This is a genomic window from Flavobacterium noncentrifugens (assembly GCF_900100375.1).
Classification (GTDB): Bacteria; Bacteroidota; Bacteroidia; order Flavobacteriales; family Flavobacteriaceae; genus Flavobacterium; species Flavobacterium noncentrifugens.
In genome coordinates this window covers 173,014-230,684 of the sequence record NZ_FNEZ01000005.1, presented here as the reverse complement: position 1 = coordinate 230,684, position 57,671 = coordinate 173,014, and the positions used below count along the sequence as shown (strand labels likewise).

Annotated in this window: 43 protein-coding genes and 2 tRNA genes (1 of these 45 running past the window's edge); 22 read left to right on the top strand and 23 right to left on the bottom strand. The window is 40.5% G+C overall.

The genetic code is table 11. The features are described from left to right. Positions 1-268: 268 nt before the first annotated feature. Entirely contained in the window at positions 269-2,191 is a 1,923-nt protein-coding gene (locus BLS32_RS14685) for a ComEC/Rec2 family competence protein (RefSeq protein ID WP_245699480.1), read from the top strand. 60 nt (positions 2,192-2,251) lie between these two features. On the opposite strand, the gene BLS32_RS14680 is transcribed toward BLS32_RS14685, so the two are convergent. The 6 genes from BLS32_RS14680 to BLS32_RS14655 form a co-directional block, all read right to left on the bottom strand. After that, a complete protein-coding gene (locus BLS32_RS14680) occupies positions 2,252-2,725 on the bottom strand; it encodes a thioredoxin family protein (RefSeq protein ID WP_091397490.1) in 474 nt (157 codons plus the stop codon). 60 nt (positions 2,726-2,785) lie between these two features. Then, the gene (locus BLS32_RS14675; protein WP_174799815.1) at positions 2,786-4,303 is read right to left on the bottom strand and encodes a peptide MFS transporter; all 1,518 of its coding nucleotides are present in this window, start codon (positions 4,301-4,303) and stop codon (positions 2,786-2,788) included. Position 4,304: 1 nt separating this feature from the next. Then, on the bottom strand, positions 4,305-5,954 hold the full coding sequence (locus tag BLS32_RS14670; RefSeq protein ID WP_091397487.1) for a peptide MFS transporter: 1,650 nt from the start codon (positions 5,952-5,954) through the stop codon (positions 4,305-4,307). A 9-nt stretch (positions 5,955-5,963) separates the two neighbouring features. Next, the gene (locus BLS32_RS14665) at positions 5,964-7,640 is read right to left on the bottom strand and encodes a peptide MFS transporter (protein ID WP_091397485.1); all 1,677 of its coding nucleotides are present in this window, start codon (positions 7,638-7,640) and stop codon (positions 5,964-5,966) included. A gap of 24 nt (positions 7,641-7,664) precedes the next feature. Continuing rightward, positions 7,665-9,839: a S9 family peptidase gene (locus tag BLS32_RS14660; protein ID WP_371860032.1), complete on the bottom strand. Its 2,175-nt coding sequence runs from the start codon at positions 9,837-9,839 to the stop codon at positions 7,665-7,667. Between the two features lie 135 nt (positions 9,840-9,974). Next, positions 9,975-11,054: a PA0069 family radical SAM protein gene (locus BLS32_RS14655; protein WP_091397482.1), complete on the bottom strand. Its 1,080-nt coding sequence runs from the start codon at positions 11,052-11,054 to the stop codon at positions 9,975-9,977. A gap of 249 nt (positions 11,055-11,303) precedes the next feature. Between BLS32_RS14655 and BLS32_RS14650 the strand changes: the two genes are divergently transcribed. Beyond that, positions 11,304-12,620, top strand: coding sequence for a hydroxymethylglutaryl-CoA reductase, degradative (locus BLS32_RS14650; RefSeq protein ID WP_091397478.1), 1,317 nt, complete (start codon positions 11,304-11,306; stop codon positions 12,618-12,620). A 15-nt stretch (positions 12,621-12,635) separates the two neighbouring features. After that, positions 12,636-13,586 (top strand): GYDIA family GHMP kinase, encoded by a 951-nt coding sequence (locus BLS32_RS14645; RefSeq protein WP_091397475.1) that lies wholly within the window; start codon positions 12,636-12,638, stop codon positions 13,584-13,586. Positions 13,587-13,632: 46 nt separating this feature from the next. Here BLS32_RS14645 and BLS32_RS14640 read toward each other — a convergent pair whose 3' ends face one another. The 6 genes from BLS32_RS14640 to BLS32_RS14615 all read right to left on the bottom strand — a co-directional run bounded on the left by BLS32_RS14640 (position 13,633) and on the right by BLS32_RS14615 (position 19,865). Continuing rightward, complete coding sequence (locus tag BLS32_RS14640; RefSeq protein ID WP_091397472.1) at positions 13,633-15,729, bottom strand: peptidylprolyl isomerase; 2,097 nt, start codon at positions 15,727-15,729, stop codon at positions 13,633-13,635. A 108-nt stretch (positions 15,730-15,837) separates the two neighbouring features. Then, complete coding sequence (locus tag BLS32_RS14635; RefSeq protein WP_091397470.1) at positions 15,838-17,097, bottom strand: hemolysin family protein; 1,260 nt, start codon at positions 17,095-17,097, stop codon at positions 15,838-15,840. Positions 17,098-17,100: 3 nt separating this feature from the next. Continuing rightward, the gene (locus BLS32_RS14630) at positions 17,101-17,295 is read right to left on the bottom strand and encodes a hypothetical protein (protein ID WP_091397467.1); all 195 of its coding nucleotides are present in this window, start codon (positions 17,293-17,295) and stop codon (positions 17,101-17,103) included. An 8-nt stretch (positions 17,296-17,303) separates the two neighbouring features. Next, positions 17,304-17,858, bottom strand: coding sequence for an LPS export ABC transporter periplasmic protein LptC (gene lptC / locus BLS32_RS14625; protein WP_091397464.1), 555 nt, complete (start codon positions 17,856-17,858; stop codon positions 17,304-17,306). A gap of 14 nt (positions 17,859-17,872) precedes the next feature. Beyond that, positions 17,873-19,138, bottom strand: a complete 1,266-nt coding sequence (locus BLS32_RS14620; protein WP_091397461.1) for a BamG family beta-barrel-assembly machinery protein — start codon at positions 19,136-19,138, stop codon at positions 17,873-17,875. Continuing rightward, a complete protein-coding gene (locus BLS32_RS14615; protein WP_091397459.1) occupies positions 19,131-19,865 on the bottom strand; it encodes a type III pantothenate kinase in 735 nt (244 codons plus the stop codon). Before BLS32_RS14615 ends, BLS32_RS14620 begins: the two co-directional genes overlap by 8 nt. 99 nt (positions 19,866-19,964) lie before the next feature. Here BLS32_RS14615 and BLS32_RS14610 point away from each other — a divergent pair. After that, positions 19,965-20,037 (top strand) — tRNA-Phe (locus BLS32_RS14610). A gap of 482 nt (positions 20,038-20,519) precedes the next feature. On the opposite strand, the gene BLS32_RS14600 is transcribed toward BLS32_RS14610, so the two are convergent. From BLS32_RS14600 to kaiC, 5 genes are read right to left on the bottom strand one after another with little or no spacing between them, the layout of a single operon-like run. After that, positions 20,520-20,927: a response regulator gene (locus BLS32_RS14600; RefSeq protein ID WP_091397453.1), complete on the bottom strand. Its 408-nt coding sequence runs from the start codon at positions 20,925-20,927 to the stop codon at positions 20,520-20,522. 8 nt (positions 20,928-20,935) lie between these two features. Next, complete coding sequence (locus BLS32_RS14595) at positions 20,936-22,198, bottom strand: PAS domain-containing sensor histidine kinase (protein WP_091397450.1); 1,263 nt, start codon at positions 22,196-22,198, stop codon at positions 20,936-20,938. After that, the gene (locus tag BLS32_RS14590) at positions 22,198-22,500 is read right to left on the bottom strand and encodes a circadian clock KaiB family protein (RefSeq protein WP_245699479.1); all 303 of its coding nucleotides are present in this window, start codon (positions 22,498-22,500) and stop codon (positions 22,198-22,200) included. Before BLS32_RS14590 ends, BLS32_RS14595 begins: the two co-directional genes overlap by 1 nt. 5 nt (positions 22,501-22,505) lie before the next feature. Beyond that, positions 22,506-22,796: a circadian clock KaiB family protein gene (locus BLS32_RS14585; protein WP_091397447.1), complete on the bottom strand. Its 291-nt coding sequence runs from the start codon at positions 22,794-22,796 to the stop codon at positions 22,506-22,508. After that, positions 22,793-24,496 carry a circadian clock protein KaiC gene (gene kaiC, locus BLS32_RS14580; RefSeq protein WP_245699478.1) on the bottom strand — a complete coding sequence of 568 codons (1,704 nt, stop codon included), beginning with the start codon at positions 24,494-24,496 and terminating at the stop codon, positions 22,793-22,795. Before kaiC ends, BLS32_RS14585 begins: the two co-directional genes overlap by 4 nt. Before the next feature lie 180 nt (positions 24,497-24,676). Here kaiC and BLS32_RS14575 point away from each other — a divergent pair, with 180 nt between their 5' ends. Then, on the top strand, positions 24,677-26,239 hold the full coding sequence (locus tag BLS32_RS14575) for a hypothetical protein (protein WP_091397444.1): 1,563 nt from the start codon (positions 24,677-24,679) through the stop codon (positions 26,237-26,239). Positions 26,240-26,308: 69 nt separating this feature from the next. Here BLS32_RS14575 and BLS32_RS14570 read toward each other — a convergent pair whose 3' ends face one another. From BLS32_RS14570 to BLS32_RS14555, 4 genes are all read right to left on the bottom strand, one after another. Continuing rightward, positions 26,309-29,185, bottom strand: a complete 2,877-nt coding sequence (locus BLS32_RS14570; protein WP_091397441.1) for an alpha-amylase family glycosyl hydrolase — start codon at positions 29,183-29,185, stop codon at positions 26,309-26,311. A 62-nt stretch (positions 29,186-29,247) separates the two neighbouring features. Next, the gene (locus BLS32_RS14565) at positions 29,248-30,399 is read right to left on the bottom strand and encodes a SusE domain-containing protein (RefSeq protein ID WP_091397438.1); all 1,152 of its coding nucleotides are present in this window, start codon (positions 30,397-30,399) and stop codon (positions 29,248-29,250) included. A 60-nt stretch (positions 30,400-30,459) separates the two neighbouring features. Beyond that, entirely contained in the window at positions 30,460-32,070 is a 1,611-nt protein-coding gene (locus tag BLS32_RS14560; protein WP_091397435.1) for a RagB/SusD family nutrient uptake outer membrane protein, read from the bottom strand. 22 nt (positions 32,071-32,092) lie between these two features. Continuing rightward, complete coding sequence (locus BLS32_RS14555; protein ID WP_091397431.1) at positions 32,093-35,077, bottom strand: SusC/RagA family TonB-linked outer membrane protein; 2,985 nt, start codon at positions 35,075-35,077, stop codon at positions 32,093-32,095. Positions 35,078-35,302: 225 nt separating this feature from the next. On the opposite strand from BLS32_RS14555, the gene BLS32_RS14550 reads away from it, so the two are divergent. The 10 genes from BLS32_RS14550 to BLS32_RS14505 all read left to right on the top strand — a co-directional run bounded on the left by BLS32_RS14550 (position 35,303) and on the right by BLS32_RS14505 (position 49,706). Then, on the top strand, positions 35,303-36,328 hold the full coding sequence (locus tag BLS32_RS14550) for a LacI family DNA-binding transcriptional regulator (protein WP_091397428.1): 1,026 nt from the start codon (positions 35,303-35,305) through the stop codon (positions 36,326-36,328). A gap of 197 nt (positions 36,329-36,525) precedes the next feature. Next, positions 36,526-38,067 (top strand): MFS transporter, encoded by a 1,542-nt coding sequence (locus BLS32_RS14545; RefSeq protein WP_091397425.1) that lies wholly within the window; start codon positions 36,526-36,528, stop codon positions 38,065-38,067. Then, the gene (gene pgmB / locus BLS32_RS14540; protein ID WP_091397421.1) at positions 38,060-38,719 is read left to right on the top strand and encodes a beta-phosphoglucomutase; all 660 of its coding nucleotides are present in this window, start codon (positions 38,060-38,062) and stop codon (positions 38,717-38,719) included. Before BLS32_RS14545 ends, pgmB begins: the two co-directional genes overlap by 8 nt. A gap of 58 nt (positions 38,720-38,777) precedes the next feature. Next, complete coding sequence (locus BLS32_RS14535) at positions 38,778-41,081, top strand: glycoside hydrolase family 65 protein (RefSeq protein WP_091397418.1); 2,304 nt, start codon at positions 38,778-38,780, stop codon at positions 41,079-41,081. Positions 41,082-41,198: 117 nt separating this feature from the next. Next, positions 41,199-41,525, top strand: coding sequence for a GxxExxY protein (locus BLS32_RS14530; protein WP_245699472.1), 327 nt, complete (start codon positions 41,199-41,201; stop codon positions 41,523-41,525). A gap of 100 nt (positions 41,526-41,625) precedes the next feature. Further along, positions 41,626-43,458: a glycoside hydrolase family 13 protein gene (locus BLS32_RS14525; RefSeq protein WP_091397415.1), complete on the top strand. Its 1,833-nt coding sequence runs from the start codon at positions 41,626-41,628 to the stop codon at positions 43,456-43,458. Positions 43,459-43,646: 188 nt separating this feature from the next. Further along, positions 43,647-46,037: a glycoside hydrolase family 31 protein gene (locus tag BLS32_RS14520; RefSeq protein ID WP_091397412.1), complete on the top strand. Its 2,391-nt coding sequence runs from the start codon at positions 43,647-43,649 to the stop codon at positions 46,035-46,037. Then, positions 46,038-47,702 (top strand): alpha-amylase family glycosyl hydrolase, encoded by a 1,665-nt coding sequence (locus BLS32_RS14515; protein WP_091397409.1) that lies wholly within the window; start codon positions 46,038-46,040, stop codon positions 47,700-47,702. Between the two features lie 82 nt (positions 47,703-47,784). Further along, entirely contained in the window at positions 47,785-48,462 is a 678-nt protein-coding gene (locus BLS32_RS14510; protein ID WP_091397407.1) for a glycerophosphodiester phosphodiesterase, read from the top strand. Beyond that, a complete protein-coding gene (locus BLS32_RS14505; RefSeq protein WP_091397404.1) occupies positions 48,459-49,706 on the top strand; it encodes a BaiN/RdsA family NAD(P)/FAD-dependent oxidoreductase in 1,248 nt (415 codons plus the stop codon). The genes BLS32_RS14510 and BLS32_RS14505 overlap by 4 nt, the downstream gene beginning before the upstream one ends. Here the strand turns inward: BLS32_RS14505 and BLS32_RS14500 are convergent. Continuing rightward, entirely contained in the window at positions 49,703-50,185 is a 483-nt protein-coding gene (locus BLS32_RS14500; protein WP_091397401.1) for a TspO/MBR family protein, read from the bottom strand. The genes BLS32_RS14505 and BLS32_RS14500 overlap by 4 nt on opposite strands. 105 nt (positions 50,186-50,290) lie before the next feature. Here BLS32_RS14500 and BLS32_RS14495 point away from each other — a divergent pair, with 105 nt between their 5' ends. The 5 genes from BLS32_RS14495 (at position 50,291) to BLS32_RS14475 (ending at position 55,480) form a co-directional block, all read left to right on the top strand. Further along, positions 50,291-51,382, top strand: a complete 1,092-nt coding sequence (locus BLS32_RS14495; protein WP_091397752.1) for a diphosphomevalonate decarboxylase — start codon at positions 50,291-50,293, stop codon at positions 51,380-51,382. A gap of 427 nt (positions 51,383-51,809) precedes the next feature. Continuing rightward, a complete protein-coding gene (locus BLS32_RS14490; RefSeq protein WP_091397398.1) occupies positions 51,810-52,748 on the top strand; it encodes a mevalonate kinase family protein in 939 nt (312 codons plus the stop codon). A gap of 75 nt (positions 52,749-52,823) precedes the next feature. Beyond that, positions 52,824-53,750 (top strand): geranylgeranylglycerol-phosphate geranylgeranyltransferase, encoded by a 927-nt coding sequence (locus BLS32_RS14485; protein ID WP_091397395.1) that lies wholly within the window; start codon positions 52,824-52,826, stop codon positions 53,748-53,750. A gap of 376 nt (positions 53,751-54,126) precedes the next feature. Then, complete coding sequence (locus tag BLS32_RS14480; protein ID WP_091397391.1) at positions 54,127-55,032, top strand: pseudouridine synthase; 906 nt, start codon at positions 54,127-54,129, stop codon at positions 55,030-55,032. Between the two features lie 85 nt (positions 55,033-55,117). Continuing rightward, positions 55,118-55,480: a nuclear transport factor 2 family protein gene (locus BLS32_RS14475; RefSeq protein WP_091397388.1), complete on the top strand. Its 363-nt coding sequence runs from the start codon at positions 55,118-55,120 to the stop codon at positions 55,478-55,480. A 52-nt stretch (positions 55,481-55,532) separates the two neighbouring features. On the opposite strand, the gene BLS32_RS14470 is transcribed toward BLS32_RS14475, so the two are convergent. After that, positions 55,533-55,614: transfer RNA gene (locus tag BLS32_RS14470), tRNA-Leu, on the bottom strand. 108 nt (positions 55,615-55,722) lie between these two features. Here BLS32_RS14470 and BLS32_RS14465 point away from each other — a divergent pair. After that, positions 55,723-57,114, top strand: coding sequence for a dipeptidase (locus BLS32_RS14465; protein ID WP_091397385.1), 1,392 nt, complete (start codon positions 55,723-55,725; stop codon positions 57,112-57,114). Positions 57,115-57,336: 222 nt separating this feature from the next. Further along, a protein-coding gene (locus tag BLS32_RS14460) for a toxin-antitoxin system YwqK family antitoxin (protein ID WP_091397382.1) crosses the window boundary here: on the top strand, positions 57,337-57,671 show its 5' portion. The gene runs 97 nt beyond the window's last position; only the first 335 of its 432 coding nucleotides appear in the window; its start codon is at positions 57,337-57,339; the stop codon falls past the right edge of the window.

Genomic DNA, 57,671 nt, shown 5'->3' with positions numbered 1-57,671 from the left:
TATTTGAAATCGATTTTGTTATTTGAATCAAAATAATTAAATTCGGTTTTGAAAGTTTGCGTCGTAGTTCACTATGACTCAAAACATATCCGCCAAATAATCTTTTATCCGCCATGAAACACTTCAAACCACTATTGGATTTGCGTGATTTTTTGGATTAATCAATACTTAGCTTATGAAAGTATTGCATTTTCCATTGTCGAAAATCACGATCTGCTTTATGGCAGGAATTTTGGCATGCTATTATTTGAAGCCTGAATTTTGGCTGATGCTAGCTATTTCCGGCACTGCATTCCTCCTTTTCGTCTTTTGTTATTTCTCTTCGGATAAAAATATTAAGCGAAACTTTTACTTTGGCCTTTCCACGTATTTGCTTTCGTTTGCGTTTGGTGCGGCGACACTTCAGGTTCATTCAGGTTACTTTCAACAAAGCAATTACATCCACCAGGTCAAAAATTCTGACAGCCATTTGCTGGAAATTGTTTTGCGGGAAAAACTCAAAAGTTCTGTTTACAAAGACCGTTACATTGCCATTGTAAAGAGAGTTGATCGTAAAAAAAGTTCAGGAAAGATTCTAATCAATTTTGACAAAGGACTTTCGAAATCATTTGTCATTGGAACAAATATTAAAATCAATGGAGAAGTCGTTCGCCACAAAACACCTTACAATCCCAACCAATTTGATTACGGGCAATACCTGACAGACAAATCGATTTTGGCGCAGATGTACGGAACTTCGCAAAATATTCTGGTTTCAAAATCCATTGACAAAGACGCCTTTTATTATTCGAATGCACTTCGGAACCGCATTTTAAAAAACCTGAAGAAAAGCATTGCCCCAAAAGAATTAAACGTTATTGCCGCTTTACTTTTGGGCCAGCAACAGGAGATTTCAAGCGATGTTTTACACGATTACCAATTTGCGGGAGCGATTCACATTTTGTCAGTTTCGGGTTTGCATGTCGGATTCATTATGATCTTCATGACGTTTTTGTTGAACTTCCTGCCGAAGAATCGTTGGACTTCCATTTTTAAATTAACGGCTGTAATCGGCTCGCTTTGGGGATTTGCTGTTTTAGCAGGATTGTCGCCGTCGGTGATTCGTTCAGTAACGATGTTTTCGTTTGTAGCGGTTGGATTGCACTTAAAGAGGAAAACGAATATTTTCCACACCTTGCTGGTTTCGCTGTTGCTGATCTTGGTTTTTGAACCTTCCTTTCTATTCGATGTTGGATTTCAGCTAAGTTATGTCGCGCTGTTTTTTATCCTTTGGCTGCAGCCGATTTTCTCAGATTTCTGGCAACCTGAGAATAAGATCATTAAATATTTCTGGGATATTTTGACGGTTTCATTCGCAGCGCAGATCGGCGCTTTTCCGTTAAGCGTTTATTATTTTCATCAGTTTCCTGGATTGTTTTTCGCGACCAATTTGATCATCATTCCGTTTTTGAGCGTGATTATGGCTGTTGGTGTTTTGGTAATGATTTTGGCTGTTTTCAATGCTGTTCCAGATTTCCTGGCGAAAACATTAGAATACACCATTGTCATTTTAAACAAAATCATCAATTGGGTTGCGTCATTCGATACTTTTGTCGTTCAGGATATCCCGTTTAATAAAGGAATGTTGGTTGCGCTATATTTTTTTTTAGTTGCTTTCTTTTTATGTTTCAGAAAACCGGATTCTAGAAAAATCACATTCGCATCTAGCGCTTTAATCTTATTCGTCGTTTCGTATTTTGCTACGATCAAAGTCAGCCAAAACCAAAAAGAATGGATCGTCTTTAATGCCAAACATTCGACTTTAATAGTTGCGCGAACAGGCAAAAATATTACGGTTTTCAGCAATGGCAAGATCCAAAACAACAACATTCTGAAATCTTATGCTGTGGCGAATTTTGCTCAGGTCACAAATCGACGACCTATCAAGAATATGGCTTATTTCAACAACCGAAAGATTTTAATCGTGGATAGCCTCGGACAATATCCTGAAAAAATTGCTCCGGATGTATTGCTTTTGCGCCAGTCTCCAAAAATAAATCTTGCCAGATTGTTACAACATTGTAAACCCAAAATGATCGTCGCCGACTGTAGCAATTACAAAAGTTACGTCGCACTTTGGAAGAAAACCTGTGCACAACAAAAAATCCCTTTCCACGCAATTGCAGAAAAGGGATTCTATAGATTGAATTAAAGTTATGATTTCAGGTGTACGATTTGCGAAATCAACGTTTCGTAAATCGTAAATCAAAAATTACTTTTTATTGGCCAGGATCTGATTCGCGCCTTCAAGCCATTTTGCTGGTCCACCAGCGACATAACCGGTACTTCCGAGTTGTGCCAGATTGGTTTTTCCATCTGTTTTTGTTGGCGTTGCAAACCAAACTGTCGGATAACCGCGCACCTGGAACATTTGCTGCAATTCGGCATTTTGCTTTTGGATTTCAGGTTGTTGTGGCGTTCTTCTTGGAAAATCGAGCTCTACCAAAACGACATTGTCTTTGGTCCATGCTGCAAATTCAGGCGTTTTTAATACTTCATTTTGCAATCTTATACACCAGCCGCACCAGTCGCTTCCGGTGAAAAACAGCAACAATGGCTTTTTTGTTTTTAATGATACTTTTGTAGCCGCTTCAAGATTGGTTTCCCAAACCAGTGGCTTTGCGGTTTGGGCCTGGGCTGTTGCCGAAGCCACTATGAGTACGAATGCGATAATAATCTTTTTCATTTTATTCAATTTTAAATTTAGAACGCGCTTTTTTCAAAAACTGTTCCTAAAATAATATTTTTATTTTACTTCCTGCATTAATTTTTTGACAAACGGCGAAATAACAATCAGAACCACTCCAGCAATCAGCGCATAAATGGCGAGTTGTTTGTATCCTTCGGCATATACGATCAATTTGTCGTAATTGGATGCATGCTTTGAAGCTCCGGCGATATTCGCACCGAGTAATCCGGCAAAGTATTGTCCGTAAGCGCTGGCAAGAAACCACATTCCCATAATGACCGCCTGAATTTTTTGCGGCGATAATTTTGTCATCGCCGACATTCCGATCGGAGATAAACACAACTCTCCAAAAGTAATTACGAACCAACCCATTGTAAAAATGCCAAGTGACGTAATGCCCTCTGCATTAGAGAAAAATTTGGTGTAATAAAAAACATAAAATCCTCCTGCCAAAAATAGAAATCCCAATCCAAATTTTACTACCGTATTTGGTTCAATTTTTCGCTTGGCCATCCATAACCAAATCAATCCAACAATAGCTGAAAAGGCAATGACAAAAAAGGAATTGGCAGAATTGTTTACGCCATTCGGACTCAACGGAACACCCAAAACTTCTTTATTGAGATTGTTTGCTGCAAACAGACTTAAAGATCCGCCACTTTGCTCGAAAAATGCCCAAAAGAAAATAGAGAAAATAATGAAAACCAATGCCGCAAGTAATTTTTTGTTTTCAACCACGGAAAAATTGCGCATTTCGAAAAACAAGTACAAGATCGAAGCCGGGCCAATTACCATCATGAAATAATCGGTATACTCTGTATTTGCAACCATGATGATAATGATTGGAACAATTAAAAGCGAACCCGCATAAGTTGCGATTTCCCATTTGTTGCGTTTTGACTTTTCAAAATGAGGCAATGGCGTGAGTCCGATTGGACCCAAACTTTTTTGTGTTTTCGTAAAGGTCAGCAGACTTACGATCATGACCACTGCAGCGAATCCGAAACCAACATTCCAGCGCAAATGTTCTGGCACCAAAGATTGCCACAACGAACCTTCTGCGACAGCGATACAGATATAACCACCAATCAAAGCACCAAGGTTCACGCCCATGTAAAAGAACGAAAATCCGGCGTCTCTGCGTGGATCATTGCCTTTGTACAACTGACCCACCATCGAGGAAATATTTGGCTTAAAAAAACCCGTTCCAACAATCGTGAAACCCAATCCAATAAAGAAAAAATTCTTTGGATCCAGCGAAAGGATGATACTGCCAACAATCATCAGCATGCCGCCCCAAAATAGCGATTTTCGAAGTCCTAAAATTTTATCAGCAAACAGTCCGCCGATAAATGTAAAAGCATAAACCCAGGCTTGGGTTGCACCATATTGCAAATTGGCCACCTCTTCATTCATTCCTAAGTGCCCAACCATAAAAACGACAAGCATGCCGCGCATTCCATAGAAACAAAAACGTTCCCACATCTCGCTAAAGAATAAATACCACAATTGTTTTGGGTATTTTCCTTTAAAATTCTGAATTTGTTCTAAATCGGTCAACGGTATTTGTTCCATATCAATTAATTCCTTTTTCGGCCATGACTTTATTGAGTTGTTTGAGCAGTGAAAACATGAGCAAAGTAGCAAACATCAACAGTCCGAAATTGACCCAGAAAAAGTTGCTTTTGTCTTCATAAGTGTCCCACATGCTGGCGAGAACGCCGCTTAATTTATTTCCGATCGACGTGGATAAAAACCATCCGCCCATCATTAAAGATGTGATATTTGCCGGGCTCAGTTTTGAAACGACCGACAATCCCATCGGACTTAAAAACAATTCCCCGATCGTGATGATTCCGTAATTTGCAACGAGCCACCAAACGCTGACTTTCTCCGTTCCATTGGCGCCAGCCTTAACAGCCGCTACCATAACCAAAACCGAAAGCGCAGAGATCAGCAACCCAAAAGCAATTTTCGTAGGCGTTGACGGTTCTTTTTTCCGACTTCTTAAAAAGGTAAAGAATGCAACGACCAAAGGTGTCAGCATAATGACCCAGCCCGGATTAATGGACTGGCTTAAATTGGTTGCCCAAAGGGTAATCGTTGCCCCTTTTTCAGGTAGTTTTTCTTTTTTGACATTCCTGAAGTACAGCGGATAATTGACTTCTTTTTTAACGATGCCATTTTCTTTTTGGAGTCGGAATTGAGCATCATAAACCGCAACGGAATCCTTTTGGTATTTGATCTGGTCGGCCAAACTCAATCCGCGGAACACATCATCGGTCGTTCCGGTAATTTGCCTGTCGGTGTAGCGATCGGCCCAGGTTGTAAGTGCCGAACCGTTCAGTTTAAAAACTGCCCAGAATAGAATCACTACGGCAAAAATAGATAACAATGCACCAATTGGTCGTTTGTTTTCGGGTTTGGCTTTAAAGTACAAGCTCGAGTAAAAGAAGATCACCGGAATACAGGCAAAAATAAATGCATCGGTGCTGTCTGATCCGAAAATATAATTCCCATCCGTGCCAACACCTTTAATAAACCAGCCGATAATCCCGAAAATCACCGATGGCACCAATATAAAAAGCACGATTTTGTAAAACGGCATGTCGCCTTCCTGCGTTCCTTTTTTCTGGTCGTAACCCACGTAATGTTTGGTTCCGATAATGAAAGTCGCTACACCGATAAACATCCCGACGCCGGCCGCCATAAATGCGTAATGCCAGCCTAAAAGAATGTAAAGCGCCGCTCCGAAGAAATTGCAGATGAAAGCACCGACGTTGATTCCCATGTAGAAAATATTGTAGCCTTCGTCCTTTTTATCTTTATATTCTGGTATGGAATAAAAATTTCCGAGCAAAGTGGAAATATTCGGTTTGAAGAAACCATTTCCGAGGATGACCAGTGTCATTGCTACATACAAAACCGTCAATGAATGCACGCCCATCAGAAAATACCCAATTCCCATTAAGATCCCGCCAATGATGATTGATTTTCGATAACCCCAATAACGGTCGGCAATCAATCCGCCGAGGAAAGGCGTTAAGAAAACCAGGGCGATAAAAGTCCCGTATAAATCGGCTGCTTCTTTTTCGGTCATCGCAAAGCCACTTTCCACATCTTTGAGATAAAGCGTGAAAATCCCGATCATTAAATAATATCCGAAACGTTCCCACATTTCGGATAAAAATAAATAAGGTAAGGCTTTCGGGTGTTTATTCCACATGACTTTTTGTTATCTGATTCCGTGCATCATTTTTTTCAACACCGGAGTCAGTAAGAATAAAATAATCGCTGCAAGTCCCGTCAATACTACAAACACCATGAAAAATTCAAATAAATTGTGGACTTCAAAACCTGCAAACATCGGATTGTGATCGCTAATCTGGGCTTTAGAAAGCAAGGCAGCCTGTTCTGCTGTCAATGTGATTTTTTTATCAAGAACCGCCTGTAAATCAATTCCCATTTCTTTTGCTTTTAAGAATTTATCTCCTGTTGCCGGCATAATCGAACCCAAAGTTCCTGCTAATGCATAACCTGAAGCATTCGATAAAAAGAAAACGCCGTATAATAAAGAAGAGAAACGTTTTGGGGATAATTTTCCTACCAATGACAATCCGATTGGTGACAAACAAAGCTCGGCACAAGTCTGGATCAAATACAAAAGGATCAGCCATTTGATCGCCAAAAGCCCACTGTTTCCTAAATCTTTTACATTGTGCGCGATGATGAAATAACTCAATGCGATCAACGCCAATCCGAATGCCTGTTTCATTGGGGAAATCGGCTCGCTGTTTTTGCTTCTCAAATAATCCCAAAGCATACTGAACGGTACGGCGAAAGCGACAACGAACAATCCGTTGAAGATTTGAACCATAGACGGCGGCATGTTCCATCCGAAGAAATTCCTGTCGGTTTGGTTGTCAGCGATAAATGTTAGCGAAGAACCGGCTTGTTCGAAAGCAGCCCAGAAGAAAATGATAAAGAACGCCACGATGTAAATGACGAAAATACGGTCTCTTTCGATTTTTGTCAACGAGGTATCAGATACAATCAATCCGGCCAATGTCAAACCGCTTGAATAAATCAAAGTGTAAATTAAATTCTGGTCGAAAACAAAATGGATAAGCGCGCCTAAAGCCAAAAACGCAACTCCCGCAAGCGTTAATGCTGTTGAAGAAAACACTGCTTTTTGAGATTCGCCTTCTTCAAAATCAGAAGCTTCGTTTTTTGATGGCAATCCGCCCAATGGACGTCCTTCCGGAGTGACTACATATTTATTTTTAAGGAAGTAAAACAAAATTGTTCCGAGCAACATTGCGATCGAAGCCGCTAAAAATCCCCATTTGAATGCATGGATATCGCGAACGCCACCGGCATCCTTTACGTCACCAATAATTGGACAGATCAATTGCCCTAAGAATGCGCCAAGGTTGATTCCCATATAAAAAATCGTAAATGCCGTATCAAGTTTGCTTTTTTCCTGTTTTGGATACAAACTTCCCACCATCGAAGAAATATTCGGTTTGAAAAATCCATTACCGAAAATGATAATTCCAAGTGCCGACCACATTAATGTTGTTGCAAAAGAAATATCCGTCCCGAAAACGCTGGCACTTGCAAACAAAAGCATCTGCCCAATCGCCATCATCAATCCGCCGAGTAAAATACAGTTCCTGTTTCCAAAAAAACGGTCAGCTACAAAGCCTCCGAGCATTGGCGTCAGGTAACAAAGACCGAGGAATCCGCCATAGATTAGCGACGCATCTTCTTCTTTCATTAGCAATGAATTTACAAGGAACAAGGTTAAGATGGCGCGCATTCCGTAGAAATTGAACCTTTCCCACATTTCTGTTCCAAATAATACCCAAAGTCCTTTTGGATGTCCTGTTTTTACTTCTACTTCTGTCATTTTAAAGGGTTTTAGTTTAGTTTTTTATAGGTTGTCTTTAATGAAATTTGTCATTTTGTTGTACAATTGAATGCGCGTTTTTCCGCCGTAAATGCCGTGGTTATTATCGGGATAGATTTGCGAATCGAACTGCTTGTTGGCCTGGATCAACGCTTCCATCATTTGCATCGAATTCTGAACGTGCACATTGTCATCTCCTGAACCGTGGATCAAAAGGAATTTCCCTTTGAGTTTATCGACGTGGTTGATTGGTGAATTTTCATCATAGCCGGTCGGGTTTTCCTCCGGTGTCTGCATGTATCTTTCGGTATAAACCGAGTCGTAGAAACGCCAGTTTGTTACCGGAGCCACGGCAATCGCCATTTTAAATACGCCGTTTCCTTTTAAAATACAATTGGATGACATGAATCCGCCGTAACTCCAACCGAAAATCCCGATTCTGCTTTTGTCCACATACGGATAATTCCCGATGACTTTTGCCGCATCGATCTGGTCTTCGACTTCATATTTTCCAAGCTCTTTTTGCGTCACTCTTTTGAAATCGGCACCTTTGAAACCTGTTCCGCGTCCGTCAACACAAGCTACAATATACCCTTGCTGCGTGAGCATCGAAAACCAGTAATCGTCGGTTGAATTCCAGTCGTTGTTGACCTGTTGCGATCCCGGACCGGAATATTGGTACATAAAAACCGGATATTTTTTATTTGGGTCGAAATTTTTAGGTTTTAAAATCCAGGCATTGAGTTCGTTGCCTTTGTCTGTTTTAAGAACGAAAAATTCTTTTGAAGGCAAATCGTATGCTTTTAATTTCGCTGCCAAAGCGTCGTTGTTCACGACCGATTGGATTTCCTTTCCGTCTTTTGCATTGTTCAAAGTGTACAATGTTGGCTGTGTCGCGCTTGAGAAACTGTTGATGTAAAAATCAAAGTTCGGGCTGAAAGTAGCTGCGCTCGTTCCTGTTTTTGTCGTTAATCGTTTTTTGTTTTTTCCGCTGAGGCTGATGCTGAAAATGTCGCGGTTGATTGATCCGTTTTCTGTAGATTGGTAAAAAACGGTGTTGGTTTTCTCGTCGAAACCGTAATAATTGGTCACTTCCCAATTTCCCTTTGTAACTTGGTTTTTAAGCTTTCCGGATTTATCGAAAACATAAATGTGGTTGAATCCGTCTTTTTCGCTGGTCCAGATAAAACTGTTGTCTTTCAGGAATGTCAGATTGTCTGTAATATCAACGTAGGCTTTGTCTTTTTCGTTCATCACGACTTTGGCTGAAGCCGAATTTCCATCGACAAAAATCAAATCGAGATTGTCCTGATGGCGGTTTAAAACCTGAACGCTGAGTACATTTGCATCATTCGTCCATTTGATTCTCGGAATGTAAAAATCGGTGTAATTGCCCAATTTTACTTCCTTGTTTGACTTCGAAACGACATCGTACAATCTTAACGAAACCACCGAATTCTTTTCGCCTGCTTTCGGATATTTGAACGTTTCAATTTTAGGATACAGGTCTTTATGGAAAATGCTCATCGAAAATTCTGGAACTTCGCTTTCATCAAAACGGATGTACCCGATTTTCTTGCTGTCGGCGCTCCAGTCGAATGCCCTTACGAAAGCAAATTCTTCTTCGTAAACCCAGTCCGTGATTCCGTTGATGACGGCGTTTTTCTTCCCATCGGTTGTGATTTGAGTTGTATTTTTTGAAGCTAAGTCGCAGATATAAAGATTGTTTTCCTTTGCAAAAGCGATTTTCTTTCCGTCAGGCGAAAACGTTGGTTCCTGAATCTGGTAATCAAAAAGCTTTGTCAGTTGTTTGCTGGCCAAATCGTATAAAAAATAATCTGCCGTAAAAGAATGGCGGAAAATTTGGTTGGAATTGTTCGCGATCAACAGCATTTTTTCATCTGAACTAAACGCATAACTGTCGATGCCGTCTCCAAGTGCCGGAAAGTTTTTCGTATCAATCAAAGTCGATACTTTCTTCAATGTCGCAAAATCATACAAATCGATCTGCATGCTTCGTGAAGCCCTATCGGTATTTAAAACCGTGTATTGGTTGGTGTTTTTCATGGACTGCAATTCGTCCATTCCTTTGGCACGAAATGCGCCTGCGTAAATCTCTTCAACGGTTATTTTTTGTTGTGCAGCAACCGATAAACACACGAATAAGAACAGCGTGGTGAGCCTTAATGATTTTATCATTTTTTGTAAGAATATAAAAACTGTCAATTTTAGTGAAAAAATTACACATATCGGCAATTTTCACTGTTAAATACGGTTTTTAGTGAATAACCGAATCAGACGCCATATTTTGATTTTGTTACTAAATGTAAAAATTTAGGTAAACAACTGCAGTTGACCGCCTTTGTATTGTTCGTAAAGCGACAAATTCATTTCCGGGAATACTTTATTGGCGAAGAATTTTTTCCTGGCCAGATGCACCTGCGATCGGATCATCTGTGCAAACTCGCCTTCACCACGCATTCTGTCGCCCCAGCGGCTGTCATTTAGCGTTCCGCCGTGGCATTCTTTGATTTGATTCAGGACTTTATCGGCCCGGTCCGGCATCGCTTTATGGATCCAGTCGGTGAAAATTTCGCCAATCGCGCCGTTCAGTCTTACAACCGTATAACCTATCGACAAGGCACCTGCATCGGATGCGGCTTTCGCCAATGGCAGGATTTCGTGGCTGTTGATTCCGGGAATGATCGGCGCCAGCATGACATTTACGGGAATGCCGTTATCGGATAATAATTTTACAGTATCCAATCGTTTTTTTATCGTTGCCGTCCTGGGTTCGAGCAATTGCCGCGTTTCTTCAGATAAAGAAGTAATAGAGAAATTTACGGATGTTAGGTTGTCTTTCGCCAATTCCTTAAACAAATCGAGATCACGCGCAATCAACGCATTTTTAGTAATGATCGAAACCGGATGCCGGTATTTTAAAAAAATCTCTAAACATTGGCGCGTAATGCCAAATTTACGTTCCGCAGGCTGGTAACAATCGGTATTTCCCGACATGACAATCGTATGCGCCTTCCAGTTTTTGCTTTTGAGTTTTTCCTCGAGCAATTGCGGGGCATTTTTCTTAATGAGAATTTTGCGTTCAAAATCCAATCCAGCACTGTAACCCCAATATTCATGTGAATTTCGGGCAAAACAATAAATGCATCCGTGTTCGCAGCCCTGGTAGGAATTCATTGAAAAACCCATACCTACATCTGGGCTTTCGACTTTATTGACTATGGTTTTGGGAAACACTTCGAGGTAATGCGTGCGGTTGCTTTCGGGCGCGTCGCCTTCGGCTTGACAATAATTCAGGAAATCGTCCTGCATTTCGTAAGCTTCCTTGAAAAAGCGGTTCTGCACATTAATTTGCGCGCCTCTTCCCTTGATATACTGGCTTTCTTCGCTCATGGCTTTATTTTGAAAGTTACATGCGGATATTCCAAAAAGAAAATATTTAAAGTTAAAAATCGGGCGGTGTTAATAAGATATTAATGTGTAAAAATTTACTTACGATTAAGAAAATTGCCTTTTTATTTTTTCACCATTAAGGGATTAAGGTTCATTAAGCTTCATGCATCTTAATCCCTTAATGGTGAAAATTCTAACCGTAATCTGCTTGTAAAAGCTATCTTTGCACAAACTTTTACGCTTACAAAAATGAACAACGCCGTTGCAGGATTTTCCAAATGGTCCAAAGAAGAAAAAATCGACTGGATCGCAAAATCATATTTTTCAAATCCCGAAGAAGCCGTTTCGCTGCTTAAAAATTATTGGAATTCTGATGCAAATGTCCAGAAACTGCACGACGAATTCATCGAAAATACGATCACAAATTTTTACCTGCCACTTGGCATTGCGCCGAATTTCCTGATTAACGGAAAATATTATACGGTTCCGATGGCAATCGAGGAAAGCTCAGTTGTTGCGGCTGCGGCCAAATCAGCGAAGTTCTGGTCGACGCGCGGCGGATTTAAGGCAACGGTTTTGAACACCGAAAAAATCGGGCAGGTTCATTTTATTTTTAAGGGAAATTCTGAAAAACTGACTGCTTTTTTCAATCAGATTAAACCAAAATTTTATTCCGATACCGAATCGCTGACCAAAAATATGCAGCAACGCGGCGGCGGAATCCTCAATATTGAATTGCGTGACAAAACCACTGCACTTCCGGATTATTTTCAGCTGCATGCGACTTTTGAAACGAAGGATTCAATGGGCGCCAATTTTATCAATTCATGCCTCGAGCAATTTTCAAAAACGCTGAAAGAAGAAGCGCTTTCGTTTGACCATTTTTCGGAAGAAGAAAAAAATATCCAGGTTGTGATGTCGATTTTGTCGAATTATGTTCCGAATTGCATTGTCCGCGCCGAAGTTTCCTGCCCAATCGAAGCATTGGCGGAAAAGCATATTGAAAACCCACATGAATTTGCTGAAAAGTTCGTTCGCGCTGTTCAGATCGCTGAAGTCGAACCATTTCGCGCGGTGACACACAACAAAGGCATCATGAACGGAATCGATGCGGTTGTGCTTGCCACCGGCAATGATTTTCGTGCGATTGAAGCCGCAATACATGCGTATGCTTCACGAAACGGACAATATTCAAGTTTATCACATGCGAAAATCGAAGATGGCATTTTTTCTTTTTGGATGGAAATCCCATTGGCTTTGGGAACTGTAGGCGGATTGACGTCATTGCATCCTTTGGTGAAATTTGCTTTGCAGATGCTCGAAAAACCGTCTGCACAACAATTGATGCAGATCGTAGCCGTTGCAGGATTGGCACAGAATTTTGCCGCTTTGCGCTCACTGACAACAACAGGAATACAGGAAGGCCACATGAAAATGCACCTGAACAACATCCTGAACCAATTCGAAGCTACGGATGAAGAACGCGCTTTGGTGAAAAAGCATTTTAAAATACATGCGGTTTCCCATTCGGCTGCAGTGAATTTGATCGCTGAATTGCGAAAGTAATTTTTAACTGGGCCAATGGCTGAACTGAGCGAAGCTAATATTTTAATCCTTAACTCTTTCAATTTGAAAACCTTTTACAGCAACGGAAAGCTTTTAATTACCGGCGAATATGTCGTTTTGGATGGTGCGAAAGCTTTGGCTTTGCCTACGAAATTCGGACAGGATCTGGTTGTGGAAAATGGTTTCGGGAAAGAAATCCGATGGAAAAGCTTTGATTCGGATGGAAGTATTTGGTTTGAAGAAGTGATTTCATTTGAGGCGATCGCAAATAAATCCGAAGATAAAAATCCGATAAAAAATACTATAATTGAGATTTTGCACGAAGCTTATCTTCTGAATCCAAAATTTTTAAAATCCGAAGGTTATTCGGTTACTACAAACCTTACGTTTCCGAGGTCTTGGGGATTGGGCACTTCATCTACTTTAATTAACAACATCGCGCAATGGCTCAAAATCGATGCATTTGCATTGCTGAAAAATAGTTTTGGGGGCAGCGGTTATGACATTGCGTGCGCTCAAAACGACACGCCAATCTTATACCATTTGGAAAACGAAAACCCGATTGTTGAAAGTGTTCGTTTTGCTCCTGAATTTGCTTCGAATCTTTATTTTATTTACCTGAATAAAAAGCAAAGCAGCAAATCGGCCATTCAATCGTATCGCGAAAAGACAAACAACATTAGTCAAACCATTATTGCAATTGACGAAATGACATCTGGTATTTTAAAGGCCGAAACACTTTCAGAATTTAAAAAACTGATCCAAAGACACGAAGCCATTTTAAGTGCAATTCTGGAATTACCAACAGCTCAATCGTCTTTATTTCTAGATTTTAACGGAACTATAAAAAGCCTCGGTGGCTGGGGCGGCGATTTTATCTTAGCGGCTTCAGAAATCGATCCTACCATTTACTTTAAACAAAAGGGCTACGAAACTGTGATTCCATATTCAAAAATGATCTTATAAAAAAATCCCGGACAAGCCGGGATTTTATATTTAGAAGCAATTTCAATTAGTAATTGAAATCTGCCCTGTTGTCTTTGATATCCGCATCTGATTTTAAGGCCGGGATCACACGTCCAGAATACCCTGCAACCTGTGCTTTTACTTTTGCGCTGTAATCTTTGTAATCTTTCAAAACCGGCGCTTTTGTGATTGCCGTTGGTTTCACAACATACACTCCAGAATTCCCTTCGATTGGGGCAGATACTTTATTTACACCAATGGCAAAAGCTGTTCCTACTACTTTTTTCTCTGGTCCAGCACCTGGGAGGTTTCCATTGTCGATTGTTAAATCAACTGCTTGCTGCACTGTAGAACCGGTTGCTTTTGCAACGGCATCCAAAGTGCTTCCAGCCATTTTAGCTTTAATTTTCTCTGCTTTTTTCTTGTTCTTCAAAACCGGTTCCACTGATGGTCTTGCATCTTCAACAGACATCAAACCTTCTTTGTTTACTTTTTTCAGTTTAGCGATCACGTTTCCAAGGTTTGCCACTTCAAATCTTTTTACATCTCCGGCGTTTGTTCCTTTTTCATAAGCCCATCTTACGATTTGTCTTTGAGCACCAAGCGCACCAACCATTTCGTCCATTGCTTTTACTTTTACAGATGGGTTAACAGTCAAACCTTCTGCTTTGGCTGTTTTTTCGAAATCTTTGTCGTTGGCGTCCATTTCGAATTTTACCGCTTTGGTATACAATCTATCTGTAGTTCCTTCAGACGGTTCGATTTTTCTTGCGATGGTCGCCAAACGGATGGCATCCTGCTTGTCTGTAATGTTGATGATATGAAAACCAAAATCAGTTTCCACCAAGCCAATTTTTCCGATTGGGTTGTTGAACACGAAGTCATTGAAAGGCTTCACCATTTGTCCCTGGCTAAAATATCCCAAATCGCCACCTTGCTGTGCAGACGAATCATCAGAATTGGTAAGAGCCAACATTAAGAAGCTTGACGGGTTAGCCTGAACTTGTGCCAATAAAGCTTCTGCTTTCGCTTTCGCTTCTTCTTTGGTTCTTTTTTCTTTCTTGTTCGGAACCTGAGTTCCTTCATAGCTGATCAAAATGTGGCTTGCTTTTGCATTGGCTCCGGCTTTTCTACCCATAGATTTTGAGATCGCATAATATTGTCCGCGCATGTATGGCCCGTAAAGTTCGCCTGTTGGCAAATTGAACAACGCCTCTGCTACATCAGCAGGAAGGTCTTTTTTCGCTACATAAGTCGAATCGTAAGGCACATCAGAATTGGCATTGACAAATTCAGCTACGTTTGCAGCCCCTTTGAAACCTGGCAAAGTATCGTTTTTACCTGTTGTTTTGTTGTATTCTACTCTTGAACCCAACAACGCATTGACGCTTGATTTCACTTCCGTTTCATCTTCAACCGATGGTTTGTCTTCCACCAAAACGTATTCGATCTCACGATTTTCATCCGCTTTGTATCTCTTTTCGTTTTTCTTCATGTAATCTACGATGTCCTGATCGGCAATTTTTACATCGCTGTCTTTGATCGTAGAATATAAAACGGCTACGTAATCGAAGCTTACTTTATTTGCTTCCATTTCGTATTTTAGTTTCCCTTCAGCAGTTGTTGTGTACATTCCTGCTTTTACCAACGTATTGTAGATTTGGTATTTTGCATTCAGCTCTGCATCTTTTTCACGGTCTTTAATGAATTGTGCCTGCTCCGGGTTTGATTTGAAATATTCCTTGAATTTATTCAGATCAAAAACACCTGCATCATTCAGGAACATTGGGTTTTTACCGATATTCTGGTCTGATTTGAATGCTTCAACGATGTGTTTTTCACCTGTACGGATTCCGAGTTTATCAAACTGCGCTGTTAACAAGGCAATCGAAACTTCCTGGTCCCAAACACGGTTTACCGCCTGGGCTGCAGTCATTTGCTGTCCGCTTTTTTCAAGATTGCTGACTTTTACCCTGAAATCCTCGAAAGATATATCAGTTCCATTCACACTTCCTACATATTTGGAAGACTGGTTAAAATTGCCTTTGTTGAATAAATCTCCGATTATAAAAGCGAATAAACAAAAACCAATAACGAGTATCAGAAGAAGTGAACGTTGCCTAATTTTAGATAAAACTGCCATTTTTATTGTTGTTAATTTTTTAATTCAGTTTGCGAAAATACAATTATCTATTTAATAATTACAGTTGTAAACTTATATTTTGCGAAAAAATCGATTTTTTTAAAAATTTTATTCGCCGATCCTCATTTTTACAAGCTCGATCTTTTTATTGGTCGCCTGATCTATCGTAAAATGGAAGTTGCCAATGGCGATTTCCTCGCCGGTTTGCGGAATGTCTTTAGTTGCATTGACGATGAATCCGCCAAGGGTTCCGTAAGAGTCACTTTCGGGAATGTTGAGTTTGTAGGTCTCATTAAGGTATTCGACATCGAGGCGCGTCGAGAACAAATACGTGTTTTCATCAAGTTCTTTTTCGATGAGTTCTTCTTCCGAATCGTGTTCGTCTTCAATTTCGCCAAACAATTCTTCAACTATATCTTCAATCGTGATCATTCCCGAAGTTCCGCCGTATTCATCAAGCACGATCGCCACGCTTTTTCTCTTTTTGGTCAAAAGGTTCATTGCATCTTTGATGAAAATGGTTTGAGGCACAAATTCGACCGGAATTAAAATCGATTTGATCGTGCGCGGTTTTTTGAACAGATCAAACGAATGTACGTAACCTATAATATCATCGAGTGAATTTTGATAAACGAGAATTTTGGAATAACCGGTTTCGATGAATTTTTCCTTAAGTTCGTTAACCGAATCATAAATATCAACAGCCGACATCTCTGTGCGCGGCGTCATGATGTCACGTGCTTTTACACCTGAAAATTCGAGCGCATTCTGGAAAATCTGGATTTCTGAATCGACGTTTTCGTGGTCGTCGACGGTGCTCATTTGCTCCGAGATGTAATTCCCGAGTTCGGCTTTGCTAAAAAATGATGGTATAATATCGCCTTCGGTCTTGAAGAATTTACGCAGTATGAAATCGGAAATCCATAAAATAAAAATCGAAACGTAATAAAACAGCAGGTAAAAGAGATAAGCCGGAACCGCAAAAAACTTGATCAGGCTATTGGCATAGATCTGAAAAAAAACTTTCGGCAGGAATTCTGATGTAATTAAAACGATGAATGTTGATATCGCCGTCTGGATCAAAACATCAGCCAATGGCGAGAAATGATAGCCCAAACCCGTGATCCACGCCAGCAGGAATTGCCCGGCGTAAAATCCGTAAACAACCAAAGCGATTGTATTTCCGATCAGCATTGAAACAATGAACTGTGACGGCTTTGAAGTAAGTTTGGTAAGGATTTGCGAAATGAAGTTATCCTGTTTTTTTTCGATTTCAAGATAAATTTTGTTGGATGAAATGAAGGCGATTTCCATCCCGGAGAAAAATGCGGCCAGTATTAAACAAAGAAATATAATACCTGTTTCCATGAATTACGGTTTGTTGTTGCCGTGGTTTTCAAACTTTTTGGCAAATTTCCTTCTGAAGAAAAACATAAAAATGGCCAATGCTGCGATGAAAAAGCTCAGCCACGGCCCGCCTTCAGAATGGAATTTCGTTACGCCATCATAAACAAAAAAACCTGCAAAAATCAGGTAAACGTATTGGGTATATTTAAGGTAATTCATGTTTGTTGTTATTCCGCTTCGTCGATAATGCCGTTGATGCGTTGTGAGTTAACTATTTTAAAATCTTTGCTGAAATCGATGCCTTCTCCGTTTGAAATCCCTTTCGGATCTGTAAATTTAAACTTTTTCTCGGTATAAAACCATTCATTTTTCTGGTCAAAATACAATTGGTCGGTTTCGAGCAACTGCCCTTGTTCGGTGCGGATTTTTACATTTTTCTGCAGATCGATCAGATCGGTACCTTTAAAAGAAACGGCATAATCGGCAGTGATGAAAGTGCGCTTGCCTTTGTTGTCATACATGGTGACATCGATGCCATTTGGGAATTCGGTAAACGGAAACTCGACATTTGAATAATCGAGCATTTTCGGGCTGATAAGCACCGATTTGATTTTCCCTGAATCGGTATATTTCAGATTAAAATCGATGGCTTCACCGCTTGGGACAAATTCAGAATAATTGATTTTCTGGACATCCTTGAAATTGCCTTCGCAGGCCGAGAGCAGCACCACAGCGAGTACAGCTAAAAAGGCAAACTGCGGTTTGTAATTTCTGAAAGCCATGAATCAATTGTGTTTTAGTCGTATCTTCTTTTGATAAACCACCTGTCATTCAGGCTAAGGCTGATAATGACATTCGCATAATTCTCTTCAACAAGAAGTGCTTTTGCTGTACCGCGCCTTCCAAATTCGGCGCCAAGGTTCAGGCTCGAAAAAGCGCCGCCCAATGGAAATCCTAAACCTCCCGTGAAAGCATAGTCCTTAATTGATTCGTTGTTCACGATCAATCCCGTATTTTCATATCTGAAACCTGCGCGGTAAACGATTTTACTGAAATAATTCGAAAAGGAGTTGTAGTTTGGAATATAATACCCTCCAACACTGTACTTAACGGCATTTTCAAAAGTCGCGTTTGTGATGTCATCAAAGCGGTTGCCCATTTTATTGCTTTGCTGCAGGGTTACTTCAGCTCCTACAAGCCATTTGCGTTTTTGCCCGATCCCGGCCCCGAGAGAAAATTTACTCGGCATTTTCAATGACCTTTTACTTTCCTCGGCATCCAGGGCGTCGATTGTAGTTGACGTTAAATCCTCAGAATACAATACTGAAGTCAGCAACCTCGTATTATCTGTCTTCAATACGCTTTCCGGCGTATAAGTTAGTCCGCCATACAAATCAAGTTTATTATTAAGTTTTCGCTGGTACATCACGCCAAGATTGACATTAAATCCTGACATTTGAGACCTGTTGGATTCCAGTGTACCATATTGAAAATCTGTATATTTCCTGAAACTGGCCGTTTGAATTTCCCCAAAATTGTAATTAAAATCGGCACCAACGCTTAAATTAGGCATGATCTGGTAAGCCAGTCCTAAGAAAGCCTTGTTGATGTTACCGGTCCCGTTATACCGGTGTATGGCATTGCGGCTTTCATCTCCAATAGGCTCGACACCTTCTGTCCTGATCCTGTATCCAACAGACGAATATGGCATAAGCCCTAAAACTGCACCAAATTTACCCATCGGAATACCAATGGCCAAATAGTCAAAAGTACTGCGTTGTGCTTTTTCGTTAGAATTTAAGGCAGTGTATTTAGAATAATTGGCACTTCCGCCAATGGTAAACGAAGTAAGTTTCAGGCTGGAATAAGAAGCCGGGTTTTGCAAATTGATGTGGATGCTGTCTGAAAACACAGATACGCCGCCCATTGATCTGTTTTCTACAGTTCCTTTAAACCTGATATCGCCAATCCCATAAATGGAATACGGAGATGATGTTCCCTGTTGTGCGAGTGTAATTATTGAAAAAAGCAGAAAAACAGGAACTAAAAATTTTCTAATCATTTTTGATTTTATATTGAAAAGTTTGGCTCAAACTTTCCAGCAGAAAATTTGAATGGGCAAATATGGTATTTTTTAATCGTTTAGCCAAAAATTCTGCATCTCCACCAGTTAAAATTATTATAAAGTTTGAATAGCGTTCTTTATAACTGTCGATAAATCCATCCATTTCGAAAGCAATTCCGTTTACGACTCCAGAATGGATCGATTCGTTTGTAGAATTGCCCGTTACCGCTAAAGGTTCTGATTTTGATAACAATGGCAACCGCGCCGTATATTGATGCAACGCTTCGTACCGCAAACGAATTCCCGGCGATATGGCACCGCCCAGGTAGTGATCGGTTTGATCAACAAAATCATAGGTAATGCATGTTCCGGAATCAATGATGAGTCGGTTTTTCATTGGGAATTTAAGTACGGCTCCTGCCGATAAAACCATGCGGTCGATTCCTAAAGTATGCGGTGTCGCATATTGATTTTTGAAAGGAAAGGAATCATCATGAGTAATAAAATGTAATTTGAGGCTGTCGTTAACCGATAAAAAGGCTTCTTTTGAAACATTTCCTACCGATGCAACGATCAAATCGGTAATTTCTGGAAATTCTTTTAAAATTTTTTTGAGCGAATCTTCAAGTGCTTCTTTTCCGAAAAAACCCTGCGCAACGATGATATCGTGTTCAAAGACAGCATATTTAATTCTGGTATTCCCGATGTCGATCGCTAAAAGCATAGGTGCAGTTTTGTTGCCGCGAAGTTACGAATTGATTTTTTTTAATATTTGTTTTGGATAAATTAAAAATCGTTCTATATTTGCACCCGCATCAGCAACGGTACCTTAGCTCAGATGGTAGAGCAATGGACTGAAAATCCATGTGTCCCTGGTTCGATCCCTGGAGGTACCACTCAAACCCGAAACAATTGTTTCGGGTTTTTTGTTTTAATGAACACATCGAATCCGTTAGGGCATATATAACCTGGAACTTTCGATAAATTCATAGAAATGGTGTTCAAAATTCAAGCAAAAACTTATTAAGGATGAAATCAAACCAATTCCACAAATACAATCGAATATTCTGGCCTTGGATTGTAGTGTATTGCATCATTATTTCATCGGAGATATTTTTATTAAACACCAAAAGTTTTGAAGAAGGTAAATTTAATGCTTTTGGCAAATTTGCCTCTTTTACTGGTTGGAAGTATTTTATGTTTTATCATTTTCAGCGAAGATATTCGATCAAAAGTTGTTGATAAACTTAAATTGGCTTTATGCATGATTTCTATCTTGCTGTTTATACTTTTCTTTATAAGTATTAAAAACAACATTAACATCTCTTACCGTTACTAATTGCTTAGACACCTAAAATACAGCCACAAAAAAACCTGTTTAAATTTCACTCAAAATCTCTAATATTTTACCGGGAATCTCATCATATTCTGCCAAACTATAAGGCTTGATTAAAAAACCTTTGGTTCCCATTTCCATGCATTTTGCCTCATAAATCGGATTTATTGCTGTGGAATACACAAATGCCGGAATGCTTTTTAAGTCCTTGTCGTCGACGATTTGCTTCAATGCATCGATCCCACTTAGAATGGGCATATTGATGTCGGTTAAAATCACATCCGGGGTTTCGGCAGCATTATTTTTCAGGAATTCTAGCAGTTCCTGGCCGTTTTTCACCAGGCTCACTTTCGCGAAAGCGTTGTGTTTGCCAAACGAAGCTTCGATAATTTCGCCGTCGTCAAAGTCGTCTTCGGCAATGAGAATGTGTAAATTCCTGAGTTGGATCATCTAAATTTTTACGCGTTAATCGGGAAATAAAGGTTGAAAACGCTGCCTTCTCCAGGCGTACTTTCGACATTTATCTTTCCCAAATGGTTTTCCATGATTTTTTTGCAGATGGCCAAACCAATACCGTTTCCGGAATATTCGTTGCGCATGTGCAAGCGTTGAAAGATAGTAAAAATTTTCGTTAAATACATTTTGTCCATTCCGATGCCATTGTCCTGCAAACGAATGTGGTGGAATTTTTTCTGCGGATTATTCGCATCCACAAACTCAGAAACCGATGCTGTAATACTGATTTCAGGCGGAATTCCGCGCTTACTGTATTTGATCGCATTCGAAATCAAATTTGAAAACAATTGGCGCATCTGCACTTTTGAAGCTGCAATGACCGGCAATTCTGAAAACTTAATTGTAGCCGAATAATCGTTGATATTGAGTTCGAGATCATCTAAAACTTCTTTGAGGATTTTGTTCAGATCGACCTCCATTTCTTCCGTTTTTACTGCGCTGAAAGCGTATTTTACCAAATCATCGACTAAAGAATTCAGCCTTAGAGCCGATGAGTTGACGATCTTGAGGTTGTGAAGTTCGCCTTTTTCAAACAACTCCGATTTGGTTTCATTTAGATGTGAAGTATAAGTCACGATTTTCCGTATCGGCTCTTTTAAATCATGCGAAATCACATGGATGAACTGCTCAAGGTTCGTATTGGTCTGATGTAATTCCGTCACTTTTGTTTCAAGCTGCCGTTGATAAGCGACCAGTGCTTCTTCGTGTTTGCGCTTTTCACTTAAATCGGTGACCACCACGCCAATTGCATTTACATTCGGATGCAAGTCGGTCAGCGATACATAAACCGGAACTTTTTTATCACCTGCATTCAATGTAATTTCCCCTTTGCTCGGGCCGTAAGCCAATGCCGATTTGAGCATTTGGAACTCACGTTCTGAATCCATGTAATCCTGAAAAAAACTTCCGGTAATTTTATTTGCGGGGATTTTCAGCAGCTTAGAAAAATAATCATTGCAGTATAAAACCAAGCCATCGTCTGAAATGCTCAACGCACCTTCTCCAAATTTCTCAATTAAAATCCGATAGGTATAATCGGCGCTTTCAAGCGAATACACATGCGGCTGTCCGTTTTTATTAAGGACAAGTGCATCAACGGCACCTTCGCGTATGGCTTCAATAATGCTGTTCGATTCAAAAAGCTGGTTTTTGAGCTCGTCAATTTCTGCCTGAAGCGCTTTAATATGTGGGTTGTTGTTTTCCATCAGCTTTTAATATCGAGTATTCTGAGGACTTTTTCGGTATCGGATAAATCGCCGAGCAGCGTTCTGGGCTGGCCGGGGCCTGTTTTTATGAGTGTTGGTATTGCAATGATCTGATAATCTACGGCCGATTGTCTGTCTGTCGTAATGTCGATGATTTGCAGGTTGAAGTTTCCTTTAAGGTATGTATCGCAAATACTCCGGAGGTTTTCAATGGCATGGCCTGATTTCACAGACATGCCTGAAACAAACAGAATAAATGTGTATTTTTCAGGATTCGCGGCAATTTTAGGGCTATTTTCCAATGGGTCTATTTTATGGGTTTGATGTTGAGCCCAACAAGCACCCGTTCTTCATTAGACAAATCCCCGATGATCTTACGGATCGGTTCCGGAAATCTTCTCACAAGTGTGGGAACAGCAAGAATCTGGTCGCCTTCCGCGAGTTGCGGACTTTCGAGCAGATCAATAATTTCTATCGAATATTTGCCTTCCAGGTGAATCTCTGCGTATTTTTTAATGTTGCTTAAAGCCTTAATCGATTTGGGTGTTTGCCCAGCGATGTAAAGCAACAATTGCCATTCTGCCGGTTGCTTTATCATTTCTTTTTGGTTTTAGGCGTGTTTTCGATCATGATTTTCGAATGCAAATCTTCAGTTGCTTTTAAAATCCCCAATTCTTCTACCACCGATTCAAATTCATTTTTAAGCGCTGCAATATTTGCTTCGAGCACTTTTCGTTTGCGGTCGATTTCGCGATCCTTGCGATCAAGATCACTTTGCAGTTTCATTGCTTTGACGGTACGCTGCAATTGATTTGATTTTCTTGCCGCTCCGGTTAAAATGCCTTCCGGGCCAAATTCAACATCGAGCAACTCGATACCTTTTGAACCGATCACAAATTCCCTGACTTGGTTTGAATGACCCATTCCGCGCGATTTTACAATAAAGATTCCGCGGTTTCGCTCCCCGATTCCTTCCATATCGCGAACTGTAATCCAGGTATCCACCAAAGACGAAACCGATTCTTCGGCAAGATCGGGCCTTAAATTATCGTTTTGTTTATTTAACGATGTGAAAAGCGCTGTGATGTTATTCGCCTTGAGCATGTCGATCAACCTGACGAGCATCGAGCGGACTTCATTCTCATTTCCAACGGTAATTAAATTGCTGATCGGATCCAGGATAACGGTTGTTGGCTTAAAATCTTTAATTAATTTTCTGAGTGTCAACAGGTGTAATTCCAACCCATTTAATGACGGGCGTGAAGCATGAATCTGTAGCAATCCTTTATCGATATGTTTTTCGAGATCGATCCCAATCGATTTCATGTTGCGAATGAGTTGCTGAGGCGATTCTTCAAATGCAAAAAAGACCGTTTTTTCATGTTTTTTGCATTGTTCATTTGCAAAATAGCAAGCAATCGTGGTTTTTGCAGTTCCGGCAGTTCCTGAGATCAGGATGTTGCTTCCGCGGTAAAATCCGCCACCTACAAACATGGTGTCAAGTCCGGGAACACCTGTAGAAACAAGCTCAGACGAGACTTCATTGTTGAGTTTTAATGACGTGATCGGAAGCACAGAAATACCATCTTCATCGATTAGGAACGGATATTCATTGGTTCCATGCGTAGAACCTCTATATTTAATGATGCGCAAACGGCGTGTGGAAACCTGTTCGATGACACGATGATCCAGTATAATGACACAATCGGAAACATATTCCTCAAGTCCCTGTCGCGTTAAAGTAGCTTCTCCGCGTTCACCTGTAATAATTGCCGTTACGCCTTTTTCTTTGAGCCAATGGAACAATCTTCTAAGTTCGGCGCGCAAAATTGCCTGATTGTCCAAGCCTGCAAACAGCGATTCGATGGTATCAAGCACAACCCTTTTCGCATTGACGGAATCGATCGCATGGTTCAGCCTGATAAACAAGCCTTCAAGATCGTATTCTCCTGTTTCTTCAATTTCTGAACGTTCGACACGCACATAATCTACAACCAGTTTTTTTTCTGCTTTGAGTTTATCAAGGTCGAAGCCCAATGATTTTACATTAAGTGACAAATCTTTTGAAGGTTCTTCGAATGACATAAATACGCCGTGCTCACTGAAATCTGTAATTCCTTTAATTAGAAACTGCATAGACAACAGCGTTTTCCCGCAGCCTGCACCGCCACATATCAGTGTTGGCCTACCTTTCGGGAAGCCGCCATCGGTAATTTCGTCGAGGCCTTCTACTCCGGTTGGAGTTTTAGGAAATGAGAATTTTTCATCTTGGGGTTTGGAGGGTTTTATTTTTCGCACGCCTGTTTGGTTTTTTTTATGGAAGTAATTAAACAAATTTAAAGCTTCTAAACAATCCGGTCTAATACAATTTTAATTAATTATTACATTTTAACCATCGGTAATAAAAAAATCACAATTTCAGTTTGCAGGGTTTTATTTATTGCTACATTTAATCAAATAACACTCAAAAAAGCTTAAATGAGCGGATTAAAAAAAATACTGATTATTTTGGGAAGCCTGATTTTACTGGCGATTTTATTAAATTTCGGCCTTAATTTCTGGATCAGATACCAGTTGCCGAAAGTCATCAACCAGAAAAACAATTCTGCTTACGACATCAGTTATAAAACGGTTGATGTATCGTTATGGAACAGCAGCATTCATGCTGACGAAGTCGTTTTGGTTCCGAAGAAAGCTTTGAAAGACGATAAGGTCAAAGCCGGAATTTATGCAAAGGTTAAAGCCATTGATGTTGCCCATTTTAGCATTTGGAGCGTGTTGTTCAGCGATCGGATCAAGGCCAAAAGCATCACGATTACACAACCCGAAGTGGCTTTATACAAAAAGAGTGAAAAAGCAATCGACCATTCTAAAAGTATTGGTTCAGAAGTTGTAAAACCTTTTGAAAAAATCATTATCGTTTCAGATATTATCCTGAAGGATGGCGATGTGAAGATCATCAATGTCGCGAATGACAAAGCCATTCTGAGCATTTCACATGTGAATGTACAACTCGATGGCATTGTGATTACCGATGATATCCTTGCGGAGAAAATTCCGTTCCAATATAAAAATTATACTTTAAGTTGTGACAGTATTTATTACCGAGCGAATCCTTTTTATCACATCATGACGCGAAAAGTAGCAACGACGAACCACGGCCTGAGCATCAAAGATTTCCATCTGATCCCCGAATATTCGCGCCGGGAATTTGTCCGAAAAATCGAAAAGGAAAAAGACATTTATACGATAAACGCCAATGAGATTGACATCAAAAATATGGATTGGGGATTTAAGGATACCATTTTTTACTTCAATGCCGATAAGATTCTTTTGAATCAGCTTGGCGCCAATATCTATCGAAACAAAATTCCCGCCGATGATCTAAGCAAGAAAAAATTATACAACAACCTGTTGCGGAATTTAAAATTCAACCTCAAAATAGATACGCTTGCCGTGCGGAATTCGATCGTGGAATATGAAGAGGAAAAAACATTTGATAAAGGCGCCGGAAAACTCACGTTTACCAAATTCAATCTGACGGCACGAAATGTCTGCAGTGGATTTCAGCAGAAAAAACTCGCCGACATGAAGATCAAAATCGATTGTATTTTTATGAAAGAATCGCCGCTAAATGTCGATTGGAGCCTGAACGTGCTCGATAAAACCGACGGATTCAACATCAAAGGCCGCATCCTGAATTTTGACGCACAGAAAATCGTTCCTTTTACAAAACCTTATATGAATGCAACGACAAAAGGCATCCTGAATGAAGTCTATTTTAATTTTACCGGAAACGACGTCAATGCAAAAGGTGATTTTGCAATCAAATATGACGATTTGAAAGTACAGATTTACCGCAAAAACGACCGCGAAAAAGTCAACAAATTTCTGACAGCACTTGGTAATTTGTTTGTGAAGAATGACACGAAGGGCGAACTCAAATCAGCTGAAGTCGAACTTGACCGAATTCCCGAAAAATCATTTTACAATTTCCTTTGGCGCAGCATTGCTGAAGGGCTCAAAAAAATCCTGCTGTAATTAAAAAGAAAAAGCCTTTCGTTTGACGGAAAGGCCCTTTCGGAATAAAATTCAACTAACTCAAAAATTTTATTGTTTAATCAGCTTCATGGTTTGCTCGCGGTTGTTGCTATCGGTAGCTTTTACCAGATAGATCCCGTTTGACAAATCGCTGATGTTGTAATTTGTTTCCTGTGATTTTCCGGCGAAAGTTTTTACCAATTGCCCGGTCAGGGTATACACGTCTACTTTGCTCATATTGGCATTGATCGTGAATTGGCCTGAAGAAGGATTTGGCGCAAGGCTTACTGCTTTATTCAATTCAAAACGATTGGTCGCAAGCGTTGAATTCGGCCTGTTCCCATACACTTTGAACTGTCCTGCAGGAAGCGTGATCAGATCGGTCGTGCTGGTGATGTTTACCGGAGTGTTTGTCATCAGATCATACCAGGTTCCAGTGTAAGGAAAATCTGGCGTGATCGTTTGTTCCAATACTGCGAAATTCGCCAAAACCACCACATTTTTCAGTTGTGAAGCATTCAGGGTATCATCATAAATATAAATCCTTTGTTTTAAAAGATTCACATTCGGGCTGATCGCATAATTTCCTTCAAACACCGGCTCGCCTGTTTTTAAAGCAATCAATTTTGAATAATTGCTGAAAACTGCAGCCCTTGCAGGATCTGAAGTCCAGTTTTCTACCCATTGCGGCTGTGGTTTGGTTGCCAGTTTACAGTCGCCTGATGTGGCATCAGTTTCCGTATTCACTGATCCGTCTGAACAGGTGTAAATAGAATCATCCATACCCAATTCGGCAAAATGCCAGATCATTTTAGGGCCGGGAACCAATATAGAAGTGGCTGCAATCGCAGGCATTCGTCCCAAAGCATTCGGAAGGTTGTTCAAAGGCGTCGTTCCTGAAGGATTTCCGTATTTCAATGCTTCATACATCACGCGGTCTTTGTCGTGGCTCTCGGGATAACCGATAACCCTTTTCGCTGTAAAACCGTGGGCAGTGTTGCCCATTCTGCTGATATCTGCAGCATAACCCAAAGCCAGTTGTTTGTATTGTGTGAACATTTCGCCCCACATCATTACCCCTTTGCTTGGCGTTTCATTAATCCTGTAATTGGCCCATTGCTGTTCCTCATTATCAGCGCCAAGGTGCTCGAAAATCGCGTAATGCGTTGGATCAAGACTCCATGAATAATCGACATATTCTTTTAAAACGTCAACACGGTCTTGCTGGTAGCTATTTGTACAAGACTCGCTTCCGGTGCAATTCTGGGTGAACCCTTTAGTTAAATCCCAACGGAAACCATCAATATGAAATTCATTGATCCAGTGTTCGATCACTCTTTTTACATACGTTTTTGTTCTTGGCTGTTGGTGGTTAAAATCGTTTCCAACACTATAACTGTGCGTAGCGGTTACATTAAAATATGGATTTTCAGATGTTGGCCCGCCAAATCCGTCACCATCAGGATCGCTCATCCACATGCGGTCCATCGGATTTCTTCCGAAAGCGTGGTTTAAAGCCACGTCAAGAATCACGGCAATTCCGTTTTGGTGGAAAAGATCGATCAATTCTTTCAGTTTGCTTTCAGGCCCGTAAAACTTGTCAAGTGCCATGTGAAACGCCGTGTTGTAACCCCAGCTTTCATTTCCTTCGAATTCCATCACTGGCATCAGTTCGATGGCGTTGATGTGAAGGCTTTTGAAATATTCGATTTTATCGATTACGTCCTGGTAATTCCTGTGTGAATCAAAATCCCTTACAAGCAATTCGTAAACCACTAAATCCTCTTTTTTAGGTTTTGTGAAATTCGTAACCTGCCAATTGTAGACTGGTTTTGCCGTTTGTAACACCGTAACTTCTGTGGTTGGCCCAACAGGAAATGGCGGTAAATCCGGGTAGCTTGCAGCCGGGATGTACTGATCGTCAAATGGTGACAGCACCAATGTTGAAAATGGATCGGCTGTTTTAACAAGCATTGGAGAACCTGAAACCGGTGTCGTATCTACAACCCAATATTGGTAACTGTTGATCGCTCCGGGTGTCAATCCTGAAATTTCTACCCAGAATTTTGTTGAAGACGGATCTTTTTTCATTGCATAAGCGGCGGTTGGCTGCCAGTTGTTAAAACTTCCCGCCACGTAAACAAAATCCTTGAAAGGCGCATCCAAAACCAAAGTCGCTTTTGTCGCATCGGTTGGGTTGTAATTGATTCCTTCGATTAAACCTGACGGCAAAGCTTCTGAAATCAACCCAGGATTCACGATTACCGAGAATTTTTTAGTCTGAACCGAAGTTCCCTGTGTAATGACAAGTTCGTAGTTTTGGTTCGAAGTGATGTTCGTGTGCGTATAAGAATAACTTGGTGTCCCAAAAGTCATATTGATACTTGCACCGTTTGCTTTAAGATTGTAATTGGCGTTTCCGTTTGTGTTTGACGCCTGGATATTCAAGCTTGCGCCTGATGCTATGATCGTCGAACTGTTTTCGGCAGGCGTAATCAATGCCGACTGGAAATAACCGACATTATAAATGAAATCGCCGCAGCTTGGCGCTTTTTTAAGCGTTTTGGTTCCATCTGCACTTCTGAATACCATTCCCAATTTTGTGGCGCTTGATATTTGCGCTGGGGTAAGTCCGAAATACGTGCTTGGCGTAAGTGTTTTACTAAAAGTACCATCACCATTGTTTACCATTGCCCCGACCCCATCATCCTGGGCCCAGTTTCCTACAACGGCAAAACCAAATGCATTGGTATCGTTTCCGATTCCTGCATGCATATAAACTGCCGTTGGCGCCGTTCCCATCGTATTGCAGGTTGCGCTTGCAAAAGACACTTTGATGGTAATCTCGTCTGTTGCATTAAAAGTAGCCGGAGTAATGGTAACCTGGCTAAATCCTGCTAATGCGGTAAGCGTGAGCAGTAAGCTTAATAATATATTTTTTCTCATAAGTGGTATTTAAGATAAAAAAGGGCTGTAAAACACAGCCCTTTAATAAGATTGTAACGCAATTAAGGCGCTGGTGTAATTGAGTATTTGTAATTTCTAGGGCTTCTTAAATCCAATGTAACTATGAAACCGCTGTTTACCCTTGGGGTTCTGGTTCCAGGTACAAACAAGTAAGCTTCGTCAAGACTATTTCCATAACTCATTGTAGGACCTGCATATTGGTCACCGGTTTTAGCAGGATCATATGCTCCAAGAACAATACCTGATGCTGCTGGTGTCGCAGTGGCCCTGAATTGAATTCCAAAGCCGCCTCCTAGTGTTACTACCGACGTTGATGCGGCTGAATTATACGATTTCCATAATCCTGAAGCAGGATCATAAACCAATGCCGTATTTGCACCAGTAAATGAAGTTTTAGCAGGTCCAAAGAAATTCCATGAAACCGCTTTAACTGAGTATGTAGCGGCTGTTAAATCTGCTTTGACTAAATAAAACCCTGCAGTGACAACTTGATAAGCTGCGCCATTTTCAGCAATCGTACCAGTACCATTACCTCCGTATACTACAGGAGTTTCAAAAGTTCCGCAAGAATTTGATTTATAGAATTTGTAAGCGCCCGGCTCAAGCCACATATACCCTTCATAGTCTGAAGTAAGTATAGATGAGGATGCCAAATTAGCAGTCGCGGTAGCTGACGGTGCAACAGTTGCAAAATGCATTGTAGGCAATAGCGTTGAATATGGTGTAAACTTTAGTGTGATAAAATTTGAAGAATACTGTGCAAATGCATTGGCAAATCCACTTCCTAAAACCGATTTCACACGAATGTCTACCGTCATTTCTTGACCGCAGACATAAGTTGGAAGCTGGTTTGCAAGTTTGTTTAACTCCGAAACATATAAATCATATGAAAAAGCAGGAACGACATTAGCCCCATTATTCATTGTTAAAGGAGCTGCAAAATTTGTTCCTGAAGCAGCGATCTCAATGGTATAAGTGGCATTCGGGTTTGCAACACCATTATCACTTTTATCCCATGTTATTGAAATCACTTTATTGGCATCATTGATTGGCAATAATGCGAACGGTGCCGGAATAGCTGAACTGCGCATTTCAAAACCGTTTGCTACAGTTACAGGATCTTTATCATCTTCACATGAACTTAATGTAGCGATGCAAGATGCTAAAATTATTAAATTTAAAATTTTTCTCATTGTATGTTATGTTTTTTAAAAAACGGCGTTTGACTTGTCCAATCGCCGTTTATCTTAAGATTAATATCCTGTATTCTGACGTAAAGTAGGGTTGGCCTGAATCGCTTTTGATGGGATTGGCATTAGATCCCTGTATGCTTCTGTTGCAGCACCTTCTTTTACGCCACCTTTCCATTGCCAGATCTTAGAACCGCCCGAGAATTTTCCAAAACGGATCAAATCGGTTCTTCTGTGGCATTCCCAGAATAACTCGCGGCCTCTTTCAGCAAGGATGAAATCCAGGTTGAAATTGGCATCGTTTGCAACCGAAGTAGCATGAGCTCTTGTTCTGATTGCATTTACATAATTAACTGCAGTAGCTAAATTTCCTCCTGCAGCACCTCTTAAAGTTGCTTCAGCATACATTAGATAAACATCTGCCATTCTAAACATTGGGAAATCTGTGTCAGGAATATCGTTGCGCTGTGCAGCAGTTCCATCAGAATTTACATTGATGAATTTATTCACACCATATCCATCTGTAAATGTTGAAATATTTGTAATGTCGAGTGCTTGTCCGGACTTGTAAAAAGTTGCTCTTACATCGTCATTAAAATTCGACGGAAATGACTGAACAAATTCTTTTCTAGTTCTGGTTCCTGCCCAACCACCATCCATACCCAGTGATGATGCAACCATAGACCCTCCGATTGACGCATGGATGATAAAGCTCATTCCGCCTCCGGTAGCCCTGATCACATTTCCGTCACTTACGACAGGAAAAATAATTTCCTCCTGAGCACCATTTCTATCGTTGTCTGCAGAAAACAGATATGCGTATGGGATTGTTGATTTAAATATATATCCTGAGTTGGCGATAATGTCGTTACACAATGACAGAGCTTCTGTATTCTTGTCTGCATTGACATACACTTTTGCATTCAGATATACTTGTGCCAAAAGAAATTTAGCTGCCGTTTTATCGACCCTGCCATATTCATTCTGTTTAGAATCGACAAGTTTTGTTGTAAGATCCTGCAATTCGCTTTCGACAAAAGCAAACACTTCAGCTCTGGATTTCTGAACCGGATAATAAAATCCAACCGGGTCAGCCTCTGTGGTAATTGGCACATTTCCAAACAAATCCATCAACTGAACGTAATCAAAAACTCTTAAGAAACGGGCTTCTGCACGGAAATACTGGATGTCTGCTCTCAATGCATCTGGAACGCCTCTTGAAGTTAATTTTTCATCAGTAGTTTGTCTCAAAAATTCGTTTGCCAAACTGATCTCATAAAATGATCTTGAGAAAGTACCATATAAGAATTCGTTTCCAGGAGTCCAGGTTTGGGTATTCATAGAAGGCAAATTACCATCTGCCCAAGCAATGATCGACTCGTCTGTAGGAAGTTCCTGAGTAACAAACAACAGCCTCAAGTAGCTACTAAAATCACCTCCGATTCCACCAATATCTGCAGTCCCATCACCATCATTTCCTCCTACATAAAGTCCGGAATATAATTTTGCAAGTACTTGTTTATATGAATCCGGGTTTTGAAAAAAGTCGTCCGACAAAAATTCATCGTCATCTTTTGGCGTTACATTTAAATCATCGGTACACGAAGTAAATGTCATATTTACCCCTAAAACGAATAGGAGCAAATAGCAAGTCTTTTTTAATGAAATTTTCATTTTTTTATTTTTTTATAATTTATTAAAAGTTAGCATTTACCCCAAAAATGTATGTTCTTGCTCTTGGGTAAATGGATCCATCAACACCTGAAAACCTCTCAGGATCAATCCCGTCATATTTTGTGATCGTGAGTACATTTTGAACACCTGCAGAAAATCGCAATGAAACACTTTTTAACAGTGATTTGTTTAGGGTATAACCCAACGTCACGTTGTCCAATTTGATAAAAGATGCATTTTTAACGTAATAATCTGAAAGATAACTTGATGTTCCGTTATCTTGAAATGTAAATCCTGTATTAAAATAATCTGTTGTGATATTAGCCAAATCATTCTGTCTTGTAAGTGCTGCATTCGCATAGCCATGATCTGAACTTACATTGTCATAAACATAATTTCCTAAACTTGCTCTCCAGCTCATTGTGAAATCCAATTGTTTGTAATTTAAAGTACTAAACAATCCAAAAGTATAATCTGCTGCAGGTTTTTTGTATCTGTATTTATCATCTACATTGATTACGCCGTCGCCGTTTCTGTCTACATATACGCCTTGTATTGGTCTGTGGTTTTGATCATAAACCTGTTCGTAAACATAAAATGCACTTGGTGCATAATCAACTGTGTTGATCTTGATTTTGTTGCCGCTACCTCCGGAAATATTATCGCCGGTTTCATAGCCCGTGAATCCAGGAACAGTAATTCCGAGATCTGTAATTTTTTGATCAATGTATGTTGTATTGAATGCTACATTCCAGTTTAAGTTTTCGGTTTTAATAACATCCGAGTTGATAGAGAACTCTACACCTTTTGTTTCCAAACTTCCGATGTTTGCAAAACCGCTATTTCTTAGGTTGGCTCCGTCGGGATAAGCAATGTCTGCTAAAAGGTCACTTGATTTTTTATCGAAATAGTTTATCGAACCGGTAATCCTGTTATTCAGAAATCCATAATCGACACCAACATTCGTTTCTTTCAATTCCTCCCACTTAATGTTCTGGTTGTATCCTTCAGTTCTGGCTACGCGGTAAGAGTATGGTCCAAAAATGTAATTAGAACTTGGCCCTCCTAATGTTACCCTTCTTAGATAATCATATTGCGCAGAAATGTCCTGCTGTCCTGTTTCTCCATAACCAACCCTTAATTTAAGAGCAGAAATGGTTTTATTTCCTTTAAGAAATGATTCTTCAGAAATATTCCATGCTAAAGCACCTCCAGCAAAATTACCCCATCTGTTTTCTTCAGAAAAACGGGAAGTTCCATCTCTCCTATAGTTTACAGTAAGCAAATATTTGCTATTGTATCCTAAATTCACACGTCCAAAATAAGATTGTAAATTAATATCCGGATCGGTAGTTACATCTGATTGTGGATTTGGTCTTATTGTAGCTCCGCTAGAAAAACCTTCTCTTTGAAACAACTGATAGTTGTAACCACCAGTTACATCAACCCTAAATTTGCCAAAATCCTTAACATAATTTAAATAAGCATTTAAGTTTTTATTCTGGCGGTCATCAGTATAGCTGCTGTAATCTCCCAAATCTTCCCATGGTTTTGATGCACTGGCCGCAGAGAATGCAATTGGCTGATATCCATTGATGCTGGTCGTGCTATTGGTTTCAAAACCACTTGAGTTGATTTTATCGATACCTCCTTCAACAACTGCTCTCAAGGCTTCAAAAAACGGAAGTTGGTAATCCAATCGGATATTTCCCCATTTCCTTGTAGAAGTTGCACGTCTGTCATTTTGGTTCAGTCTTGCAACTGGATTTTTTGCCGGCAAAAGTGCCACATCACCATTCGCCTCAAGCCATTCAAAATAACCACCGTAACGTGAAGAAGAATCATAAACAGATTGTGTTGGATCAAATGCAATTGCAGATCCAATTACAGCTCCTTCATCCTGGAATTGGTTTTTCCCAAAGGCGATATTACCGCTAATATCAATTTTTAAATGGTTATCAAAGAATGTTGGGTTTAAAGCCAATGAAGTCGTTGTACGTTCAAAGTTTGTGTTTCTCAAAACTCCAGGAGTAGCTGTGTTTCCAACAGAAAGTCTTACAGGCACTCGGTCAAACAAAGATCCACTGGCAGAAATATTGTTGTTTGTTGCGATAGCATCTCTAAAAATTTCCTTTTGCCAATCCGTGCTGGCTGTTCCCATGGCAGCAATCTGGGCTGTCGTACCTCTCTCGGTGACAAATTTTCTGAATTCATCAGCACTAAGCACATCAACCATTTTATTGACGACACTAATACTGGTCTGTGAGTTAAAAGAAACTTTTAATCCTTTTGATCCTTTTTTCGTAGTGATTACAATTACCCCATTTGCTGCACGCGAACCATAAATCGCAGAAGCAGAAGCATCTTTAAGCACTGTAAAACTCTCGATATCATCTGGATTTAAAGTTGATAAAATTCCGGTCATTCCGCTTGGAGTGGCATTGCTCATCGGCAAACCATCTATAACGATAAGCGGATCATTCGAAGCATTTAGTGAAGAACCTCCTCTGATCCTGATGTCTGCTTTTGCTCCAGGAGCACCTCCCGTAGTAACATTAACACCAGAAATACGGCCGCTGATTAAGCTTTCTGAAGTTACATTCAGTCCTTTATTGAAGTCTTTGGAAGAAATGGCTGTGACCGCTCCCGTGGCATCTTTTTTCTTAACGGTACCATAACCTACCTGAACCACAACTTCCTGAAGTTGGTTTGATTCTTCTGCAAGGTTAATCGATAAATTGGTTTGCCCTGAATAAGTAATTGTTGAGTTGGTGTAACCCAAATAAGAAAAAACGACCACATCGCCTTTTTTCACATTTGCCAACTGGAATTTACCGTCAAAATCGGTTTGGGTTCCTGTTGCAGACCCCTGAACTACTACGTTTACGCCAGGAAGCGGCTGCTTTGACGTTCCGTCAAGAACCGTTCCGGTTAATGTGCTCTGTGCCAACACACTAAATGGAAGCAGTAGGAATAAAAATAACAACTTGTTATAAATTGTTTTCATACATTTTGTTTAAGTTAGAATTAGTTTTTTGAGCTTAATACTTATACTTCGAATGTTAAAATTAACCAAAATTTAATATGCTGCAATTTACACCTTGTTAATTGTGTTGCGAAAACGTTTTCGTGTTGACAACTTTCCTGAATTAGCACATTTTCAGGCGTAAAATTTCGATTTATCAAAATTAAATTTATCTTTATTCGCAAATCAATATACTACAGAAAACCCATGAAAAGGAAAGTCACTCTGAAACAAATTGCAAAAGAATTGGATGTCTCTATTTCAACTGTTTCCAAATCACTTCGCGACAGCTCGGAAATCAGTGAAGATACTCGCCAAAAAGTGCAGGCTTTCGCCAAATTATACAACTACAAACCCAACCTGATCGCGCTGAGCCTCAAGAATAAAAAAACCAAGACCATCGGCATCATTATTCCTGAAATCGTACACCATTTTTTTGCCACCGTCATCAGCGGAATTGAGCATGTTGCGAACGAAAACGGATACAATGTAATTGTTTGTCTTTCGGACGAATCTTTTGACAAAGAAGTCATCAATATGGAAATGCTTGCCAACGGAAGCATTGACGGTTTCATCATGTCTTTATCCAAAGAAACCCAGCATAAAAAGGACTTTCACCACATTACAGAAGTTATCAACCAAGGCATGCCTGTCGTAATGTTTGACCGGGTAACGAACGATATTTTATGTGATAAAGTGATTATCGACGACAACCTCGCCGCATTTGAAGCAGTTCAGAGTTTGATCGACAACGGATTTAAAAAAATTGCACTGATCACCACCGTAGATTACGTCAGCGTTGGTAAATTGAGAACTGAAGGCTACACGAAAGCGCTTCATAACAACGAAATCAAATTAGATGAAAACTTAATTTTGCGTATTGAAGACATCGATAATTGTGCCGATCAGATCGAAAATTTAATCGCAAACAACAAAGTCGACGCGATTTTTGCAGTCAATGAATTGTTTGCCGTTACCGCCATTAAAGCCGCAGGAAAACTCGGATTGAAAGTGCCTGAAGACATTGCCGTCATCGGTTTTACTGACGGAATCATCTCCAAATATTCATCTCCAAGCATCACGACGGTAAGCCAAAACGGAATCAAAATGGGCGCAAAAGCAGCCAAGATGCTTATCGAAAGGCTCGAATCCGAAGATGAAGAAGAGGAACATTACAAAACCGAAGTCATCGAAACCCATTTGGTGGTCAGAGAATCTACGCCAACGTTGTAGTTTACATAAACGTTTAATTTACAAATACTTAATCTGATATTTTTCGATTTTTAAAAGTGTTAAAATCCAAAAAACAATTTTTAAAACAAAAATTATCCTATATTTACGGCCAATATCAAAGCTTATACTTTACTTCGAAAATCAAGTAAGTTTTGATAAGCATCGCGCTTATCGTACCATAATTCTAAATTACGATAATGGAAAAGCGTAAATTAAGTTTCTGGCAAATCTGGAACATGAGCTTCGGATTTCTGGGAATACAAATGGGTTTTGCTCTGCAGAATTCTAATGTCAGCCGTATATTTCAAACTTTAGGAGCCAACATTGATGACATCCCGATTCTTTGGGTTGCTGCTCCACTTACCGGATTAATCATCCAACCTATTATTGGCTATTTTTCAGACCGGACATGGACCAGATTGGGCCGTAGAAAACCGTATTTTTTAGCAGGTGCCATCCTGGCTTCTGCCGCTTTATTCATCATGCCCAACTCTCCTGTATTGTGGTTTGCCGCCGGAATGCTCTGGATCATGGATGCTTCGATCAACGTTTCCATGGAACCTTTCCGTGCGTTTGTTGGCGATAATTTACCAGAAAAACAACGAACAATGGGCTTTGCCACCCAGAGTTTCTTTATCGGAATTGGCGCTTACGTAGCTTCCAAACTGCCTTTGATATTAACACATTTCGATGTAAAGAATACCGCACCGTTGGGAATAATCCCTGATTCGGTGAAATATTCCTTTTACATCGGCGGCGTCGCTTTTATCATCACCGTACTTTGGACCGTTTTAACCTCAAAAGAATATTCTCCTGAAGAACTCGCAGCTTTTGAAGCGCATAAAGCCGATGAATTTAAAAAAGAAAGCCATTCTCCGGATTGGTTTGCTAAAAATGGGGCTTCGCACTTGACTAAAGGGCTATTATTCCTAGCCGTCAGTTTCATTTTCTCTTTTGCCATTTATTATTATGACCTTAAAAAAGACCTCTATGTGCTGTCATTGGGAATGATCGGGCTTGGCGGATTTGCAATGGTTTTCTCGGGGCTCATGCAAAAATCAAACAAGACCAACAACGGTTTTGTAACAATTATGAATGATTTCCAGTTCATGCCGAAAATCATGAAGCAACTGGCATGGGTGCAGTTTTTCTCCTGGTTCGCCTTATTTTCCATGTGGATTTACACCACTTTGGCCGTAACCCAGCACATTTATGGAACAACAGATACCACTTCTGAAGCTTATAACACCGGAGCCAATCAGGTTGGGGAAATGTTTGCCAACTACAATTTAATTGCTGCCTTAGCCGCATTTTTATTGCCGCTACTTGCAAAAGTCACCAGCAGGAAATTTACACATTTTTTCGCTTTGACCGTTGGTGGTTTCGGACTGATCTCGTTGTATTTCATCAAAGAACCCACAACATTCAATATCGAATGGCTGCCAATGATCGGTGTCGGAATTGCCTGGGCAAGTATTTTGTCTATTCCGTACGCGATGCTTTCGGGCGCATTGCCATCAAGCAAAATGGGTTATTACATGGGGGTTTTCAACTTCTTTATCGTAATTCCGCAATTGGTCGCAGCCTCTATTTTAGGGTTTTTAGTATCTAAATTTTTCAACAGTGAACCCATCTATGCCTTGTTGATTGGCGGTGTATCCATGATTATTGCAGGAATCATCGCACTCACGATCAACGACAAATCAAAAATAAACATTAAGCAAATCATTAATGACTAATAAGAAAGCATTCATATTCGACCTTGACGGCGTAATCGTTGACACCGCAAAATACCATTATTTAGCGTGGCAGAAGATTGCCAATGAACTCGGGATCGAATTTACCCCGGAACGCAATGAAGAATTAAAAGGCGTAAGCCGCGTGCGTTCCCTCGACATTATTTTGGAACTCGGAAAGATCACCGCCTCACAAAGCGACAAAGACAAATGGCTCGCACAAAAAAACGAAGATTATTTATCCTATCTCGTTGATATGGACGAAAGCGAAATTTTGCCTGGCGTAATGCACATCCTGAAATTCCTCAAAGAACAAAACCAGCCGATTGCATTGGGATCTGCCAGTAAAAATGCAAGGCCAATTTTAGAAAAGACCAAAACAATCAGCTACTTCGATGCCATTATAGACGGAAATGACGTGACACATGCCAAACCGGATCCTGAAGTTTTTGTACAAGCTGCAAAAGCACTCGGGATTTCAAACGAAGATTCGATTGTTTTTGAAGATTCCGTTGCGGGAGTCCAGGCGGCAAATATTGCAAAAATGACGAGCGTCGGAATTGGACAGGCTTCGGTTTTACACGAAGCACAGTTCATTTTCCCTGATTTCACCCATATCGACACCAGTTTCATCGAATCATTAATCAAAAAATAAATCACGAATTGATAAAATTAGTTTTTACTGATTTTTAAATGAATAATACACAAACACAATGAATCAGGATTATATCAAACCAGACAATTGGTCCATCATAGAAGAAGGATTTGATGCAGAAAGAGTAAAATCGTCCGAAAGTTTGTTCAGCATCGGAAACGGTGCCATGGGACAACGGGCAAATTTTGAAGAAACATACACTGGCGAAACGTTTCAGGGAAGTTACATCGCCGGAATTTATTATCCGGACAAAACCAAAGTAGGCTGGTGGAAAAACGGCTACCCGGAATATTTTGCCAAAGTATTGAATGCACCAAACTGGATCGGGATTGACATCGAAATCAACGGTGAGACTTTCGATTTGGACAAATGTACGTCTGTGAAGAATTTTCGCCGCGAACTCAATATGAAAGAAGGCTGGTACAACCGTTCGTTTGAAGCGACTTTACAAAATGGAACTGACGTTTCAATAAATGTGCGCCGTTTTCTATCGTTGAATTTAGACGAAGCCGGCTTTATCGATTACAAAATTACCCCTTTAAATAAAGACGCAAAAATCGTCTATAAACCATATATCGATGCCGGCGTTTCCAATCTTGATGCGAACTGGGAAGAAAAATTCTGGGAACCGCTCGAGATCAAACACAACGAAAACGAAGCTTTTGTAACGGCCAGAACGTTCAAAACGCATTTCAATGTGACGACTTTCATGCAGAACAGCATTTTCTCAAACGGGAAAAATCTAAATCTGACAACAGAAAAAGTGGAGAAATCCAACGATAAAATCCAATTTGAATATGCCATTAATGTCGCACAGAACGAATTATCATCGATCCAGAAAATCGGAGGCTACACCGTTTCGTTAAACCACGACAACACTTTGGCTGCCGCCGAAAACGTGATCAAAGAAGCACTTTCAAGAGGGTATGATGCTTTGTTAAATGAGCAAATCGAAGCCTGGGCAAAAATCTGGGAAATGTCAGACATTACAATTGATGGCGATGTCGAAGCCCAACAGGGAATCCGTTTCAATATTTTCCAGTTGAACCAGACTTATTTAGGAAAGGATTCAAGGCTCAACATCGGGCCAAAAGGTTTCACCGGTGAAAAATACGGCGGTTCTACTTATTGGGATACCGAAGCATACTGCATTCCGTTTTATATGGCGACGAAAGACCAGCAGGTTGCGAGAAACTTGCTAACCTACCGTTACAACCAACTCGACAAAGCCATCGAAAATGCAGGAAAATTAGGATTTACCAACGGGGCCGCTTTGTATCCGATGGTCACGATGAACGGTGAAGAATGCCATAATGAATGGGAAATTACCTTTGAGGAAATCCACAGAAATGGTGCGATTGCCTTTGCAATTTTCAACTATTTCAGATTCACCGGCGATTACAGCTATATTCCGGAAAAAGGTTTGGAAGTGTTGATCGCAATTGCAAGATTCTGGCACCAGAGAGCGACATATTCGACGCATAAGAACCAATTCATGATCCTCGGCGTTACGGGTCCGAACGAATATGAAAACAACGTCAACAACAATTTCTACACGAATTATCTGGCAAAATGGTGTATCGATTATGCTGTTGAACAAATTGAAAAAGTAAAATCAGAATACGCTTCAGATTACGATCGGATCATGTCGAAAGTAAATCTGGACGACAACGAAATTTCCAAATGGAAAAAAGTGTCCGATTCGATGTATTTGCCATTTTCTGAAGAGCATGACGTGTATTTGCAGCAAGATGGGTTCTTAGACAAAGATCTTATTAAAGTTTCCGATTTGGATAAATCACAACGTCCGATCAACCAGAAATGGTCGTGGGACCGAATCCTGCGTTCGCCTTACATCAAACAGGCTGACGTTTTGCAGGGATTTTATTTCTTCGAAGACCATTTTTCTACTGAACAATTGGAGAAACATTTCGATTTTTACGAACCTTTTACTGTTCATGAATCGTCACTTTCACCTTGCGTGCATTCAATTCAGGCTGCTGTATTAGGAAAAATGGACATGGCTTACACATTTTATTTGCGCACTTCCCGACTCGACCTTGACGATTACAACAAAGAAGTCGAAGAAGGTTGTCACATCACTTCAATGGCCGGAACCTGGATGAGCATTGTGGAAGGTTTTGGCGGCATGCGCGTCAAAGATGATGCATTGCATTTTACGCCGAGAATCCCGGAACAGTGGGAAGCTTATTCGTTCAAGATCAACTTCAGGAACCAGATTTTAAAAGTTTGCGTGGAAGCGAATGAAACCAAATTCTCTCTTGAAGGCGGAAACGAACTTCAGGTTTTTGTGAATGGCGTTGCCATTACTGTGGAACCGAATAGTTTGGTTACTGTTTAAAATAAAATAATAAAACCATTAAGGGATTAAGATAAATTAAGGAAAACTTGATGAAACTTAATCCCTTTATAGTAAAAAATATACGCCAATATAATATGTTTAGAAAATATACGCCAAATGACAAAAAAAGAAATTACACAGCTGTCTTACGACATTACAGGTTTTGCGATTAAAGTTCACAAAGAATTAGGACCTGATTTATTAGAAAGCATTTATGAACAATGCCTGAAATATGAATTGGAATCAAATGGTTATAATGTAAAGCAACAGCTCCTTGTCAACATTCTCTATGATGAATTGGAATTCGAAAGCAATTTAAGAGTTGATTTACTCGTAGAAGATTCCATTGTTGTTGAATTAAAAGCAGTTGAAAATATTTTACCCATTCACGAAGCCCAATTATTGACGTACATGAAATTACCTCATAACCGCAAGGCTTGTTGATTAATTTCAACTCGATAAACCTCGTCAAATCAATGAAGCCATTTGTAAACAATTATTTTTCAAGATTAGAATGATATCTTAATTCCTTAATGGTTCAAAAATGAAAAAACTTCTTCTTTTCCTTATCATTACAAGCTTCACCGTTTCTGCCCAGATCAAAAGAACCGAACCGCCTTTCTGGTACGCCGGAATGAAAAACCCGGAACTCCAGATATTATTCTACGGAAAGAACATCGCGCAATTCCAGCCGACAGTTTCGAATAATGTCGTGATCACAAACATCGCAAAAACCGAAAATCCAAACTACATTTTCGTCACGATCGACACCAAAAATATTCCCGCTTCTGATCTCGTATTTTCATTCAAAGACAAAAGCAAAGTCGCTTTCACTCAGAAATATTCACTCAAAGAACGCCGCAACAATTCTGCTTCACGCAAAAGTTACGATGCATCGGATATGTTGTATTTGCTGATGCCCGACCGTTTCGCGAATGGAAATCCGGCGAATGACAACAGCAAAGAAACCACAGAACAAGCCGATCGTTCCAAACCAAACGGACGCCACGGCGGCGACATCGAAGGCATCATCAAAAACATCGATTACATCAAAGAACTCGGCGCAACAACAGTCTGGAGCACGCCGCTTTGCGAAGACAACGATCCGCGCGGTTCTTACCACGGTTACGGCCAATCCGATGTTTATAAAATCGATCCGCGCTACGGAACCAATGAAGATTACCTGAAATTGTCTTCCGAACTTCATAAAAAAGATATGAAACTCGTTCTCGATTACGTCACGAACCATTGGGGCGCGCAACATTGGATGTACAAAGATTTGCCTGCTTATGATTTCATCCACCAATTTCCGGGTTTCGCACAGTCGAATTACCGCATGAGTACGCAATTCGACCAAAATGCTTCCGACATCGACCAGAAATATTGCGTCGACGGCTGGTTTGTCAAATCGATGCCCGATTTAAACCAGGCAAATCCGTTGATGCTGACTTATCTCACACAAAATGCGATCTGGTGGATCGAATATGCCGATCTCGACGGTTTCCGTGTCGATACGTATTCGTACAACGACAAAGCCGCAATTTCAAAATGGACCAAAGCGATCGCGGATGAATATCCAAATTTTAACATCGCCGGCGAAGTCTGGATGCAGGACCAGGCGCAAATGGCTTATTGGCAAAAGGACAGCAAAATCGGTGCTATCCAGAATTACAATTCGCATTTGCCAACGGTTATGGATTTCACCCTATTCAACGCAATCGAAAAAGTATTCGACGAAGACAAAGGCGAATGGGACAAAGGCATGGTCAAAGTTTACGACAATTTCACAAACGATTTCCTGTATCCAAACATCGACAACATCCTTGTTTTTGCCGAAAACCACGACACCCAACGCATCAACCAGCATTATCCGGATTTTAAAAAATACGCCCTGGCGATGACTTTGGTCGCGACCGTTCGCGGGATTCCACAATTGTATTACGGTTCCGAAATCGGCATGACCGGCAACAAAGACAAAGGCGATGGCGACATCCGACACGATTTTCCCGGCGGCTGGAACGGCGATGCAAACAATGCATTTAACAAAGCCGGAAGAACGCCCGAGCAACAGCAATATTTCGATTTCACATCCAAATTATTCAACTGGAGAAAATCCAACAACGCCGTGCATTTCGGCAAAATGACGCATTATCTTCCCGAAAATAATGTGTACGTGTATTTCCGCTACGACGATCAGAAAACTGTAATGATTTTAATCAACAACAATCCTGAAAAACAAGTGGTCAAAACAGCGCGTTTTTCACAAAACATCAAAAATTTCAAAACCGGAAAAGAAGTGATTTCAAACCAAAATATAGATATTTCCAATGAAATTTCAATCGAACCCAAATCGGCTTTGATTTTAGAATTAAATTAAACCATTAAGGAATTAAGAAAAGTTAAGGCATTGCGCTTAATGAACCTGAATCCCTTAATGGTTAAAAATAAGCTTCCTTTTTAGAAGCTATTCCCGCTATCCGTTGCAATCTTTTTAAAAAATTTCCGCTGCGCTCCAAGTTTTTAAAAAGGATTTTCACTACTATCGGGGCTAAAACACACCAATCTATGAAACAACATTTTATCATAACAGCATTTCTGGTCGCTGCAATTTCCGCAACCGCGCAAAACGCCAGCCGGAAATTCCTCAATACCAAACAAAACGGCAACCAGCTCGAAATTGCTACTTCCGACGGAAATTACCAGATTCAGTTCTACAATTCCGATATCGTAGAAACATCTTTCATTCCAAAAGGAGAAACTTTTAATCCGGAATCGCACGCGGTAATCTTAAAACCCGAAAACGCAATCACCGAAATTGTTGAAACCACAAAATCAATTGATTTCGGCTCGCAGGGCATTTTAGTCCACATCGAAAAATCGCCTTTCAAAATCAGCTATTTATATAAAGGAAAAGAATTGCTTTCTGAAAAAAACGGCTATTCTAAAACCGACAAAGCCGAAATCCTCGATTTTAACCTTGACAATTCCGAAGCTTTATACGGCGGTGGCGCGCGCGCTGTTAGCATGAACCGCCGCGGCAACCGACTCGAATTGTACAACAAAGCGCACTACGGTTACGGCGACAAAGCTGAATTGCTGAACTTCACAATTCCGATGGTATTGTCTTCAAAAATTTACGCGATCCATTTTGACAATGCGCCGATCGGTTGGCTCGATCTCGACAGTAAAAAGGACAACACCTTAACTTACGAAACGATTTCAGGCAGAAAAACCTACCAGATCATTGCCGCCGACAACTGGACAAAACTCACCGAAGATTATACCGATTTAACCGGAAAGCAACCGCTTCCGCCACGTTGGGCATTCGGGAATTTTGCAAGCCGTTTTGGGTACCATTCTGAAAAGGAAACGCGCGATGTCGTTGCGAAATTCCGTGCAGAAAAAATTCCGCTCGACGCTGTGATTTTAGATCTATACTGGTTCGGAAAAACGATCCAGGGCACTTTGGGCAATTTCGAATTCGATGCCGACAACTTCCCGACACCGGAAAAAATGATCGCCGACTTCAACAAGCAAAACGTCAAAACGGTTTTAATCACCGAACCATTTGTCTTGACGACTTCCAAAAAATGGCAGGAAGCCGTCGATAAAAAAATTCTTGCAACTGATAAAACCGGAAAACCATTTGTATACGATTTCTATTTCGGAAATACCGGATTGATCGACATTTTCAAACCCGAAGCCAAAGACTGGTTTTGGGACATTTATAAAAATTTTACCAAAAAAGGCGTGGCCGGCTGGTGGGGCGATTTGGGCGAACCCGAAGTGCATCCAACCGATTTGCAACATGCAAACGGTTCAGCAGACCAAGTGCACAATATTTACGGGCACAATTGGGCGAAACTTGTTTCCGATGGTTATCAAAAAGATTTTCCAGACGTTCGGCCATTTATTTTAATGCGTTCCGGATCTTCAGGATCGCAGCGTTTTGGAATGATCCCGTGGTCTGGCGACGTAGGAAGAAGTTGGGGCGGATTGAAATCACAAACAGAAATTTCGCTTCAAATGGGCATGCAAGGCCTTGGTTACATGCATTCGGACCTTGGCGGATTTGCCGGCGACAATGTAGACAATGAATTGTATGTGCGTTGGCTGCAATATGGCGTTTTCCAACCGGTTTTTCGTCCGCATGCGGCAGAATCGGTGCCGCCGGAAATCGTTTTTCGCGAGCCAAAAACGAAAGCTTTAGCGATCGAAGCGGTAAAATTGCGCTACAAAATGCTTCCGTACAATTACACTTTGGCGTTTGACAACAGCCAATTGGGAACGCCGTTGATGCGTCCGTTGTTTTTTGATGAAGCTGAGAATCGTTCGCTTGACGGAAATTCAGATGAATATTTTTGGGGAAATGACTTCCTTGTTTCGCCGGTTACAACCGCTGCCCAAACTGAAAAAGATATCTATTTTCCGAAAAGCAACAATTGGTTCGACTTTTATTCGGATAAAAAATATGCTGCGGGTAGTTCGCAGAAAATTGCTTTGGCAGAAAATCACATTCCGGTTTTCGTTCGCGGTGGCGCTTTTATTCCAATGATTGATGTTATTCAGTCAACAGAAAGTTATTCGACCAAAAACCTGAAACTGCACTTTTATTATGATGGTTCAGTTTCTGCAAGCACCGGAAAATTATACGACGACAATGGCAAAACGCCCGATGCTTTTGGCAAAGGGAAATATGAATTGCTTACTTTTAAAAACGAATCGAAATCTAAACAAATTGTTATTTCTTTCGCTTCTGAAAAAGGGAATGCGTACATTTCAGAAACCAGAAACGTTTCGCTGCTCGTGCACAACATTCCAGCCAAGCCAAAGAAAATCACGATCAATGGAAAAGCGGCAAAATTCATCTGGAACAAAAATTCAAATGTGCTTGAAATTTCCGTTATTTGGGAAAAACAAGCTTCAAAAAACATCAATATCCAACTTGGCAATTAAATGAAAAAAAATCTCTCTTACGCACTGCTTTCTTTGGCGCTAACCGTATCCGGAAGTTTATCAGCCCAAAAACAACAAAACATGACCAGACCAAAAACACCTTTCGTATGGGAAGGCGCCAGCGTATATTTCCTGTTGACCGACCGGTTTAACAATGGCGACAAAAGCAACGATGTGAACTTCGGGCGCAACAAAAAAACCGGGAAACTGCGCGGTTTTGAAGGCGGCGACATCATCGGAATTTCAAAAAAAATAGATGAAGGGTATTTCGATAAACTCGGTATCAACGCGATTTGGTTTACACCGATTGTCGAACAAATCCATGGTGGCGTTGATGAAGGAACCGGATTATCATACGGATTTCACGGCTATTGGGCGCGCGACTGGTCAAAACTCGATCCGAATTTCGGAACCGAAAAAGACCTTGCCGAACTCGTTGAAAAAGCACATGCACATGGCATCAGGATCATTCTTGATGGTGTCATAAACCACACCGGTCCGGTTACAGATGTTGACACGGTTTGGCCAGATGAATGGGTGCGCACCGGGCCGCAATGCGATTACAAAACTTTTGACGGAACTACCGCATGTACGTTAGTGGCTAATCTTCCGGATGTAAAAACCGAAAGCACTGAAAACGTCCAGATTCCGCTATTCTTAGCAGAAAAATGGAAAGCCGAAGGCCGTTACGACCAGGAAATGAAAGAGCTTGATGACTTTTTTGCGCGAACTGGTTATCCTAGAGCGCCCAGATATTACATCATCAAATGGCTGACGGATTACATTACGCAATTCGGGATTGACGGTTACCGCGCCGATACGGTAAAACATACAGACGTAAGCGTTTGGGCCGATTTTAAAACGCAATGCGAATATGCTTTTGAAAACTGGAAGAAAAACAATCCTTCGAAAGTGCTCGACGATAATAAGTTTTATACAATTGCAGAAGTGTACAATTACGGCATCAGCAGCGGCCAGGATTTTGATTTTGGCGACAAAAAAGTCAATTACTATCAAAACGGATTCAACAACATGATCAATTTTGAGTTCAAATGGGATGCACAAAAAGAATACGAATATATTTTTTCAAAGTACTCGCAAAAACTCAACAGCGTACTCGAAGGGTACAGCGTTTTAAACTACTTGTCTTCTCACGACGACGGAACGCCATTTGATGCCAAACGTGAAAAAAGCATAGAAAGCGGCACCAAACTATTGCTTTCTCCAGGCGTTGCACAGGTTTATTATGGAGATGAAACGGCAAGATCATTGGTTGTTGAAGGTACGCAGGGCGATGCGACTTTGCGTTCTTTCATGAATTGGGACCAACTTGAAAAAGATAAAAAAACACAGGATATATTATTGCACTGGCAAAAACTGGGACAGTTCAGGAGAAACCATCCGGCTGTAGGCGCGGGAATCCATAAAGAAATATCGGCGAAACCTTATACCTTTAGCAGGGGTTATACTGTTGGGAATTACCTCGACAAAGTAATCGTTGGGCTTGACCTGCCGCAAGGCAAAAAAGCGCTTACGGTTTCTTCAGTATTTCAGGACGGAACGAAATTGCGTGATGCCTACAGCGGCCAGGAAGCAGTTGTAATCAAAGGAATTGCAGCAATCGACACGCCATTTGACATTGTATTGTTCGAATTGAAACAATAAGCCATTCATTCTAATACCAAAAAGCACAAATTCCGGTTTGTGCTTTTTTATTTTAGCTATTTTTGCAGACAATTGAAGATTCATGATCAAAATTGCACACCGCGGCGCGAAAGCTTACGAACCTGAAAATACTTTGGCTGCTTTTACAAAAGCAATCGAACTGCAATCAGACGCAATCGAATTTGATGTGCATTTGAGTGCTGATGGTGAAGTGATCGTTATTCATGATGAAACGGTTGATCGCGTCGCAGATGGAAGCGGTTTTGTGAAAAATTTGTCATTATCCGAATTGAAAAAAATGCGGATTGACGGCATACATGAAATCCCGACTTTGTCAGAAACTTTCGATTTTGTGAACCAAAGATGTTTGGTCAATGTTGAATTAAAAGCATTCGAAACAGCGGAACCAGTTGTCAAATTGATCGAATATTATGTCATGCAGAAAAATTGGCAATACAGTCAGTTTTTGATTTCATCTTTTGATTGGACGGCTTTGCAGAAAGTGCGCGATCTGCATGCCGAAATTCCGCTTGGCGTTTTAACCGAAACCAATCTCGAGCTTGCTATTGGCTTTGCCGAATTTGTAAAAGCAGAAACAATCCATCCGTATTTTCATTTATTGACCGAAGAAAATACGCGAAATATGCAGCAGAGAGGCTTCAAGGTTTTTGCATGGACGGTAAATGAATTGGAAGACATCCAAAAAATAAAATCCTTTAAAGCAAACGGAATCATCAGCGATTTTCCCGATAGATTATGACACAGCATTTCGACATCATTATTGTAGGCGGCGGAGCGGCCGGATTTTTTACGGCGATTAATATTGCTGAGAAAAATCCGAAATTTAAAATCGCAATCCTGGAACGCGGAAAAGACGTGCTTGAAAAAGTGCGTATTTCCGGCGGCGGACGCTGCAATGTGACCCATGCCTGTTTTGAACCAAATGAACTTGTGAAGTTTTATCCGCGTGGCGAAAAAGAACTGCGTGGGCCGTTTCACCAGTTTGCTTCGGGCGATACAATCGAGTGGTTTGAAAAACACGGCGTCGAATTGAAGATTGAAGCCGATGGAAGGATGTTTCCGGTTTCGAATTCATCTCAAACGATCATTGATTGTTTTATGGATGCGACTAAAAAACTCGGGATTTCAGTGCTGACCGGGCAAAGCGTACAATCCATATTCAAATCGGAAGAAAATTACTGGAAAATCGACACGCAAAACCAAAATTACCGTTGCGACAAATTGGTTCTGGCGACCGGAAGCAATCCGAAAATGTGGGACATGCTGCAAAATTTCGGGCATTCGGTTGTTAATCCGGTTCCATCATTGTTTACTTTCAATATTAAAGATGCGAGAATTAAAGAATTGCCTGGTGTTTCTGCCCAGGTTTCTGTCAAAGTCAAAGATTCAAAATTGGCTTCAACCGGACCGTTATTGATTACACATTGGGGCATGAGCGGACCGGCGATCTTAAAATTATCGGCCTGGGGCGCGCGCATTTTGAATGAAAAAAATTATCAGTTTACGCTTTTTGTGAATTGGCTGAACGATATTGACGCGGAAGATTGCGAAAAAATCCTCAAAAATTTAAAACAGGAACATTCGAAAAAAGCCGTTTCTAAAAAATCACCGTTTGAATTGCCTAATGGTTCGTTCGCTGGCGCTCGGGTTCCAAACCGTTTGTGGGAAAGCCTTGTTTTGGCCTCCGGAATTGAAAGCGAAACCAAGTGGGCTGATCTGACAAAAATCCAATTGCAAAATCTGGTCGCACAATTAACGAATGGCACTTTTCAGGTCAATGGAAAAAGCACTTTTAAAGAAGAATTTGTAACTGCCGGCGGTATCGATCTAAAAGAAATCAATTTTAAAACCATGCAAAGCAAACAACATGAAACCCTTTATTTTGCTGGGGAAATCGTAAACATTGACGCCATTACCGGCGGATTTAATTTCCAGAATGCCTGGACAAGCGGGTTTATATTGGCGAATGCCATCACTTCTTAAATTTCCCTGTTCAGATACCAGATCGAAATATTTAAAATCGTCGCAAACCCAACCCAAGCCATATATGGGATCAGCAAATTCGCGGCAGTTTTACTGATGTGCTTGAATTTGTAATGGGTTTCATAAATCATCAAAAACAAAACGATAATCTCAAGCATCGCAAGCATCGGGTTTTGCAATGCGAAAAATAAAATCGACCACAGCATATTCAATAAAAGCTGTACTGTAAACATCACCAGGGCATTCCTGACTTCATATTTATCTGATTCGTATTTGTCCCAGACCAATCCGGCTGCCACGCCCATGATGATATAAAGCATGGTCCAAACCGGCATGAACAGCCAGTTAGGCGGATTGAAAAAAGGTTTTTTTAATGTTGGAAACCAAGTATGCACGCTTTCTTGTGTGACCTGCCCAGAATAATAGCCAACGGCCAAGCAAGTTGCCACACAGACGAGGATTTTCATGTATTTATTCACTTTGTAGTATTTTTTATAAAATTAATCAAATAATTGGTTTGCCAAATAACCAAAGCCACAAAAGTGGAATCACTCAAAAAAAGTATCTTTGCTAAAATTTTTGATATGGCCACACCAGCAGATTTTATTCCCGGGAAATATTCCCAAACCATCAAAAACGGCAGTTTTACCTGGAGCGCGCCAAGCAACATCGCGCTGGTAAAATATTGGGGAAAAAAGGAAAACCAGATTCCGGCAAATCCGTCGGTGAGTTTTACATTGAACCATTGCAAAACCATTACGACCATTTCATTTTTGAAAAAAGAAAATGAAGGGAATTTTTCATTTGATTTGCTTTTTGAAGGAAAGCAGAAAGAAGATTTCAAGCCAAAAATTTTAAAATTCTTTGAACGTACAGTTGAATATCTGCCTTTTTTAAAGGATTTTCATTTTACGATTGATACAAAAAACACCTTTCCGCACAGTTCCGGAATTGCCTCTTCCGCTTCGGGAATGGCGGCTTTGGCAGTTAATTTTATGAGTATTGAAAGGCTGTTAAACCCGGAAATGACTGAAGAATATTTCAACCGGAAAGCCTCCTTTCTAGCGCGATTGGGTTCCGGAAGTGCCTGTAGAAGCATCAACGGAAAAGTTGTCGTTTGGGGAAAACATACTGAAATTCCAGGCGGTTCTGATCTATTCGGAGTAGAATTTCCGGAAACAATCCATCAAAATTTCAACAATTATCAGGATACGATTTTGCTTGTCGACAAAGGTGAAAAGCAGGTTTCAAGCACTGTAGGACATGATTTAATGAACGGCCATCCATTCGCAGAAAGGCGTTTTGAACAGGCACATAAAAATCTGTCAAAACTAAAAACCATCCTGCAAAACGGCAATCTCGACGAATTCATCACAATCGTCGAAAGCGAAGCCCTAACGTTACACGCAATGATGATGGCTTCCTTGCCCTATTTTATCCTGATGAAACCCAATACGCTTGAGATCATCAACAAGATTTGGAAATTCAGGAATGACACCAAAATCGCAGTCTGTTTTACGCTCGACGCCGGCGCAAACGTACACATTTTGTATCCCGAAAACGTTAGCGTTGAAGTTTTACAATTTATTCAGAATGAATTGGTTGGGTATTGTGAAAATGGTCAGTACATTTGTGATTCGATTGGAGATGGAAGTCAATTAATAATGGACAATTAATAATTGAGCTGCTTTTCGCAATTTTAGGCATTATCCGCCAAATAGAAATAAATTATGAAAAGAAACGTTTTGAAAGAGAAATCTTTTGAGTTTGTTTTGCAAATTATATAAAACATTGGTTTTGGAGATAAAGGAATTCGTCTTATCAAAACAAACATTGCGCTCTGGAACATCAATAGGAGCAACATCCAGGAAGCTGAATATGCTCAAAGCAAACTAATTTTATTCATAAATTGTCAATCGCTTTAAAAGGAGTAAATGAGGCAGATTACTGAATAGAATTGCTACATTTGTCAGGTTATCTAAATGACGACGATTTCCAAAAAAGCAAATCCGGAATAGCCGAACAATTAAGATTCTTAACCAGCATCCTTAATACGGCAAAACAAAAATAATTATCAATTGTTGATTGTCAATTATCCATTAAATGAAAGGACCTCTATTTTACTCAAAAATACTACTCTTCGGGGAATACGGAATTATTAAAGATTCCAAAGGCCTGTCGATTCCTTATAATTTTTACAATGGTGCTTTAAAGGTTTCCGAAAATCCTTCCGAAGAAGCTGTGAAATCAAATGCCAGCCTGAGCCGTTTTGTATTTTATCTTGAAAACCTGCAAAACGAACATGCTGAACTGGTGACTTTTGATTTGGAAAGCCTGCATAAAGACATTGCGAGCGGCATGTATTTCGATTCAAGTATTCCGCAAGGTTATGGCGTGGGAAGCAGTGGCGCGCTTGTTGCGGCGATTTACGACAAATATGCCAAAAACAAAATTACCGTTCTTGAAAATTTGACGCGTGAGAAATTGCTTCAGCTTAAAAATATTTTCGCCCAAATGGAATCGTTTTTTCACGGAAAAAGCTCTGGTCTCGATCCATTGAACAGTTATTTGAGCATTCCAATTCTGATTAATTCGAAAGACAATATTGAAGCAACGGGAATCCCAACGCAAAGTTTTGACGGAAAAGGCGCCGTCTTTTTATTAGATTCTGGAATCGTAGGCGAAACTGCTCCGATGGTTAACATCTTCATGGAAAATTTAAAAGACAGCGGATTCCGCACCATGCTCAAAAACCAGTTCGTCAAATACACCGATGCGTGTGTGGAGAATTTCCTTGGCGGCGACATGAAATCACTGTTTTCAAATACGAAAAAACTCTCTAAAGTCGTTTTAAACAACTTTAAACCCATGATCCCGGAACAATTTCACGGCATCTGGCAACACGGAATTGACAGCAACGATTACTATCTAAAACTTTGCGGATCCGGCGGCGGCGGTTATATTTTAGGATTTACACAAGACCTTCAAAAAGCAAAAGCAGCGCTAAAAGATTACAAATTGGAAGTCGTTTATCAATTTTAGGCAGAAGTAAAAAGGCAGAAATGATGCAGTTTGCGGAAAAAACTTGCCCAAATCTTCAAAATATCAAACCTTAACATGTTAAGCAGGAAAAACAAACTCTTATTGCTCAAAATTGCGAGTTTGTTCTCTGTCGTTCGCGGCTATAATATTCCGATTATTATTTTAGCGCAATACCTTTCGGCGATTTTCATTCTTGCTCCTGAAAAGGCGGCGCTGAACGTGATTCTCGACCTAAATTTATTCCTTATCGTAATCGCTTCTTCTTTAACGATTGCTTCGGGTTACATCATAAACAGCTTTTACGACAGCAAAAAAGACCTCATTAACCGACCTAATAAATCAATGCTCGACCGTTTGGTGAGCCAGAAAACCAAGCTTTATGTTTATTTCTCCTTAAACTTTTTGGTCGTTTTCATTGCATTTTTCGTGTCATGGCGCGCGGTGATTTTCTTTTCGGCTTATATTTTCCTGATCTGGTTTTATTCGCACAAAGTCAAAAAGTACCCGATCATTGGAAATTTAATGTCGGCTTTCATGGCAGTTTTACCATTTTTCGCCATTTTGATGTATTTCAAAAACTTCTATTCGGTGATTTTTGCACATGCGACTTTTTTGTATTTGCTGCTTTTGGTACGCGAAATGGTCAAGGATCTTGAAAACCTGACCGGTGATTTAGTTAATGATTACAGAACCATTCCGGTGATCTTGGGCGAAAAAGTTTCAAAGCAATTCATCACTTTGATCTGCATTGCGACGGTTTTCCCAATGTATGCGCTGATTGACATTTTTGAAGTGGGTTATATGGACATTTACTTTTATTTCTGCATGATCTCGCTCATTTTTTTCTTGTTGTATTTGTGGAAAGCCGATACCAAACCGCAGTTTACAAAATTGCACAACATCCTGAAATTCCTGATCGTTTCTGGCGTTTTCTGCATCGTATTGATCAATCCTTCGGTGCTGGTTCATGGCCGGAATTATCTGATGATGGTTCATTTTTAGGAGCTATTCCTGCTGTCCGCTCTATCTTTTCCGGCTCCGCTGTGCTCCGCCGCAAAAGGATGCCGCTGCCATCAGGGCTAGGGCTTTTTATTTCGCCTGAAGTTTTTTAACAGTTTCATGTTTGGTTTTTTTGAATCATTAAGAGCATTAAGTTCATTAACCCTTAACGTTCTTAATGGTTTTTTTTTATATGCCATGTTTCACCTTTTGATCCCCAACTGCCCTAGCCCGGATAGAAGCGTAAATCCTTTTTTGCCATAGAAAATTTTCTCTTTTTGTATGATTTCACCTGGCAAAAAAGATTGCAGCGCATAGCCGGAATAGCTCCTAAAAAATCCGATCCAAATGACTATCTTTGCCCAAATTATTGAAGATCATGAACAACAAGGAAGGCAACAACAAACGTGGCGGCGCACCAGGAAACCGCACGAGGCCAAATTCCAACAAGCCGAAACCGGCAATGGCGAAACGCGCCCAAGGCCCGAAAAAAGCCAAACCAGCGCCAAAAGCAGCTGAACCCGTAAGCGACAAACCGGCGAAACAGCCAAACCAGGCTCCGAAAAGGGCGAAAGCAAAAGACGAAATCCGTTTGAACAAATACATTGCAAACTCGGGTGCCTGTTCGCGTCGAGATGCTGATATTTACATCCAATCCGGGAATGTGAAAGTCAACGGGATTCCGGTAACCGAAATGGGTTACCTCGTAAAACCGGGCGATGTCGTGAATTTTGACGGCGCGGTTTTGACTCCCGAAAAGAAAGAATACATCCTTTTGAACAAGCCTAAAAACTTTACAACGGCTGAAGACGAACTCAATGAGCGCAACGTTTTTGAATTGGTAAAAGGTTCGACAAATTCGAAAATCGCGCCTGTAGGCCGCATGGATAAAAATACAACCGGATTGCTTTTGTTTACAAATGACACCGATATGATCCGGAAATTTAGTTTGCCAAGCCAGAAATCTTCTAAAATTTACCAGGTCACTTTGGATAAAAATTTAAAGTTTGAAGATCTTGAAAGAATCAGCAAAGGCATGACTTTGGACGGACACCGCGTTTTTGTGGAAGAGATCAGTTACATTGAAAATGAGCCAAAAAGTGAAATCGGACTCAAATTAAGATCAGCAAACATTAAAGTCGTAAGAAATATTTTCGAGCACTTTCAATATGATGTTTTGCGAATCGACCGTGTGTCGTTTGCCGGACTAACGAAGAAAAACCTGCCGCGCGGCAACTGGCGATTCTTGACCGAACAGGAAATCATCAACCTGAAAAACGTTTAATTTCAACTGAAATATAAAATCCCGAAAATTGCTTTTCGGGATTTTTTTTGATTGCGATTGCTTACATTTATCCAAACTCAAATTCATGACTCCAGAAAAATTACAATCCATTGCCTTTAAATGGTTTGATGCTTTTAATTCGCACAATCTCGAACAACTTTTGTCTTTGTATGACGACGACGCGGAACATTTTAGCCCAAAATTAAAAATCAGACATCCCGAAACAAAAGGTTTGGTTACCGGAAAAGCAGCCTTTCGCGACTGGTGGAAAGACGCATTTGAGCGCTTGCCGTCTTTAAATTATAAAGTAAAATCGCTTACAGCAAATGGCGACCGAGTGTTTATGGAGTATGTTCGGACGGTTGAAGGTGAAGAAAATATGCTGGTTGCAGAAGTTTTAGAAGTGAAAGATGGAAAGATTATTGGGTCGCGGGTGTATCATGGGTAAAGCTAAAATAAATCATAAATAAAAAAGCCTTTCTTTCAGAAAGGCTTTTTTGTGCGGATAATAGGACTCGAACCTACACGCCTTGCGGCACCAGATCCTAAGTCTGGCATGTCTACCAATTTCACCATATCCGCGTGAATTGGGTGCAAATATAAACATAACTTCTAATATTCAAAGGAAAATATTCAAAAAAATATTTATTCTCTTTTTTGTACTTTTGGGTATCTAAACCAATTTTTATAATGGACAACATCAAATCATACGTTCAGCACCACAAAGACAGATTTATAAACGAATTGATCGAATTGCTCAAAATACCTTCGGTAAGCGCCGATCCTGCTTACTCTCAGGACGTTATCGATACAGCAACCGCTGTAAAACAAAGCCTCGAAAAAGCCGGTTGCGATTTTGTAGAGATTTGCGATACGCCAGGTTACCCGATTGTTTACGGCGAGAAAACCATAGATCCGAATTTACCAACAGTTTTGGTTTACGGACATTACGACGTGCAGCCTCCGGATCCCATGGATTTGTGGACTTCACCGCCATTCGAACCCGTAATCAAAAAAACAGAAATCCATCCCGAAGGTGCCATTTTCGCCCGCGGTTCCTGCGATGACAAAGGGCAAATGTACATGCACGTCAAAGCGCTGGAATATATGGTGCAATCGAATACTTTGCCCTGCAACGTGAAATTCATGATCGAAGGTGAAGAAGAAGTGGGTTCTAAAAGCCTAAGTTGGTTTGTAGAACGCAACCAGGAAAAACTCAAAAATGACGTGATTTTAATTTCCGATACCGGAATGATCTCAAACCAGCAACCTTCAATTACCACAGGCTTGCGCGGATTAAGCTATGTAGAAGTTGAAGTTACCGGCCCAAACCGCGACCTGCATTCGGGATTGTATGGCGGCGCTGTTGCAAACCCGATCAACGTTTTGGCAAAAATGATTGCATCGCTCCACGACGAAAACAACCACATTACCATTCCCGGATTTTACGACAACGTACAAGAATTGTCTACTGAAGAAAGGGCCGAAATGGCCAAAGCGCCATTCAACCTTGAAAATTATAAAAAAGCGCTCGACCTGAATGACGTTTACGGCGAAAAAGGCTATGTAACCAACGAAAGAAACTCAATCAGGCCAACCTTAGACGTCAACGGCATCTGGGGCGGCTACACCGGCGAAGGCGCAAAAACGGTCATTGCAAGCAAAGCCTACGCGAAAATTTCGATGCGCCTGGTTCCAAACCAGGACTGGCAGGAAATCACCGAATTGTTTACCAAACATTTCGAAAGCATCGCGCCTGCTGGCGTAACGGTAAAAGTGAAGCCCCATCACGGCGGGCAAGGTTATGTCACGCCAATTGACAGCATTGGTTACCAGGCTGCGAACAAAGCCTACACGGAAACTTTCGGCGTTCCGGCGATTCCGGTGCGTTCCGGCGGAAGCATTCCAATTGTGGCGTTGTTTGAAAAAGAACTCAAAAGCAAAACCATCTTAATGGGATTCGGACTCGACAGCGATGCGATCCATTCGCCAAACGAGCATTTTGGGATTTTCAATTATTTAAAAGGCATTGAAACGATTCCGTTATTTTACAAATATTTTGTGGAATTGTTCAAAAAATAATTTCCCGAAATAATTCTAAAACCATTAAGGAATTAAGAAAATTAAGTGCGCTTAATGAAACTTAATGCCTTAATGGTTTTTATTTTGGCGTTGCCCTGCGGGCCGCGCTGTCCGCTGCAATCTTTTTCCGCTGCGCTTCAAAAGGATTTTCGCTTCCATCACTAACGCGGGCCAACTTCAAAACAACCAGTATTTTCATTACATTTATGTAAATTCCCGCAAATGAAAATCCTTAACAAAATCGCTCCATATTTGATTTTACTGCTGATTCTATCTTCAGGCTGCAAGATCAACCAAACAAAGAACAAGGAAAAACAAGGCCGTTGGGTTTATGCCGACACCGTAAATAATATTCCATACAAATCAACTGGAAAGTACAAAAAAGGAATCGAGAAAGGCACTTGGAAAAGTTTTGCCAACAACAAACTCGAGAAAAAAGAGCACTATAAAAATAGCATTTGCGAAGTCACGAATTATTACGAAAACGGAATGGTCAAATCTCAAGGAAAAACAAAAATGGCTATCACAGATTCGGTTACGCATTGGCATTACACAGG

Coding starts and splice junctions, on each gene's coding strand:
- BLS32_RS14685 (WP_245699480.1), top strand. CDS start 269: ATGCTAGCTATTTCCGGCACTGCATTCCTCCTTTTCGTCTTTTGTTAT.
- BLS32_RS14680 (WP_091397490.1), bottom strand. CDS start 2,725: ATGAAAAAGATTATTATCGCATTCGTACTCATAGTGGCTTCGGCAACA.
- BLS32_RS14675 (WP_174799815.1), bottom strand. CDS start 4,303: ATGGAACAAATACCGTTGACCGATTTAGAACAAATTCAGAATTTTAAA.
- BLS32_RS14670 (WP_091397487.1), bottom strand. CDS start 5,954: ATGTGGAATAAACACCCGAAAGCCTTACCTTATTTATTTTTATCCGAA.
- BLS32_RS14665 (WP_091397485.1), bottom strand. CDS start 7,640: ATGACAGAAGTAGAAGTAAAAACAGGACATCCAAAAGGACTTTGGGTA.
- BLS32_RS14660 (WP_371860032.1), bottom strand. CDS start 9,839: ATGATAAAATCATTAAGGCTCACCACGCTGTTCTTATTCGTGTGTTTA.
- BLS32_RS14655 (WP_091397482.1), bottom strand. CDS start 11,054: ATGAGCGAAGAAAGCCAGTATATCAAGGGAAGAGGCGCGCAAATTAAT.
- BLS32_RS14650 (WP_091397478.1), top strand. CDS start 11,304: ATGAACAACGCCGTTGCAGGATTTTCCAAATGGTCCAAAGAAGAAAAA.
- BLS32_RS14645 (WP_091397475.1), top strand. CDS start 12,636: ATGGCTGAACTGAGCGAAGCTAATATTTTAATCCTTAACTCTTTCAAT.
- BLS32_RS14640 (WP_091397472.1), bottom strand. CDS start 15,729: ATGGCAGTTTTATCTAAAATTAGGCAACGTTCACTTCTTCTGATACTC.
- BLS32_RS14635 (WP_091397470.1), bottom strand. CDS start 17,097: ATGGAAACAGGTATTATATTTCTTTGTTTAATACTGGCCGCATTTTTC.
- BLS32_RS14630 (WP_091397467.1), bottom strand. CDS start 17,295: ATGAATTACCTTAAATATACCCAATACGTTTACCTGATTTTTGCAGGT.
- lptC (WP_091397464.1), bottom strand. CDS start 17,858: ATGGCTTTCAGAAATTACAAACCGCAGTTTGCCTTTTTAGCTGTACTC.
- BLS32_RS14620 (WP_091397461.1), bottom strand. CDS start 19,138: ATGATTAGAAAATTTTTAGTTCCTGTTTTTCTGCTTTTTTCAATAATT.
- BLS32_RS14615 (WP_091397459.1), bottom strand. CDS start 19,865: ATGCTTTTAGCGATCGACATCGGGAATACCAGAATTAAATATGCTGTC.
- BLS32_RS14600 (WP_091397453.1), bottom strand. CDS start 20,927: ATGATCCAACTCAGGAATTTACACATTCTCATTGCCGAAGACGACTTT.
- BLS32_RS14595 (WP_091397450.1), bottom strand. CDS start 22,198: ATGGAAAACAACAACCCACATATTAAAGCGCTTCAGGCAGAAATTGAC.
- BLS32_RS14585 (WP_091397447.1), bottom strand. CDS start 22,796: ATGATAAAGCAACCGGCAGAATGGCAATTGTTGCTTTACATCGCTGGG.
- BLS32_RS14575 (WP_091397444.1), top strand. CDS start 24,677: ATGAGCGGATTAAAAAAAATACTGATTATTTTGGGAAGCCTGATTTTA.
- BLS32_RS14570 (WP_091397441.1), bottom strand. CDS start 29,185: ATGAGAAAAAATATATTATTAAGCTTACTGCTCACGCTTACCGCATTA.
- BLS32_RS14565 (WP_091397438.1), bottom strand. CDS start 30,399: ATGAGAAAAATTTTAAATTTAATAATTTTAGCATCTTGCATCGCTACA.
- BLS32_RS14560 (WP_091397435.1), bottom strand. CDS start 32,070: ATGAAAATTTCATTAAAAAAGACTTGCTATTTGCTCCTATTCGTTTTA.
- BLS32_RS14555 (WP_091397431.1), bottom strand. CDS start 35,077: ATGAAAACAATTTATAACAAGTTGTTATTTTTATTCCTACTGCTTCCA.
- BLS32_RS14550 (WP_091397428.1), top strand. CDS start 35,303: ATGAAAAGGAAAGTCACTCTGAAACAAATTGCAAAAGAATTGGATGTC.
- BLS32_RS14545 (WP_091397425.1), top strand. CDS start 36,526: ATGGAAAAGCGTAAATTAAGTTTCTGGCAAATCTGGAACATGAGCTTC.
- pgmB (WP_091397421.1), top strand. CDS start 38,060: ATGACTAATAAGAAAGCATTCATATTCGACCTTGACGGCGTAATCGTT.
- BLS32_RS14535 (WP_091397418.1), top strand. CDS start 38,778: ATGAATCAGGATTATATCAAACCAGACAATTGGTCCATCATAGAAGAA.
- BLS32_RS14530 (WP_245699472.1), top strand. CDS start 41,199: ATGACAAAAAAAGAAATTACACAGCTGTCTTACGACATTACAGGTTTT.
- BLS32_RS14525 (WP_091397415.1), top strand. CDS start 41,626: ATGAAAAAACTTCTTCTTTTCCTTATCATTACAAGCTTCACCGTTTCT.
- BLS32_RS14520 (WP_091397412.1), top strand. CDS start 43,647: ATGAAACAACATTTTATCATAACAGCATTTCTGGTCGCTGCAATTTCC.
- BLS32_RS14515 (WP_091397409.1), top strand. CDS start 46,038: ATGAAAAAAAATCTCTCTTACGCACTGCTTTCTTTGGCGCTAACCGTA.
- BLS32_RS14510 (WP_091397407.1), top strand. CDS start 47,785: ATGATCAAAATTGCACACCGCGGCGCGAAAGCTTACGAACCTGAAAAT.
- BLS32_RS14505 (WP_091397404.1), top strand. CDS start 48,459: ATGACACAGCATTTCGACATCATTATTGTAGGCGGCGGAGCGGCCGGA.
- BLS32_RS14495 (WP_091397752.1), top strand. CDS start 50,291: ATGGCCACACCAGCAGATTTTATTCCCGGGAAATATTCCCAAACCATC.
- BLS32_RS14490 (WP_091397398.1), top strand. CDS start 51,810: ATGAAAGGACCTCTATTTTACTCAAAAATACTACTCTTCGGGGAATAC.
- BLS32_RS14485 (WP_091397395.1), top strand. CDS start 52,824: ATGTTAAGCAGGAAAAACAAACTCTTATTGCTCAAAATTGCGAGTTTG.
- BLS32_RS14480 (WP_091397391.1), top strand. CDS start 54,127: ATGAACAACAAGGAAGGCAACAACAAACGTGGCGGCGCACCAGGAAAC.
- BLS32_RS14475 (WP_091397388.1), top strand. CDS start 55,118: ATGACTCCAGAAAAATTACAATCCATTGCCTTTAAATGGTTTGATGCT.
- BLS32_RS14465 (WP_091397385.1), top strand. CDS start 55,723: ATGGACAACATCAAATCATACGTTCAGCACCACAAAGACAGATTTATA.